At 35.8% G+C, this 57,671-nt stretch carries 62 protein-coding genes, 1 pseudogene and 1 riboswitch (1 of these 64 cut by a window edge); of the genes and pseudogenes, 58 read left to right on the top strand and 5 right to left on the bottom strand.

The features are described 5' to 3' along the window. The first annotated feature begins 35 nt into the window (after nucleotides 1-35). From ACX5JI_RS13605 to ACX5JI_RS13555, 11 genes are all read left to right on the top strand, one after another. Nucleotides 36-1,157, top strand: a complete 1,122-nt coding sequence (locus ACX5JI_RS13605; RefSeq protein ID WP_459501558.1) for a D-alanyl-D-alanine carboxypeptidase family protein — start codon at nucleotides 36-38, stop codon at nucleotides 1,155-1,157. Continuing rightward, nucleotides 1,150-1,746 (top strand): spore maturation protein SpmA, encoded by a 597-nt coding sequence (gene spmA / locus ACX5JI_RS13600; protein ID WP_459501557.1) that lies wholly within the window; start codon nucleotides 1,150-1,152, stop codon nucleotides 1,744-1,746. Before ACX5JI_RS13605 ends, spmA begins: the two co-directional genes overlap by 8 nt. Beyond that, on the top strand, nucleotides 1,743-2,273 hold the full coding sequence (gene spmB / locus ACX5JI_RS13595; RefSeq protein WP_459501556.1) for a spore maturation protein SpmB: 531 nt from the start codon (nucleotides 1,743-1,745) through the stop codon (nucleotides 2,271-2,273). Before spmA ends, spmB begins: the two co-directional genes overlap by 4 nt. Nucleotides 2,274-2,560: 287 nt before the next feature. Beyond that, complete coding sequence (gene rluB, locus ACX5JI_RS13590; protein ID WP_459501555.1) at nucleotides 2,561-3,289, top strand: 23S rRNA pseudouridine(2605) synthase RluB; 729 nt, start codon at nucleotides 2,561-2,563, stop codon at nucleotides 3,287-3,289. Between the two features lie 186 nt (nucleotides 3,290-3,475). After that, a complete protein-coding gene (gene resA / locus ACX5JI_RS13585; protein WP_459501554.1) occupies nucleotides 3,476-3,997 on the top strand; it encodes a thiol-disulfide oxidoreductase ResA in 522 nt (173 codons plus the stop codon). Nucleotides 3,998-4,329: 332 nt separating this feature from the next. Further along, a complete protein-coding gene (locus ACX5JI_RS13580) occupies nucleotides 4,330-5,952 on the top strand; it encodes a cytochrome c biogenesis ResB family protein (protein ID WP_459501553.1) in 1,623 nt (540 codons plus the stop codon). A gap of 14 nt (nucleotides 5,953-5,966) precedes the next feature. Then, the gene (gene ccsB, locus ACX5JI_RS13575; RefSeq protein WP_459501552.1) at nucleotides 5,967-7,124 is read left to right on the top strand and encodes a c-type cytochrome biogenesis protein CcsB; all 1,158 of its coding nucleotides are present in this window, start codon (nucleotides 5,967-5,969) and stop codon (nucleotides 7,122-7,124) included. 337 nt (nucleotides 7,125-7,461) lie between these two features. After that, the gene (gene resD, locus ACX5JI_RS13570) at nucleotides 7,462-8,178 is read left to right on the top strand and encodes a DNA-binding response regulator ResD (RefSeq protein WP_459501551.1); all 717 of its coding nucleotides are present in this window, start codon (nucleotides 7,462-7,464) and stop codon (nucleotides 8,176-8,178) included. Then, nucleotides 8,178-9,953 (top strand): ATP-binding protein, encoded by a 1,776-nt coding sequence (locus ACX5JI_RS13565; protein WP_459501550.1) that lies wholly within the window; start codon nucleotides 8,178-8,180, stop codon nucleotides 9,951-9,953. Before resD ends, ACX5JI_RS13565 begins: the two co-directional genes overlap by 1 nt. Before the next feature lie 315 nt (nucleotides 9,954-10,268). Then, nucleotides 10,269-10,850, top strand: coding sequence for a cob(I)yrinic acid a,c-diamide adenosyltransferase (locus tag ACX5JI_RS13560; RefSeq protein ID WP_459501549.1), 582 nt, complete (start codon nucleotides 10,269-10,271; stop codon nucleotides 10,848-10,850). A gap of 82 nt (nucleotides 10,851-10,932) precedes the next feature. Beyond that, entirely contained in the window at nucleotides 10,933-11,547 is a 615-nt protein-coding gene (locus ACX5JI_RS13555; RefSeq protein WP_459501548.1) for a peptidoglycan DD-metalloendopeptidase family protein, read from the top strand. A 26-nt stretch (nucleotides 11,548-11,573) separates the two neighbouring features. On the opposite strand, the gene ACX5JI_RS13550 is transcribed toward ACX5JI_RS13555, so the two are convergent. After that, nucleotides 11,574-12,260: a hypothetical protein gene (locus ACX5JI_RS13550; RefSeq protein WP_459501547.1), complete on the bottom strand. Its 687-nt coding sequence runs from the start codon at nucleotides 12,258-12,260 to the stop codon at nucleotides 11,574-11,576. Between the two features lie 281 nt (nucleotides 12,261-12,541). Further along, a riboswitch (FMN riboswitch) is annotated at nucleotides 12,542-12,679 on the top strand. 162 nt (nucleotides 12,680-12,841) lie between these two features. Here ACX5JI_RS13550 and ACX5JI_RS13545 point away from each other — a divergent pair. Further along, nucleotides 12,842-13,420, top strand: a complete 579-nt coding sequence (locus ACX5JI_RS13545) for an ECF transporter S component (protein ID WP_459501546.1) — start codon at nucleotides 12,842-12,844, stop codon at nucleotides 13,418-13,420. 119 nt (nucleotides 13,421-13,539) lie between these two features. Here ACX5JI_RS13545 and ACX5JI_RS13540 read toward each other — a convergent pair whose 3' ends face one another. Continuing rightward, entirely contained in the window at nucleotides 13,540-13,788 is a 249-nt protein-coding gene (locus ACX5JI_RS13540) for a ferredoxin (protein WP_020059638.1), read from the bottom strand. 317 nt (nucleotides 13,789-14,105) lie between these two features. Between ACX5JI_RS13540 and ACX5JI_RS13535 the strand changes: the two genes are divergently transcribed. The 10 genes from ACX5JI_RS13535 (at nucleotide 14,106) to ACX5JI_RS13490 (ending at nucleotide 24,016) form a co-directional block, all read left to right on the top strand. Beyond that, nucleotides 14,106-15,167 (top strand): YpbB family protein, encoded by a 1,062-nt coding sequence (locus tag ACX5JI_RS13535; RefSeq protein WP_459501545.1) that lies wholly within the window; start codon nucleotides 14,106-14,108, stop codon nucleotides 15,165-15,167. Then, entirely contained in the window at nucleotides 15,157-16,704 is a 1,548-nt protein-coding gene (locus ACX5JI_RS13530; RefSeq protein WP_459501544.1) for a RecQ family ATP-dependent DNA helicase, read from the top strand. The genes ACX5JI_RS13535 and ACX5JI_RS13530 overlap by 11 nt, the downstream gene beginning before the upstream one ends. Beyond that, nucleotides 16,685-17,248 carry a CPBP family intramembrane glutamic endopeptidase gene (locus ACX5JI_RS13525; protein WP_459501543.1) on the top strand — a complete coding sequence of 188 codons (564 nt, stop codon included), beginning with the start codon at nucleotides 16,685-16,687 and terminating at the stop codon, nucleotides 17,246-17,248. Before ACX5JI_RS13530 ends, ACX5JI_RS13525 begins: the two co-directional genes overlap by 20 nt. A gap of 22 nt (nucleotides 17,249-17,270) precedes the next feature. Then, nucleotides 17,271-17,759 carry a LysM peptidoglycan-binding domain-containing protein gene (locus ACX5JI_RS13520; RefSeq protein WP_459501542.1) on the top strand — a complete coding sequence of 163 codons (489 nt, stop codon included), beginning with the start codon at nucleotides 17,271-17,273 and terminating at the stop codon, nucleotides 17,757-17,759. Nucleotides 17,760-18,005: 246 nt separating this feature from the next. After that, nucleotides 18,006-18,797, top strand: coding sequence for a metallophosphoesterase (locus tag ACX5JI_RS13515; RefSeq protein WP_459501541.1), 792 nt, complete (start codon nucleotides 18,006-18,008; stop codon nucleotides 18,795-18,797). Nucleotides 18,798-19,176: 379 nt separating this feature from the next. Then, on the top strand, nucleotides 19,177-19,779 hold the full coding sequence (locus ACX5JI_RS13510) for a genetic competence negative regulator (protein WP_459501540.1): 603 nt from the start codon (nucleotides 19,177-19,179) through the stop codon (nucleotides 19,777-19,779). A gap of 454 nt (nucleotides 19,780-20,233) precedes the next feature. After that, nucleotides 20,234-21,517, top strand: a complete 1,284-nt coding sequence (gene gudB, locus ACX5JI_RS13505; protein WP_033675314.1) for an NAD-specific glutamate dehydrogenase — start codon at nucleotides 20,234-20,236, stop codon at nucleotides 21,515-21,517. Between the two features lie 367 nt (nucleotides 21,518-21,884). Continuing rightward, a complete protein-coding gene (locus ACX5JI_RS13500; RefSeq protein WP_459501611.1) occupies nucleotides 21,885-22,121 on the top strand; it encodes a DUF3961 domain-containing protein in 237 nt (78 codons plus the stop codon). Nucleotides 22,122-22,389: 268 nt separating this feature from the next. Further along, nucleotides 22,390-22,920 carry a peptidoglycan recognition protein family protein gene (locus ACX5JI_RS13495; protein WP_459501539.1) on the top strand — a complete coding sequence of 177 codons (531 nt, stop codon included), beginning with the start codon at nucleotides 22,390-22,392 and terminating at the stop codon, nucleotides 22,918-22,920. 112 nt (nucleotides 22,921-23,032) lie between these two features. Beyond that, nucleotides 23,033-24,016, top strand: a complete 984-nt coding sequence (locus ACX5JI_RS13490) for a YpdA family putative bacillithiol disulfide reductase (protein WP_459501538.1) — start codon at nucleotides 23,033-23,035, stop codon at nucleotides 24,014-24,016. 26 nt (nucleotides 24,017-24,042) lie between these two features. Here ACX5JI_RS13490 and ACX5JI_RS13485 read toward each other — a convergent pair whose 3' ends face one another. Further along, the gene (locus tag ACX5JI_RS13485; protein WP_459501537.1) at nucleotides 24,043-25,017 is read right to left on the bottom strand and encodes an asparaginase; all 975 of its coding nucleotides are present in this window, start codon (nucleotides 25,015-25,017) and stop codon (nucleotides 24,043-24,045) included. 201 nt (nucleotides 25,018-25,218) lie between these two features. Between ACX5JI_RS13485 and ACX5JI_RS13480 the strand changes: the two genes are divergently transcribed. The 5 genes from ACX5JI_RS13480 (at nucleotide 25,219) to ACX5JI_RS13460 (ending at nucleotide 29,653) form a co-directional block, all read left to right on the top strand. Continuing rightward, on the top strand, nucleotides 25,219-25,392 hold the full coding sequence (locus ACX5JI_RS13480) for a DUF5359 family protein (protein ID WP_459501536.1): 174 nt from the start codon (nucleotides 25,219-25,221) through the stop codon (nucleotides 25,390-25,392). Between the two features lie 132 nt (nucleotides 25,393-25,524). Continuing rightward, complete coding sequence (gene cmk, locus ACX5JI_RS13475; RefSeq protein WP_459501535.1) at nucleotides 25,525-26,202, top strand: (d)CMP kinase; 678 nt, start codon at nucleotides 25,525-25,527, stop codon at nucleotides 26,200-26,202. A 409-nt stretch (nucleotides 26,203-26,611) separates the two neighbouring features. Further along, a complete protein-coding gene (gene rpsA, locus ACX5JI_RS13470) occupies nucleotides 26,612-27,760 on the top strand; it encodes a 30S ribosomal protein S1 (protein ID WP_459501534.1) in 1,149 nt (382 codons plus the stop codon). A 12-nt stretch (nucleotides 27,761-27,772) separates the two neighbouring features. Next, nucleotides 27,773-28,822, top strand: a complete 1,050-nt coding sequence (fni, locus tag ACX5JI_RS13465; RefSeq protein ID WP_459501533.1) for a type 2 isopentenyl-diphosphate Delta-isomerase — start codon at nucleotides 27,773-27,775, stop codon at nucleotides 28,820-28,822. 108 nt (nucleotides 28,823-28,930) lie between these two features. Further along, nucleotides 28,931-29,653 carry a response regulator transcription factor gene (locus tag ACX5JI_RS13460; protein WP_459501532.1) on the top strand — a complete coding sequence of 241 codons (723 nt, stop codon included), beginning with the start codon at nucleotides 28,931-28,933 and terminating at the stop codon, nucleotides 29,651-29,653. Between the two features lie 54 nt (nucleotides 29,654-29,707). On the opposite strand, the gene ACX5JI_RS13455 is transcribed toward ACX5JI_RS13460, so the two are convergent. After that, entirely contained in the window at nucleotides 29,708-29,842 is a 135-nt protein-coding gene (locus tag ACX5JI_RS13455; RefSeq protein WP_016114084.1) for a YpzI family protein, read from the bottom strand. 119 nt (nucleotides 29,843-29,961) lie between these two features. On the opposite strand from ACX5JI_RS13455, the pseudogene ACX5JI_RS13450 reads away from it, so the two are divergent. The 29 genes and pseudogenes from ACX5JI_RS13450 (at nucleotide 29,962) to ACX5JI_RS13310 (ending at nucleotide 55,798) form a co-directional block, all read left to right on the top strand. Next, nucleotides 29,962-30,572 (top strand): annotated as a pseudogene (locus ACX5JI_RS13450) (YphA family membrane protein). Beyond that, nucleotides 30,565-31,458, top strand: coding sequence for a YIEGIA family protein (locus ACX5JI_RS13445; protein WP_459501531.1), 894 nt, complete (start codon nucleotides 30,565-30,567; stop codon nucleotides 31,456-31,458). The pseudogene ACX5JI_RS13450 and the gene ACX5JI_RS13445 overlap by 8 nt, the downstream one beginning before the upstream one ends. Further along, entirely contained in the window at nucleotides 31,455-31,640 is a 186-nt protein-coding gene (locus ACX5JI_RS13440) for a capping complex subunit for YIEGIA (protein ID WP_459501530.1), read from the top strand. Before ACX5JI_RS13445 ends, ACX5JI_RS13440 begins: the two co-directional genes overlap by 4 nt. A 124-nt stretch (nucleotides 31,641-31,764) precedes the next feature. After that, on the top strand, nucleotides 31,765-33,075 hold the full coding sequence (gene der / locus ACX5JI_RS13435; RefSeq protein WP_459501529.1) for a ribosome biogenesis GTPase Der: 1,311 nt from the start codon (nucleotides 31,765-31,767) through the stop codon (nucleotides 33,073-33,075). 20 nt (nucleotides 33,076-33,095) lie between these two features. Next, complete coding sequence (locus tag ACX5JI_RS13430; protein WP_459501528.1) at nucleotides 33,096-34,118, top strand: NAD(P)H-dependent glycerol-3-phosphate dehydrogenase; 1,023 nt, start codon at nucleotides 33,096-33,098, stop codon at nucleotides 34,116-34,118. 117 nt (nucleotides 34,119-34,235) lie between these two features. After that, the gene (locus ACX5JI_RS13425; RefSeq protein WP_459501527.1) at nucleotides 34,236-34,487 is read left to right on the top strand and encodes a stage VI sporulation protein F; all 252 of its coding nucleotides are present in this window, start codon (nucleotides 34,236-34,238) and stop codon (nucleotides 34,485-34,487) included. Between the two features lie 371 nt (nucleotides 34,488-34,858). Continuing rightward, nucleotides 34,859-35,062 (top strand): DUF2768 domain-containing protein, encoded by a 204-nt coding sequence (locus ACX5JI_RS13420; protein WP_459501526.1) that lies wholly within the window; start codon nucleotides 34,859-34,861, stop codon nucleotides 35,060-35,062. Between the two features lie 102 nt (nucleotides 35,063-35,164). Then, complete coding sequence (locus tag ACX5JI_RS13415) at nucleotides 35,165-35,875, top strand: YphF family lipoprotein (protein ID WP_459501610.1); 711 nt, start codon at nucleotides 35,165-35,167, stop codon at nucleotides 35,873-35,875. 441 nt (nucleotides 35,876-36,316) lie between these two features. After that, a complete protein-coding gene (gene spoIVA, locus ACX5JI_RS13410; RefSeq protein WP_459501525.1) occupies nucleotides 36,317-37,795 on the top strand; it encodes a stage IV sporulation protein A in 1,479 nt (492 codons plus the stop codon). A gap of 476 nt (nucleotides 37,796-38,271) precedes the next feature. Continuing rightward, a complete protein-coding gene (hbs, locus tag ACX5JI_RS13405) occupies nucleotides 38,272-38,544 on the top strand; it encodes a non-specific DNA-binding protein Hbs (RefSeq protein WP_001043860.1) in 273 nt (90 codons plus the stop codon). Between the two features lie 122 nt (nucleotides 38,545-38,666). Beyond that, a complete protein-coding gene (gene folE, locus ACX5JI_RS13400) occupies nucleotides 38,667-39,236 on the top strand; it encodes a GTP cyclohydrolase I FolE (RefSeq protein ID WP_459501524.1) in 570 nt (189 codons plus the stop codon). 257 nt (nucleotides 39,237-39,493) lie between these two features. Beyond that, a complete protein-coding gene (locus ACX5JI_RS13395; RefSeq protein ID WP_459501523.1) occupies nucleotides 39,494-40,246 on the top strand; it encodes a heptaprenyl diphosphate synthase component 1 in 753 nt (250 codons plus the stop codon). A 30-nt stretch (nucleotides 40,247-40,276) separates the two neighbouring features. Continuing rightward, a complete protein-coding gene (locus ACX5JI_RS13390) occupies nucleotides 40,277-40,990 on the top strand; it encodes a demethylmenaquinone methyltransferase (RefSeq protein ID WP_459501522.1) in 714 nt (237 codons plus the stop codon). A gap of 31 nt (nucleotides 40,991-41,021) precedes the next feature. Next, nucleotides 41,022-41,984: a heptaprenyl diphosphate synthase component II gene (gene hepT, locus ACX5JI_RS13385; protein ID WP_459501521.1), complete on the top strand. Its 963-nt coding sequence runs from the start codon at nucleotides 41,022-41,024 to the stop codon at nucleotides 41,982-41,984. A gap of 125 nt (nucleotides 41,985-42,109) precedes the next feature. Then, nucleotides 42,110-42,556, top strand: coding sequence for a nucleoside-diphosphate kinase (gene ndk, locus ACX5JI_RS13380; RefSeq protein WP_343266143.1), 447 nt, complete (start codon nucleotides 42,110-42,112; stop codon nucleotides 42,554-42,556). A gap of 438 nt (nucleotides 42,557-42,994) precedes the next feature. Then, nucleotides 42,995-44,167, top strand: a complete 1,173-nt coding sequence (gene aroC / locus ACX5JI_RS13375) for a chorismate synthase (protein ID WP_459501520.1) — start codon at nucleotides 42,995-42,997, stop codon at nucleotides 44,165-44,167. After that, nucleotides 44,167-45,258: a 3-dehydroquinate synthase gene (aroB, locus tag ACX5JI_RS13370; protein ID WP_459501519.1), complete on the top strand. Its 1,092-nt coding sequence runs from the start codon at nucleotides 44,167-44,169 to the stop codon at nucleotides 45,256-45,258. Before aroC ends, aroB begins: the two co-directional genes overlap by 1 nt. 313 nt (nucleotides 45,259-45,571) lie before the next feature. After that, nucleotides 45,572-46,684, top strand: coding sequence for a histidinol-phosphate transaminase (hisC, locus tag ACX5JI_RS13365; protein WP_459501518.1), 1,113 nt, complete (start codon nucleotides 45,572-45,574; stop codon nucleotides 46,682-46,684). A 457-nt stretch (nucleotides 46,685-47,141) separates the two neighbouring features. Continuing rightward, nucleotides 47,142-48,404 carry a tetratricopeptide repeat protein gene (locus ACX5JI_RS13360; RefSeq protein WP_459501517.1) on the top strand — a complete coding sequence of 421 codons (1,263 nt, stop codon included), beginning with the start codon at nucleotides 47,142-47,144 and terminating at the stop codon, nucleotides 48,402-48,404. A gap of 75 nt (nucleotides 48,405-48,479) precedes the next feature. After that, a complete protein-coding gene (locus ACX5JI_RS13355) occupies nucleotides 48,480-49,016 on the top strand; it encodes a ReoY family proteolytic degradation factor (RefSeq protein ID WP_459501516.1) in 537 nt (178 codons plus the stop codon). Nucleotides 49,017-49,177: 161 nt separating this feature from the next. Then, nucleotides 49,178-49,669 carry a YpiF family protein gene (locus tag ACX5JI_RS13350; protein WP_459501609.1) on the top strand — a complete coding sequence of 164 codons (492 nt, stop codon included), beginning with the start codon at nucleotides 49,178-49,180 and terminating at the stop codon, nucleotides 49,667-49,669. A 111-nt stretch (nucleotides 49,670-49,780) separates the two neighbouring features. After that, nucleotides 49,781-50,293, top strand: a complete 513-nt coding sequence (qcrA, locus tag ACX5JI_RS13345) for a menaquinol-cytochrome c reductase iron-sulfur subunit (RefSeq protein ID WP_459501515.1) — start codon at nucleotides 49,781-49,783, stop codon at nucleotides 50,291-50,293. Next, entirely contained in the window at nucleotides 50,294-50,968 is a 675-nt protein-coding gene (gene qcrB / locus ACX5JI_RS13340) for a menaquinol-cytochrome c reductase cytochrome b subunit (protein ID WP_000932700.1), read from the top strand. It abuts the gene before it with no gap. Nucleotides 50,969-51,020: 52 nt separating this feature from the next. Then, nucleotides 51,021-51,788 (top strand): menaquinol-cytochrome c reductase cytochrome b/c subunit, encoded by a 768-nt coding sequence (qcrC, locus tag ACX5JI_RS13335; protein ID WP_459501514.1) that lies wholly within the window; start codon nucleotides 51,021-51,023, stop codon nucleotides 51,786-51,788. A gap of 264 nt (nucleotides 51,789-52,052) precedes the next feature. Next, nucleotides 52,053-52,643: a lipoprotein heptaprenylglyceryl N-acetyltransferase LhaT gene (lhaT, locus tag ACX5JI_RS13330; protein WP_459501513.1), complete on the top strand. Its 591-nt coding sequence runs from the start codon at nucleotides 52,053-52,055 to the stop codon at nucleotides 52,641-52,643. A 24-nt stretch (nucleotides 52,644-52,667) separates the two neighbouring features. Continuing rightward, nucleotides 52,668-53,354 carry a lipoprotein intramolecular transacylase Lit gene (lit, locus tag ACX5JI_RS13325; RefSeq protein ID WP_459501512.1) on the top strand — a complete coding sequence of 229 codons (687 nt, stop codon included), beginning with the start codon at nucleotides 52,668-52,670 and terminating at the stop codon, nucleotides 53,352-53,354. A 112-nt stretch (nucleotides 53,355-53,466) separates the two neighbouring features. Then, on the top strand, nucleotides 53,467-54,255 hold the full coding sequence (ypjB, locus tag ACX5JI_RS13320; protein ID WP_459501511.1) for a sporulation protein YpjB: 789 nt from the start codon (nucleotides 53,467-53,469) through the stop codon (nucleotides 54,253-54,255). A gap of 105 nt (nucleotides 54,256-54,360) precedes the next feature. Beyond that, a complete protein-coding gene (locus ACX5JI_RS13315; RefSeq protein ID WP_459501510.1) occupies nucleotides 54,361-55,041 on the top strand; it encodes a zinc metallopeptidase in 681 nt (226 codons plus the stop codon). 112 nt (nucleotides 55,042-55,153) lie between these two features. Further along, nucleotides 55,154-55,798 carry a uracil-DNA glycosylase gene (locus ACX5JI_RS13310; protein ID WP_459501509.1) on the top strand — a complete coding sequence of 215 codons (645 nt, stop codon included), beginning with the start codon at nucleotides 55,154-55,156 and terminating at the stop codon, nucleotides 55,796-55,798. A 94-nt stretch (nucleotides 55,799-55,892) separates the two neighbouring features. Here ACX5JI_RS13310 and ACX5JI_RS13305 read toward each other — a convergent pair whose 3' ends face one another. Further along, a complete protein-coding gene (locus ACX5JI_RS13305) occupies nucleotides 55,893-56,774 on the bottom strand; it encodes a YitT family protein (protein ID WP_459501508.1) in 882 nt (293 codons plus the stop codon). Between the two features lie 254 nt (nucleotides 56,775-57,028). Here ACX5JI_RS13305 and ACX5JI_RS13300 point away from each other — a divergent pair, with 254 nt between their 5' ends. Then, nucleotides 57,029-57,370 (top strand): nucleotide pyrophosphohydrolase, encoded by a 342-nt coding sequence (locus ACX5JI_RS13300; protein ID WP_459501608.1) that lies wholly within the window; start codon nucleotides 57,029-57,031, stop codon nucleotides 57,368-57,370. Beyond that, nucleotides 57,370-57,671, top strand: partial view of a 4-hydroxy-tetrahydrodipicolinate reductase gene (gene dapB / locus ACX5JI_RS13295; RefSeq protein ID WP_459501507.1) — the beginning only. It continues 499 nt past the right edge of the window; the window shows 302 of its 801 coding nt (coding positions 1-302); its start codon is at nucleotides 57,370-57,372; the stop codon falls past the right edge of the window. Before ACX5JI_RS13300 ends, dapB begins: the two co-directional genes overlap by 1 nt.

Genomic DNA, 57,671 nt, shown 5'->3' with positions numbered 1-57,671 from the left:
ACTTGTACAAAAAGTGCCAAAAGGACGTGGGGAATATGAGGCGAATTTGGATTGTAATTGCATGCATTATAATGTGGATAAGTATTATACCGATTCATACATATGCACAAATGAATGGTGTAAGTGCTCATAATGCCATATTGATGGAAGAACATTCAGGCCGTGTGCTATATGGGAAATTAGAACACGAATCACAAAAGATTGCTAGCATCACGAAAATTATGACCGCCTTGCTCGCTGCTGAATCAGGGAGAATGAAAGAAGCAGTGCCAATTAGTGATAAAGCTGTTCGAGTAGAGGGTTCGGCCATTTATTTAAAACCTGGACAAAAAGTACTACTAGAGGATTTAGTTTATGGTTTAATGCTTCGCTCAGGTAATGATGCAGCACAAGCAATTGCTGAAAATGTTGGGGGAAGTATAGAGGGATTTGTGTATTTGATGAACGAAAAGGCGAAACAAATCGGAATGAAAGATACGCATTTTTCCAATCCGCATGGTTTAGATGGGGATGGCACGCACTATTCGTCTGCATATGATATGGCACTTTTAACACGTTATGCAATGGGAAATGAGACGTTTCGAAAAATTTTTGGAACAAAAAAATATCAATCAAAAACCTGGGATTATCCTTGGAAAAACAAGCATAAACTTGTAACTTCTTATTATGAATTTGCAACAGGAGGAAAGACGGGGTTTACAAAAAAGGCTGGGCGTACACTTGTTACAACGGCTTCGAAAGATGGATTGGATTTAATTGTAGTGACGCTTAATGCGTCTAATGATTGGGACGACCATATGTCTTTATTTGATCAAGGATTTAAACAATATGAGTTAACGAAAGTTTTAGGGCAAGGAGCCCTCCCTGGACTGCAGGAAAAAAAATATACAAATCATGTTTATACAAAAAATGCTTTCTCTGTACCACTAACGAAAGAGGAGAAAACACAAGTTTTGGTAAAGGTTGAACTTGATAAAAATGCAAAGTTAAAAAATGGAGAGAAAGTAGGGAAAACAAGTATTTATGTAGGTAACGAGAAAGTAGGCGAGCGCAATTTATTTTATAGCAAACGAAAGCTAGTTGCCACAACTGGAGTATATTGGAACGACGTAAGAGAAATCTTTTCTCATATGTTAGGTGTTGGAACAGATGGTTAATCTCGTATGGGTAGCGATGGCGGTCATTGGGATTGTGTATGCCATGATAAATGGAACGATGGAAGAAGTGAATAAAGCAGTCTTTGAAGGGTCAAAAGATGCAGTAACAATTTGTATTGGGCTAATTAGTGTTTTAGTCTTTTGGCTCGGTTTAATGAAAATTGCTGAAGAAGCAGGCTTATTAAAGAAGTTAGTCTCATTTTTTATGCCCGTTGTAAAAAAATTGTTTCCAGAAGTACCAAAAGACCACCCTTCGATGGGATTTATCTTGTCAAATATGATGGCAAACTTTTTTGGATTAGGAAACGCAGCAACACCACTTGGTATTAAGGCTATGGAACAGCTTAAGGAACTGAATGGGGGAAAGGATTCTGCAAGTCGTTCTATGGTGACATTTTTAGCTTTGAATACATCAGCTATTACGCTGATTCCAACTACAGTGATTTCTATTCGAATGACATATGAATCGGCGAACCCGACTGAAATTGTAGGGGTTACATTTGTAGCGCAAGTACTTTCCATGATTGGAGCCATTTGGATTGACCGCTATTTTTACCGAAGACGGAGTAGAAAGGGGCGGAAAAAGTGAGTATTGTGAATACAATTTCATTGTGGGTGATTCCGTGTGTAATTGGTTTTATTTTATTGTACGGCACGATCAAAAAAGTTCCAACGTACGAATCATTTGTAGAAGGTGGAAAAGAAGGGATTCAAATTGCCATCTCTATTCTGCCATTTATGGTAGGTATGCTTGTATCTATTTCTATTTTTAGAGCATCAGGTGCGTTAGATGCGATGATATCGGTAATGAAACCGATGTTAGATATGATTCATGTACCAGCGGAAATTGTCCCCCTTGCACTTATACGACCGATTTCTGGATCGGCGGGTTTAAGTATTACGACAGATTTAATCGCTACATATGGACCGGATTCATTTATTGGAAGATTAGCGTCTACGATGCAAGGTAGCACAGATACAACGTTTTATATTTTAACAGTGTATTTTGGCGCTGTTGGAATTCGTAAAATGGGGGACGCATTAAAGGTTGGATTATTTGCTGATTTAATAGGTATCGTTTGTTCAATCGTATTTGTTTCTTTATTGTTTCATTAAAGCTATTCATTTTTTACGTCTATTCGCTTATAATACGTATACGACCACTATTAAGGCGTAGCTTAATAGTGGTTTTTTTGTGGGATATTTTTGACAAAATAATGAACTTTTGTTGTGAACAACTGTATGAATGTAAACAATAATAAAGGGTAAAAGTAGCATTCAACCTTTAGCGGTTTGCACTATAGGCATGTTGTTTATGATAGACGAGGAGAATCGCAGTAAACCTTAGGCGGTTGCCAAGTCTTTCTAATGAAGGTAAGATAAATTTGAGGTGAATTAAGGAAATGGAACGATTACAAAAAGTGATTGCGCAAGCTGGAATTGCGTCAAGAAGAAAAGCTGAAGAGCTTATTCAGCAAGGAAAAGTGAAAGTTAACGGTAAAGTAGTGACTGAGTTAGGAACAAAGGTAACTCCTCAAGATAAAGTAGAAGTAAATAATGTTCCTCTTGAAAAAGAAGAACCTGTGTATTTCTTACTATATAAACCAACTGGTGTTATTTCGAGTGTATCAGATGACAAAGGAAGAAAAGTTGTTACAGACTTTTTCCCTGAAATCAAACAGCGTCTATTCCCAATCGGTCGTTTAGATTATGATACGTCTGGTGTACTCCTTATGACAAACGATGGTGACTTTGCCAACATATTAATGCATCCAAAATATAAAGTTGAGAAAACATATGTTGCAAAAGTAAAAGGGCCATTAACAGGAGAGAAAATTCGAATGTTAGAAAAAGGTGTTGTATTAGAAGATGGAAAGACAGCGCCAGCACGTGTGAAAATTCTTTCTTGGGATAAACGCAAAGAGATGGCAATTGTACAATTAACGATCCATGAAGGACGTAATCGTCAAGTTCGCCGCATGTTCGAAGCGCTTGGATGTAAAGTAATGAAATTAAAACGTGAACGCTATGCTTTCCTAGAAGCAGGAAGCCTGCGCCCAGGTGATGCGAGAGAATTGTCACCTCACGAAGTAAAACAACTACGTGCGCTTGCTTCTACAAAACCGAGATAAGTGGTAAAGTGAAACTTCCGTCCGTGGAGGAGTTTCATCTCCGCACGGATGGTTAGTTAAACCAATCTTTTTGCAAGTCGTTATGAAGACATATATACAAAAAGAAATGAATGCTCGAAGTAAGAGACAAGTTAGTAGTTACAGAAATTGTTTACATGCAAATTCATCAAAGAGAGGGGAGCGAGTATGAAGAAAAATCGCTTACTATTTCGCATTCTGATTTTGCTTATTTTAAGCGTGGCAGTAGGGTTTACACTTTATCAAGGTTTTTTTGTTGATAAGGAAAAAATGCAAATCGGGAAAAAAGCACCTAACTTTGTTGTTACAGATTTAGAAGGAAAGAAAATGGAGTTAAATGACCTGAAAGGAAAAGGTGTGTTTTTAAACTTTTGGGGAACGTGGTGCAAACCGTGTGAAAAAGAAATGCCTTATATGAATGAATTATATCCTAAATATAAAGAAAAAGGCGTTGAAATCATTGCGTTAGATGCAGATGAAACGAATATTGCAGTGAAAAACTTTGTGAATCAATATGGACTAAAGTTCCCTGTTGCAATTGATAAAGGGCAAGAAATAATTGGTACATATGGCGTTGGTCCACTCCCAACAACATTTCTAATTGATAAAGAAGGAAAGGTAATGGAGAAAATTACTGGTACACAAACGAAGGAACAAATGGAGGAATATTTAAAGAAAATTACTCCTTAATAAAGATATATGAATCCAAATTAAAAAACGCACATCAAACCATTCTTTTCAGGTGGATGAGAGGATCCGGCCATGGATAGAAGCGGTCAGTGCCTTTTTTAGTCCCATTCCATGTGAAAACAGAAGGAGAAAATGAGTGAAGGTCTCTGTCTGTTCTTCATAACCATCATGTATCTGTTAGAAAATCAAATTGGATTTATATATACATAATGTGGCAGTAAGTTTGAGAGATGAGGGTGCTTTGCTTCGTCTTGGTTCCCGTTTTGAAAATTCTGATTATTGAGGTAACTTGTGCTTAGGGGGTACAATAGAAACAAAAGGCGGTGAGGACGTTGGAACAGATAAAGTGTGAATGTGGGCATGTAAATCCAATAGGCACAATTTTTTGTGAAGCTTGTGGAAAACCTTTTGAAAACAAGGAAAATACAAGATTATTAGATATGCGATATGAGGGGAGTGCTAGGCGCTCTATTACTCATACAAAAACGATAGTGGATAAAGTTTGGCGTTTTTTTTCATCTGTAAAAGTAGGGATATGGCTTATTGTTATCACTCTATTAGCATCAGCTGTTGGAACGATATTTCCACAAGAAATGTATATACCTCCGGGTGTTACGCCGAGTGAATATTATGAACAGGAATATGGTTTTTTAGGACAATTGTATTATCAATTAGGATTTAACAAGTTATATAGCTCATGGTGGTATATGATTTTAATTGCTTCCATTGGCGTATCGCTTGTGATTTGTAGTTTAGATCGTGTAATTCCGCTTTATAAAGCTTTAAAAAAACAGGGAGTAAAAAGACACCCAAGTTTTTTAAAAAGACAAAGATTGTATGGGACAGGCTCCGCGAAAGAGGGGGATTTAGAACAGATTCAAACGAATTTAATGAAGAGAAACTATAATGTAAGGGCTGAAGGCGAAAATATTTTAGCGGAAAAAGGAAGATTTTCGCGCTGGGGTCCGTATGTGAATCATATCGGTCTTATTATTTTTCTATTCGGAGCAATGTTACGATTCCTTCCGAGTATGTATGTGGATGAATCGCTATGGCTACGCGATGGGGAAACGAGAGAGATACCAGGAACAGATGGGAAATATTATTTGAAGAACGAAAAGTTTATAAAAGAAGTTTATGATAAAGATAAAGATGCTAAAGTATTTAATGATGCGATTGATCGTGTAGGCGATAAAATGATTGCTAAAAACTATCAAACAAATGCTGTATTGTATAAAACTGTAGGGGAAAATATTGCAGGGCAAAAACCGAAGTTAGAAAAGGTAAAGGAAAGTGCAATTAGAGTAAATGAACCGCTCAAGTTTGATCAGTTTGCCATATATCAACTTGATTTTAAAGAGAACGAGTTTAGTAGTATGTCGTTTACTTTGCAGAAAAAAGATAATAATCAAAAGTGGGGACCTATTACTGTTAACTTAGAAAATCCAAAAGAAACATACGATTTAGGAGATGGGTATTCTATAAAGTTATTAAGTTATTTTCCTGATTTTTATTTTGATGAGAATGGTCAACCGAATACAAAAACAAAGATTCCAAACAACCCAGCTTTCGTTTTTAAAATGTTTACACCAGAGACGCCAAAAGGAGAAGTAAGTTTTGTAGGTATACAACAAAATATAGAACCAGAAGGAAACAATCAATATAAAATGACCTTTGCTGGGGTAGAAATGCGAAATGCAACGGGGCTTATTGTAAGAAAAGATTTGACACTGTGGATTTTAGGGGTCGGAGGATTTATTTTCATGGTTGGTGTAATTCAAGGGATGTACTGGAACCATCGTCGCATCTGGATACAACGTGTTAAAGATGAATGGTGGATTGCCGGGCATACAAATAAAAATTGGTTTGGCTTGCGGAAAGATATCGAGAAAGTCCTTGAAGGAACAACAATTCCACAACCATTCGACAAAGTAAATGATCAAAAAATTAGTTAAGGTGGGGAGAATATATGGTGCAAATAAGCAGTAACTTTCTATTTGCCGCGTTTATCTTATATTTAATTGCAACACTATTCTTCGGCGGAGCGATTAAAGAAAAAGGACGGAAGTGGGCAAATATAGGCATAACCATAACAATTTTAGGATTTGCCGCTCAAACTGTATATTTTATAACGAGATGGATCGCTTCAGGACATGCGCCGGTAAGTAATTTCTTTGAGTTTGGTACATTTTTCGGCATGATGCTTGTTGGTGCTTTTATTGTTATGTACTTTATGTATCGTGTAAGCATAATTGGACTATTTGCATTACCAGTAGCGCTTTTATTAATTGCATATGCAAGTATGTTTCCTAGAGAAATTTCACCTCTTATTCCATCGTTGAAAAGTAATTGGCTACATATACATGTAACAACGGCAGCGGCTGGACAGGCTATTTTAGCGATTAGTTTTATTACAGGTGTCATGTATTTACTTAAAAATGTAGATCAATCAACAAGAACGAAACGAACATTTTGGCTTGAGACAGTCGTATTTACACTCGTTTGCACAGTCGGATTTATAGCGATAACAACGGTTTATTCGGCAGCGAAATATGAAGCGAAGTTTGAATGGGTGGATAAAAATGAACAAAAAGTAGAGATGAAATATAATCTCCCTGCGCTAGTTGGACCTCATGAAGGGAAGTTAATAACAACCGGAAAATTCGAACCTATTGCAGAAATGCCTGCTATCATAAATGCAAAGAAATTAAATACAGTGATTTGGTCAGTGCTTATTGGAACGGGACTATATATTGTATTACGATTCATTTTACGAAAAAGAGTATCAGCGGCCCTTCAGCCAGTAGTGAAAAATGTTAACAGTGATTTGCTTGATGAAATTGGATATCGATCTATTGCGATTGGATTCCCCGTCTTTACGTTAGGAGCTTTAATTTTTGCAATGATTTGGGCGCAAATTGCATGGACACGCTTTTGGGGATGGGATCCAAAAGAGGTGTGGGCACTTATTACATGGCTCTTTTATGCTGCTGTTTTACATTTACGCTTATCTAAAGGTTGGCATGGAGAAAAATCTGCATGGCTTGCAGTAATTGGATTTGCGATAATTATGTTTAATTTCATCGTTGTAAATTTAATTATTGCTGGCTTACATTCGTACGCATAGGATGTTATCCCTATACAGTTGAACGTGATAAAATAGGAAGGTGGTTGTCACTTTCCTATTTTATTTTTGTCAATTTCTTTTCTTTTTTGAGAAAACCATGGCAATATAAAGGGTGATTTTGTAAAATGATGTCGAGGCCTAAATGCCTTGGTCAAAAAAAATACATATTTTTGGAAAAGAAATGAACGAATTTTAGTATTCTTGTGAAGCAGAATTACTAAAGTGGCAGTATAACACTTTAGAATTGTCTATTTATGAGATAAGAGTAAGAACAGTAGTATATTATAGAAAGGTAGGTGTGAACCGTTGTTATGTTTTTTTCAGGCAGCGGGAAGCAATGGGAAACGAACCAAGAATTTTAATTGTAGATGATGAAGATCGTATTCGTCGTTTATTGAAAATGTATTTAGAAAGAGAACAATATATAATCGATGAGGCTGACAATGGCGATACTGCTTTAGAAAAAGCGTTGCAAAATGATTACGATTTAATCTTATTAGATATTATGATGCCTGGAAAAGATGGAATTGAAGTGTGTAAAGGGATTCGTGAGAAAAAAGCAACACCAATTATTATGCTGACAGCTAAAGGTGAAGAAGTAAACAGAGTGCAAGGATTTGAAGTTGGCTCGGATGATTATATCGTAAAGCCATTTAGTCCACGCGAAGTAGTTCTTCGTGTAAAAGCGGTACTACGACGTTCGGTCACAACAACATTCTTTACACAAGATACAACTACAAAAGATGTGATTGTATTCCCTCATTTAACAATTGATAACGATGCGCATCGTGTTACAGCTGATGGCGATGAAGTCAATTTAACGCCAAAGGAATACGAATTGTTACTATTTTTAGCAAAGGCTCCTGATAAAGTATTTGATCGTGAGCAATTGTTAAAAGAAGTATGGCAATATGAATTCTTTGGAGATTTACGTACAGTAGATACGCATGTAAAGCGTTTGCGAGAAAAATTAAGTAAAAAATCATCTGATGCAGCGAAAATGATTGTAACTGTATGGGGTGTTGGTTATAAGTTTGAGGTTGTGAACGACTGATGCTTTGGAGAAGTGTAGTAGGAAAGCTGTGGATGACAATATTGCTTCTTGTTTCATTTGTTCTTGGCTTTGTTGCCATTTTGCTTTCGCAGTTTTTTGATAATTACTATATTGAAATGAGTGAAACACGGCTTACAAAAGTAGCTACAAGTGTTGCAGAATTAATTGAAGAAGGGGCAGACGAAAAGACGATAGAGGGTATTGCATATAAATTTACTGATCCGCTCTCACGAATTATTATTGTGAAAGAGGATCAGGAAGTTTCTTCTTCGCCGAAACAAGAAGGATTGATACATCTTACGATAGACGATTTGAAAAAGGATAAAGAGTTAGCAGCTGTTTTTATTGATAAAAAAGAAAATAAAGAAACAATAAAAAAAGTGTCTGATGATAAATCGAACAAAAATTCTGAAAATGACATTATGATTGTTGGTAAGCCGCTGCAATCATCAAATCATAGCGCGGTGTTTGTGTATCAATCATTGCAAGTCCCAAAACAAGGTATGGAAAAAGCGACAGATTTTATTTTTCTATCAGCGGGAATTGCAATTATTTTAACCACGTTTTTTGCATTTTTCTTATCGACACGGATTACAGCTCCACTTCGAAAAATGCGTGAAGTGGCTTTTGAAGTAGCGCGTGGAAAATTTGATACGAAAGCTCCTATGGTTTCACAGGATGAAATAGGAGAACTAGCAACAGCTTTAAATCAGATGGGAAAACAATTAAAGTTTAATATTAATGCATTGCAACAAGAAAAAGAACAACTCTCTAGTATTTTAAGTAGTATGGCGGATGGAGTTGTAACGCTGAATCAAGAGGGTGAGGTTGTTGTTATCAATCCGCCCGCCGAACATTTCTTACAAGTTTGGCAAGAAGAAAAAGAGTTAGAATTAAGTAGGAATTTACCACCGGAACTTGTGGAATTATTCCATCTTGTAGTAGAAAGTGAGCAACAGCAAGGTATTGAAATTAATTTACAAAAGGGTAACTACGTGGTCCTAATGACACCGTTATATAATCAAACGAAGATTCGTGGTGCTGTGGCGGTACTTCGAGATATGACAGAAGAACGTCGTCTTGAAAAAATGCGTAAAGATTTTATTGCAAATGTGTCTCATGAATTGCGTACCCCGATGGTTATGCTTCAAGGGTATAGTGAGGCAATCTTAGATGATGTTGTTCAATCGAAAGAAGACATAAATGAATTTGTACAAATTATTTACGATGAGTCTGTACGTTTAGGGCGTCTTGTAAATGAACTTTTAGATCTAGCACGTATGGAGAGTGGTCATGTAGAGCTTCATATATGTGAAGTGGATATTCATCCATTTGTTGAGAAAATTGCCCGTAAATTTCAAGGGATTGCACAGGATAAAGAAGTACAGTTAACTGTGGATTTCCGTAACCAAATTGCAGAACATCAATTTGATCCAGATCGTATGGAACAAGTATTAACGAATTTAATTGATAATGCGATTAGGCATACAAATGCAGGTGGTCATGTAAAACTTGTTATTGATACGAAAAATAATGGTTTAGTCTTTGAAGTCCAAGATTCAGGTGCTGGTATTCCTGAAGAAGATATTCCATTCTTGTTTGATCGTTTCTATAAAGCTGATAAAGCAAGGACACGCGGGAAAACAGGCGGGACTGGTTTAGGACTTGCAATTGCTAAAAATATTGTTCAAGGTCATGATGGGAAAATCTCTATAGCGAGTATCGTTGGAGAAGGAACAACATTCTCCGTATATTTACCAGAACAATCAATATAAGTGATATTGTTGTGAGTGAGTACTGAAGTTCTAGTATTTTTTATTCTTTTTGAGTTTATAATATTTTCTCAATGGAATGAAGAATATTAGAGCTTTTTGTTTTATTATGCTATTTGTAGATGGTGGTCTCTTTGTGAAATTGGATTGAGAGACAAAAAGATAAGATTGGGGAAAGAAGAAATCCATGTTGATTTGTTAGCGTATAAATTGCAGTTATGAAAACAAAAGAAGGTTTTAATTTATTTCTAAAATCCACACTTACATTAGTAATAGCTAGTGTAAGGAATAAAAATTAAAAAGAGAGGTGTAGAAAATTTGAAACTATATACGAAAACAGGAGATAAAGGGCAAACGAGTGTTATTGGTGGACGAGTTGCTAAAGACGATATCCGTGTAGAAGCATATGGAACCATTGATGAGGCGAACTCTTATATTGGATATGCGATGACTATGATTCAAGAAGAACAATTTCAAGATATACATGGTGAGCTTGAAAAGATTCAGCATGAGTTGTTTGATTGTGGTGGGGATTTAGCAATTATGCAACAAAAAATGCGGTATACAGTAAAGGACGAAATGGTTATATATTTAGAAAAACAGATCGATCGTTACATAGAAGAAGCTCCGCCGTTAGAGCGTTTTATTTTACCTGGTGGGAGCTCAGCGTCTGCGATGATTCATGTTGCTCGTACGGTGACGAGAAGAGCTGAGCGGCAGATTGTATCCTTAAGAAGGAAAGAAGAAATAAACGACGTGGTATTACGATATGTGAATCGATTATCTGATTATTTATTTGCAATTGCTAGAGTGATAAATGCTCGTCTTCATGTGAACGATGTCGAATATAAACGAAGTGCAATTGTTTTTCGAAAAAAGGAAGAGAAGGAAGTGGAGTAATTCACTTCTTTTTTGTATACTTTTTTCCGTAATATACCACAATAGAGAAAGCGTGACGGTTATCAAAAAATGGAGGATGTATATGAAAGGCTTAAAAATCGGGGTGCTTGTCTTTGGATTGTTGTTTAGTTCTCAAATATATGCTTATGCTGAAGACGGGAGATGGACGTGGCCTGTAGATGGAAGAATTAGTGACTATTTTGGAACGAGAAATGGAAAACACTATGGTATTGATATAGCTGCTTCAGTTGGAACGCCGGTTGCGGCAATTCGAAAGGGAATGGTAACAAAATCCTATTTTTCAAATAGTTATGGACATGTAGTGTTTATTAAACATGGAGAATATGAGGCTGTTTACGCTCATTTAAATAAGAGATATGTATTTCAAGGAGACCGAATTGAAAGCGGCGAGATAATTGGTGAAGTAGGAAACACGGGTGAATCACGAGGTGCACATCTGCACTTGGAAGTCCATAAAGGCGCCTGGACATTTGGAAAAAGAAATGCAATGAATCCGTTGCTTGTCTTAAATGAAGAAAGAGATCAAGTGGCCTCGGTATCAATATATATTGTACAAAAAGGGGATACACTGGTTAGTATTGCCCGGAAGTTTGGTATAACTGTTCAGGATATAAAAATGAAAAATACATTACAACAAAATCAAATTTATCCAAATCAAAAGTTATACATAAATTAAAAAAGGGCTAGTATCACTAGCCTTTTTTACCAAAAAATAAAGACGCATATAAACCCAGAAATCGCTAAATAGCTATAATAATAAAAGACCTTTGCTCTCGTCTTTTCCCTCGTTCGAAATAATACAATGGTTGGCTCGATTAGTCCAATTGTAAAGCAAAGTAGACCAAGAAGCATGCAACCGATTGAAAAAGAATACAAGGCAACTTGTATTTGTTGGAATGGAATCATCCATTTTAATAAAAATGCAATAAGTGCAGTATAACATATGCTGCCAATATATTTGTTTAAAGTTGTATTAGAACGAAAACCAGGAAGCTTTTTCAAAAAGGATCGGGAAACAACTTCTGTTTGTAAAGAAGTATGTTCTTCAATTATTTTTTGGGCTTCTTTCCCTTTATGAAAGAGAGAGAGAATCCAATTCCGTTTTCCTTGGAAAACAAATTGTGATGTTGTTAAATAGTGATCAACTTTCACTCTGTCCCAACTTTTCCAAGGATGACGTTCGCATAGCTTTAGTTTACTTTCTGTTGTTTTATCATACTGATAAATACTAATTCCTTCTTTGTCAAAAGTAGCATAGTATGTTTCTCTAGAAAATGCGCCTAAATCAATTGGACAGTAGAAAAGTAATTCCTTTTTTAAATAAAAGTATTCTTTTCTTAAGTTTTTTTTCATCGTTTCTTGAATCGATTGTCTTTTTTCCTTCTTCATGACATTTCCTCCGTATTAAGAAAATGCTCTTATCTTAACAATTCAATATCTTATCACTTTTCTGTATGGATGACTAGGGAATTACATAGGAAAAATCCAGATTGTAAAAAATATGGATTATATGGTCAAATAATTCGCTGGTAGTAAGCTTAAAATATTGTAAGATTTGTTTTAAACGTATAGATTCCTACCGAAATACCACTTACTATTCATAAGTTATAAACATTTTTATTCACAACTGAATGAGGATGTTGTATAATGGTGAGGAAAATAGAATATCGGTCTATCTTCGGGGCAGGGTGAAAATCCCGACCGGCGGTGATGAACAGAAGTTTTTCGTTCTAAGCCCGCGAGCCGTTAAGGCAGGATTTGGTGAGATTCCAAAGCCGACAGTACAGTCTGGATGGGAGAAGATGGAGGTTCAAGCGTTCAAAAAAGATAGTTCTTTGAACGTCTGTTTGATGTGCCTAAAAATTCTCCCTTTGTGTAAATCGCAAAGGGTTTTTTCATATTATGAAAAATGGGCATAGCAGAACCTTTCCACTTTCCATGAGATGATCGATGGAAAAGGAGAGAGAAAGATGAAACAAAAAAACAGTGTAGTACAAATGGTGAGTGTAGCGATGCTTAGTAGTATTGCGTATTTGCTTATGATGTTGGATTTTCCGTTTCCAGGACTTCCGCCGTTTTTAAAAATCGACTTTAGTGATGTGCCAGCTTTAATCGCAGCAATTCTTTTTAGTCCGATTGCAGGAGTAGTGGTAGAAGGGATAAAAAATATCCTTCACTATGGAATTCAAGGTAGTTTAACAGGGGTCCCAATTGGAGAGGTAGCTAATTTTGTAGCGGGATGTTTATTTATTGGTCCAGCAGCATTTTTATTTCGTAAGCATCGCACAGTGAAAAGTTTAACAACGGGGTTAATGTTAGGAACGGTTATGATGTCTATCATTATGGGTGTGTTAAATTATTTCATTATTTTACCAGCGTACACTTGGTTTTTAGATCAGCCTGCTATGTCTAGTAGTAGTATGCGACAAACGGTTGTAGCGGCGATTCTGCCATTTAATTTAATTAAAGGAATTGTTGTAACAATTGTATTTGTAGCGTTGTTTTCACGTTTAAAGGTATGGTTATTTGCAAAAATGAAAAATGCGTAGAAATTTTGGTCGTCAGCTAGGAGCATCCTGCTGACGACGGTTTAAATGGTTAGTTAGATGAATAAACAAAAAATCCCCCTCATAAAAATGAGGGGGATTTTTTGAAGTTAATAAAAAGACTATTCGAATTTTAAAGCGTCACCATCGAATGTTTCGTCAGCAACTTTAATTGAGTCAGTTGGACAACCTTCAAATGCATCCATCATGTCATCGATTAATACATCTGGAATTTCAACGATACCTTGGTTATCATCTAATGTTACAAATGCAATTCCTTCATCATCGTAGTCATAAATATCTGGTGCAGCAGCTCCGCATGCTCCACATGCGATGCAAGTGTCTTTATCAACAATTGTATATTTTGCCATATCTTTTCCCTCCTGATAATACGTATGTGAAAATAGTCGTTATAAAAATTATAACCTTATTGTAAAACGGTTTTTCAAACTTTTCAACATAAAATTATAATGATAATGCTTATCAATTAGAGTGTCAACTTATTTTTAAGTTATTTCACAAGATTTTCAAAATGCCTAAATGCTGTACAGTTTGATACAATAGACAATATAGAATAGAAATTTTATCAGTTAGGGCTTTTCATCCCCGTTGATAGTAAGTATTGGTTAATTGAGCTATTACTATTAGTGAATAGCGTTATACATGTAAGGGAAAGGTGGAGGCTGTGATGCAATTACAATATACGTTATTGTATTGTATAAAACAATTAGATGGTGAACGAACTGTTTCTTCCATTTATCACCTTTTAAAAGGAAAACGTTCTTCACAAACGTTACAAGACGGAAATATATTTCACATTTCTTTTTTATTTGGAATATATAAGTCATTACAACGTGTAGATTATGATCAGGAAATTGAAGATATATTACATAAAGGCTGGGTTCAAAGTGTAAACGAAAATACGTACATGTTAACGTATGCTGGAAAAGAACAAGTAAAAAACTTGGAGAAAACATTTTATTTTCCACAGTATTTACACGGTTTACACTATGGAGATGTTGGTGAACTCTTTTGGAAACGACTTTCATTAATTGTTCAAACTGTGTCAAACTTGCAACATAAAAATAGCAAATTCCTTCCGATTCAACAAGATCCAGAAATCATGATGTGGGTCAAGCGATTTCTCATCGGAATACCGTATGCAAGAGGCAAACTTTCAGAAAGCTTATGGAAAGAGGTACATATGTTACTGCAGGATACCTTGCCGGTAGAAGCAATGATTTTTACATATCGACTAACAGGGTATGAACGGATTGGATACACATTAAAACAGCTTGCAGAAATTACAAATCAAGATGTATTTCGCGTATACTTGTTATTTTGGGGTACCATTCATTTCATCATTCAATCTGTTCGAGAGAATGAAAAAGATTTTCCGTTATTAACAAAGATTATTTCTTATCCAAATGAAAGGGCGGATTTGTTTAGTTTATCTACTCAGAAAACATATCAGCTTTGGAGACAAGGGCGTTCTTTAGAGGAAATTGCAACAATTAGAAATTTAAAAGTTGCAACAATCGAAGACCATTTTGTAGAAATCGCATTAAGAGAAAGAGATTTTTCTATTGAAATGTTTATGAAAAAAAATAAAATCAAGCAGGTGCAGCGCATTATTGAGACATTACAAACACGTAAGTTACGTGTATTAAAGCAAGCTGTAGGAGAAGGGGTTTCTTATTTTGAAATCCGCCTTGTATTAGCGCAAATGGAGGTTGTAAATGAGTCTTGAGGCTGATTTGTATAAGTGGTTCGGTTATAACGAATTTCGGCAAGGGCAGAAAGAAGTTATTGTAGATTTATTACAAGGAAAAGATGTTGTAGCGATGCTTCCCACTGGAAGAGGAAAATCCATGTGTTATCAGCTACCTGGTTTGATGCAAACTGGAACAGTACTTATTGTTTCGCCGTTATTATCTTTAATGGAAGACCAAGTAGCTCAGCTTAAATATATAGTGAAGGACCGTGTAATTGCGTTTAATAGTTTTCGGACAGTAATTGAAAAAAAGAAAGCAATAAGGAAATTATCTTCTTATAAATTTGTCTTTGTCTCACCTGAAATGCTGCAATCTGAAGTAATAATAAGAGAACTAAAGAGGATTCATATTTCGTTATTTGTTGTAGATGAAGCGCATTGTATTTCACAATGGGGCTATGATTTTCGGCCGGACTATAAAAAATTAGATCAAGTTATTGCGGATATTGGGCATCCTCCGGTATTAGCATTAACAGCTACTGCAACAAAAGAAGTGTTACAAGATATTGCGAAAAGTTTGAAACTTACAAATGTAGCAGAGCATTTGTATTCGATTGATCGTCCGAATATTGCAATGGAAGTGCAATTTGTACAAACAATAGAAGAAAAAAAGGAAGCACTTCTCACGCAAGTTATGTATTTACAAGGACCAGGAATCATTTATTGCTCTAGCAGGGCCTGGACGGAGCGTCTGACAGAATATTTAAGAGGTAAAGGTATAACAGATGTTGCATTTTATCATGGCGGAATGGAACATGAAGAGAGGATGTTAATTCAACAGCAATTTATGAATGATCAATTACAACTTGTTATATGTACAAGTGCATTTGGCATGGGGGTAAACAAACCGAATACAAGATATATTATTCATTTTCATTATCCAGCGAATATTGCTTCTTATTTGCAAGAGATTGGTAGGGCGGGAAGAGATGGAGATGAAAGTATTGCAATTTTACTTTGTAGCCCGTTGGATCACGATCTACCAGTTTCTATTATTGAGGATGAATTACCAAATGAACAACAGATTCAATTTTTGTTTTCTTTACTAAAAGAAAAGGTGTTTCAAACACAAGTATTACCAATAGAAGATGTGAAAGAAATTTGTTATAATGCGGCAAGGTTTAGTGAACAACATTGGCGTTTTGTCCGCTATCATTTAGAAAAGATGAAAATCATACAACAAAATGAGCTCATCATGGAATCCTTGTCAGATGAGATAGTGAAAAAATTAATGTTAGAAGTGAACGAGCGTCTTCGAAATAAGTATAGTCAATTAGAAAATATGAAATCGTGGCTGCAATTTAAAGGATGTAGACGAGAAAAAATGTTACAGCAATTTGGTTATCAGAAGGAAAGTGAGATGGAAAATTGCTGTGACTATTGTGGTATTTCAAAAGAAGATTACAAAAAAAGACAAGCAAGACAATCAATTTTCGACTATAATTGGGAAACAGAGTTACAATTGCTCTTTGGTATGAGAGAACGGAGGAATGATGAATATTCAAAGGCGTAATATGGAAGACATAGGTCCGAAAGAAATACGGCTTAATCTCTACATAACACAGTTAATAATTATAGGTATTGGTTGCATCTTAGCCTATATGTTATTTCCAAATAGGAATGAATTTTATGATTTATGGAAATGGGAACCCGTTTCTATATTTATAATAGGCGGCATGGTCGCGAGTGGTGTTGTTGTATTTGATTATATCGCAATGCAAGTGTTTCCAGAGTCGTGGTTTGATGATGGTGGAATTAATGAGCGAATGTTCCAAGGGATTTCAGTACTCCAATTATGCGTTATTACGCTTGTTATTGGATTTGCCGAAGAGTTTTTATTCCGGGGGGTATTACAGACTCATTTTGGACTTATCATTGCAAGTTTGATTTTTGCTGTTTTACATATTCGATACGTGATGAAGCCATTTTTATTTTGTTTTGTATGTATGATTAGTTTTGTATTTGGTTATGTGTTTCAATGGACAGGAAATTTATTTATAACAATCTTTGCACATTTTCTTGTTGATTTTATAATGGGGCTTCAATTGAGAAAATAAATGGAAGGTGGTGGTGAACAACATGAGAAAGCAAATTCCCGATTTTGAAGAAGACTTTGAAGAAGAGTTGGAAGAAGAACAAACAGAAGAAGGTTTACCGCCGCGAAGTGAGATTCATAAAGATAAAGAAAAGAAAAAATCTAAATTTAAGATTAATCACTTTTTTGTTCGAGTTTTAACTTTTTTGTTTATTTTGTTGCCACTTAGTATTCTATGGTATACGGATAAGTATATTGAAGTGAAAAGCGTAAAAGAGAAGGATGCCCCTGGAAAAAATGCGTTTGAAGTGATTTTTTTCGATTCCAATAAACAGGGAGAAGGAGAAAAGAAGGGGAAATTTGAAACGCATATTGTCAAGGAAGGTGAGACGTTCGAAAGTATTGGGAAACAGTATTTTCCCGATGAAGATGGGGCTACAATTATTAAAAATTATAATAATTTACAAGATAATCAGTTAGAAGTGGGAAAGGAATTGAAAATTCCTATTACAGGAAAAAACGGGAAAGAATAGAGATGAAATAGTTTGGATTTGGCTATTTGTAAGTAATAAGTTCTTTGCTTCAAAATGTATTAGAATGAAAATATAACTTTTCATAAAAGATTGATTGGTGAGATCTAGTAATCGGTGGAGCTACAGTTAGGGCCGCTGATTAAAATTTTACTTTATATGCGTGAACTGAAAAAATAAGTGAAGCATTCAATTTTATAGCAATATGATTTGAGGGAATTATATTATATTTTATTGAGAGGGAAGTATATGGTATGGATTTTAGGCGGTACGTTCATATGTATAGGCTTTATTTGTCTTTTTATAATGCATCGAGAAGCGTTGCGTGATACATTGCTAGAACATACTTTATCATTTGAGGATTTTCCGATAAGTTTTGGAAAGGTTAGGATTTTTTTTATTTCAGATATTCATAGAAGAGTGGTTTCTCCTTCTTTAATTGAAAAGGTAAAAGGGAAAGCTGATCTTGTTGTTATTGGTGGCGATTTAGCTGAGGAAGGTGTATCGTTATCACAAGTTGCTGCTAATGTACAAATATTAAGTGAAATTGGTCCTACATATTTCGTATGGGGAAATAATGATTATGAAATTGACTATCATGAATTAGATGCGTTATTACTAGAACATGATGTGAAAATCCTAGATAATACAAGGGTGCTGTTTGAATCGGAGTGTGGTGACAAGCTTTGTTTATTAGGGGTGGATGATGTTGGATTAGAGCGAGATCGCTTAGACTTGGCGTTAGCAGATTGTCAAGAAAATGGCTTTCGAATTCTTATTAGTCACAATCCGGATATTGTAAACAAAATGTCTGGGCAAGAACAAATTCCACTCGTATTAAGTGGTCATACGCATGGAGGACAAATTCGTTTATTTCATTCTAAACGATATTTAAAAGGCGGTGTGTATAAGTATCCGAATACAACTTTGTTTGTAAGTAACGGATATGGCACGACTTTCATTCCACTGCGTTTTCGAGCACCAGCTCAAACGCACTTAATTACGTTGCAAAGTGAGAATCTTAAAAAGGTTCATGATTGAAGTGAGCAGTCAAAAAGTCCAAGCTTATGAGAGAGTAATCGATTGCAAAATCAAAATTCGTTGAGATAACGTATAGCAAGGAAGTATTTTTAGTAGACGATACCTTGTATTGTTTGTTAAAATACATGTCTGTGAATTATGAAATGAGGCATTTGTTATTTATCCCGCTACTTGCGGGCTGCCCGTAAAATCTCGATTGGTGAGGGGCTGATAATCAGTGATGGATGAAGAAAATCCTCACTGATTAAAGTTTCACTTTATATACAAAAAAATAGGATAAATGATTAAAAATGTCCGAATGGTCGTTCGAAAAGAACCATCTATTTTCTATTTCATATAATAACAATTAGATACAGCGGTTACGTAGGGAGGTTACAAGATGAGGCTGGAACGTTTGAATTATAATAAAATCAAAATTTTCCTAACGTTTGACGATCTATCTGAGAGAGGATTGACGAAGGAAGATTTATGGAAAAATGCTCCAAAAGTACAGCAGTTATTTCGTGATATGATGCAAGAAGCAAATAAAGAACTTGGATTTGAAGCGGATGGTCCAATTGCAGTCGAAGTATTTTCTTTACAGGCACAAGGAATGGTTGTGATTGTCACAAAAGAAAATCACGAAACGGATACAGAAGATGAGTTTCGTGATGATTTTATTGAGATGCAAGTAACTCTAGATGAGAGTGAGCATATATTATATGAATTTGCAACATTTGAAGATGTGATTACTTTGGCGAATCGATTGTATAATCTCGGTGTAACAGGAGGTAAACTTTACACATGGGATGGACGTTTTTATCTTTGGGTGGAAGAAGAAACACCTTTACTAAAGGCGGATATTATTGCGATTTTAGCGGAATATGGTAATTCTTCTACAGTGACGATTTATCGTGTTATGGAATATGGAAAAGAATTAATGGCTTCTGAAGCTATTCAACAAATATACAAGTATTTTATCTTGAAACAAAACCTCAGCTAATATAAATAGTTTGAGGTTTTGTTCGTATATAAATACAAATTGAAAAAATGACATAAAACCATTCTTTTTAGGCGGGAGAGAGCATCCGGCCATGCATAGAAGCGGTCAGCCCATCTTCCTGCCCCATGCCAAGTTAAAACAAAGAGAGAAAATGAGTGTGGTTCAATTTTTGTTCTTCATAACAGCGGGTTATGTGCCCTAAAATCAAGATGGATTTATATATATTGTGCTATTGGAGAGGCTAAAATATAGGATGGTATAAAAAACATTTAAATATTTAAGTATTTTACTTTTCTAAAAGTGATAAAAGGACTATAATAATAGTGAAAACGCTTGCAAAGTTGAATAATTTGTATATATTTGTTAGCGTTTTCTATTGCATTCCAAATTTAACGGTGTATACTAGGCAATGAAGGTTTACTAAACAAGTGAAATTACAGGGGGTTTACTTACTATGGTAGCCGAAAAGGGAGCTCAAACACAAACACAACAAAGGGAGCAGCACTTTGAATTGTTAAATTCAACACAAATTGTTATTAATGAAGCCTTAGAAAAGTTGGGTTATCCAAACGAGGTATATGAATTACTTAAAGAACCAATTAGAATGATGACAGTGAAAATTCCAGTTCGTATGGATGACGGGACTGTTAAAATATTTACAGGATATCGCGCGCAGCACAATGATGCTGTTGGTCCAACGAAAGGTGGAATTCGCTTCCATCCAAACGTAACAGAAAACGAAGTGAAAGCACTTTCTATTTGGATGAGTTTGAAATGTGGTATTGTTGATTTACCATATGGTGGAGGTAAAGGTGGTATCATTTGTGATCCACGAGAAATGTCTTTTCGTGAATTAGAAAGACTAAGCCGTGGATATGTACGAGCAATTAGCCAAATTGTTGGTCCAACAAAAGATATTCCTGCTCCAGATGTATTTACAAACTCGCAAATCATGGCATGGATGATGGATGAATATAGCCGCATCGATGAATTTAATTCACCTGGATTTATTACAGGTAAACCACTTGTATTAGGTGGATCTCACGGTCGCGAAACAGCGACTGCGAAAGGTGTAACAATCTGTATTCGCGAAGCTGCTAAAAAACGCGGTATCGATATTAAAGGCGCTCGCGTTGTTGTTCAAGGGTTTGGAAATGCTGGTAGTTTCTTAGCTAAATTTATGCATGATGCTGGTGCAAAAGTAATTGCGATTTCTGACGCTTACGGTGCATTGCATGATCCAAATGGACTTGATATCGATTACCTATTAGATCGCCGTGACAGCTTCGGAACAGTAACGAAATTGTTTAACAATACAATTTCAAATAAAGAGCTATTAGAGCTTGACTGTGATATTTTAGTTCCAGCTGCAATTGAGAACCAAATTACAGAAGAAAATGCTGCTAATATTAAAGCTAAAATCGTTGTAGAAGCAGCGAACGGCCCAACTACATTAGAGGCAACAAAGATTTTAACAGATCGTGGTATTTTACTTGTTCCGGATGTATTAGCAAGTGCTGGTGGTGTTACTGTATCTTACTTTGAATGGGTACAAAATAACCAAGGGTACTACTGGTCAGAAGAAGAAGTAGAACAACGTTTAGAAAAAGTAATGGTAAGATCATTTGATTCCATTTATGAAACGTCACAAGTTCGTAAAGTAAACATGCGTCTAGCAGCTTATATGGTTGGAGTACGTAAAATGGCAGAAGCTAGCCGCTTTAGAGGCTGGGTATAATAGAACAGAATGTTTAGAGAGAGCGTGGTTTCCTTTAAGGAAACCACGTTTTTTGTGGAGGAAAATAATAGGGATTATGCGAAGGGAGTTTTATCCCGATTGGTGAGGGCTAATAATCAGTGGGGGATGAAGGAAATCCCCACTGATTAAAACATAAACCGTATGCATTTTTCGTGCTGTTTCACTTTGCATGGCCATGAATGCTCTATAATTGGAAAATGTATGATTGGACTTAGGGAATTATATTGTTACTATTTAAAAATAGATGTCTAATTATAAAAAACAAAAAAGAACACTTGTTCCTAACGAACGTTTGTGCTATACTCTTCTTAGATAAACAATTCGGAAACAAAATAAGGAGAGATTAATAATGAAAATGACAGCAGACCAAAGATTTATGATGCCAACAGATGTTATGGAACGAGTAGAAGTTTTGCGGGGGAATCATGTGAAACGTTCATCTTTTTTACAATCCGTGAATAATTTTTTCGGTCTACATACAAAGGAAGACTGTGTTTGGTTTTATGGCTTTTATGGAACGGCTGTAAGTATTTTATTATTTATGATATTTACTTCAAATATTTTTGATTTTCTCTTTGTATAAGAAATGTATTATATAAAACTATCTTGATTCTGTAACATATAAGTTGTTACTTTAAAAAATAAAAGGTAGATCTGTATTTGTTTTTGCCCTTTGTTTTTATTTGACGAGGATAGGAAAATGGGCTAACTACCGCTATGCATAGCGAGACGTTCTCTTATACATACAGATTCGGTTTTGTATCGTTTTTTTAATTTGTATTTATATAGGTATGAAAATTGAATACATATATAAGGAAGAAAGGTAATTTTCTAGAGCGGAGTTGATAGACATGGTGATGTTCCCTATAGAGCGGAATTATATTGGATATGGAAGCTCACGGCCAGGGATTCGTCTTTCAAAGGTGAGGTTTATTGTAAGCCATGATACGGGAAACCCAGGGAGCAATGCAATTGGGAATCGAGATTATTTTAATGAAATACAACCGAAAGCGTCTGCGCACACTTTTGTAGATGATACGACCATTTTAGAAATTATCCCAATTGATGAGGTAGCGTACCATGTAAGATATAATGTACCGATAGATAATGAATTATTTGGTTATGATGCAAATAAAGCGGCAATTGGTGTTGAAATGTGTTATGGGGGTAACGTTAACTTTTGGAATTCATATACGCGATTCACATGGTATCATGCTTATTTATGTCATACATTTAATTTAAATCCCAAAACAGATATTGTATCTCATAAAATGCTCGACCCTACAAGGAAGATTGATCCGGAAAATGTATTTAGTCAACAAGGAATAAGATTCAAACAATTTTTAGCGGATGTCTATCGAATGTACGTATCGTTTAGATGACAAATGTATAAAAAATGAATACAATAAAGATAGATACCTACTGCTGAAAGTAGGTTTTTTCTTGTTTGATAATAAGTAGGAATTGAAGCAAAAGACTAGGAGTGAACCGAGTATGCAAAAAGAAACAGCTATTATAATCGGGGGCGGACCGTGTGGATTAGCAGCGGCGATTTCATTGCAGCAAGAGGGAATTGATCCACTAGTAATTGAAAAAGGAAATATTGTCAATGCAATTTATCACTATCCAACTCACCAAACGTTTTTTTCCTCAAGCGAAAAGTTGGAGATTGGTGAAGTGGCTTTTATTACAGAAAATCGTAAACCAGTTCGTAATCAAGCTTTAGCGTATTATCGTGAAGTGGTAAAACGTAAAGGGGTACGTGTAAATGCATTTGAACGTGTAGAACAAGTTCGAAAAGACGGAGATTTCTTTCAAGTAAATACGACGAAGCGTGATGGAAACAAGGAGACATATATAGCAAAGTATATTGTAGTGGCAACCGGGTATTATGACAATCCAAACTATATGAATGTTCCAGGAGAAGATTTAAAGAAAGTATCTCATTATTTTAAAGAGGCACATCCTTATTTTGATCGAGACGTAGTTGTAATAGGAGGGAAAAATTCAAGTATAGATGCAGCGCTAGAACTTGTGAAAGCTGGAGCGCGTGTAACGGTGTTGTATCGCGGTGGAGAATATTCACAGAGTATTAAGCCATGGATTTTACCTGAATTTGAAGCGTTAGTTCGTAATGGTACAATTCAGATGCAGTTTCATGCTCATGTAAAAGAAATTACTGAACATACACTTACGTATACAAGTGAAGAAGAATCTTTTACGATTCAGAATGATTTTGTGTTTGCGATGACAGGGTATCATCCTGATCATAGCTTTTTAACAAAAATGGGAGTAGAAATTGATAAGGAAACAGGACGCCCAATGTATACAGAAGAAACAATGGAAACGAATGTTGACAATATCTTTATTGCGGGTGTTATTGCAGCTGGAAATAATGCGAATGAAATCTTTATTGAAAACGGAAGATTTCATGGGGGAGCAATTACAAAAACAATTATATTAAGAGAACAAAAATAAGCTGTCGAATTTCGACAGCTTATTTTTTAATCGTGCATAAACATTTGTTGGATCTTGTCTTGAGAGTGAGCACATTCTAAGGCAACAAGTAGTTTGATACGAGCCTTTTGGGCGTTTAAACCGTACGTGAAAACAATACCCATATCCTTTAATTGTTTTCCCCCGCCCTCATAGGAATATACGTCTTGAACAATGCCGTTAAAACAACGGGAAACAAGAACAATTGGAATTCCTTTATTGATTAAGCGTTGCAAACTTGGGAGTGTTCGTGGTGGTAAATTACCTTGACCCAGTGCTTCGATTACAATACCGTCTACCGGTAGGTTTTCAATAGCAGTTAATAATGTATCATCCATACCAGCGTAAGCTTTTAACACAACAACATTTTTAGAAATTTGTCCAACTTTATATGTTTCATGATGTACGAGAGCGTGATGGAAGACAACACCGCGCTTTGTTACCATACCGATTGGGCCGTATTGAGGGCTTTGGAAAGTTGCGACGTTACTCGTATGTGTTTTTGTTACATTTGTTGCACAGTGAATTTCGTCGTTTAATACGACAAGAACACCTTTTCCGATTGCTTCATTGCTACTTGCTACTTTTACAGCAGATAAAAAGTTATATAAACCGTCAGCACCTAATTCGTTACTAGAGCGCATTGCCCCCGTTACAACGATTGGGATGTTTACTTGTACAGTTAAATCTAAAAAATATGCCGTCTCTTCTAATGTATCTGTACCATGTGTAATGACAACACCATGGATGTCTTCGTTTTTTATTCTTTCGTCGATGATGACTTGTAATTGCAACATCTCACTAGGAGTCATGTGAGGAGATGGAAGATGAAACACATCTTCAACAATTAAATCAATCGTATCCTCTAAATCAGGAATGAATGTTAAAAGAGGATTTTGTTCCCCTGGCTGTACAACCCCAGTTTCTTTATCTTCCTCCATTGCGATTGTTCCACCTGTGTGTAAAACTAGGATTTTTTTCAATGCTTATACCCCTTTCCAGTCGAAAAATACATTTAGAACATACCATGTTTTCGCTAGATTGGACAATGAAAATGTATAAAAGTTTATATAAGAAATTAAAATAAAGTTAACTACTGTATATTGGGATAATGGAAGACGGTATTTTTTATGTTTTCTATCGTTAAGTTGTTGGAGTGAGAAAAAAAGAAAAGAGGATATTTTTTGAGAAAAATTGAGAGAGTTTTAATTCGTATAGTATGCATTCAATTTATTTGTCTCTGTATAATTCAATTACTTTTTATGCAAGAATCTACAGTGAAATACTTGTCGAAAATTGTTTATTATGAAGGTGTTATAAGTAAAAGTACAACTGAATTTTTACAAGTGAATAAGTAGTTTTCATTTTCTTCTAGTAAGGATTGTGCTACAATAATTGAGGATTTAATCGGCAGGAAACAAGCGAGAAGAAGCAGGGGGATTGTACCTGCTTTTCATTTTGTTTTATAAGTGAAAAAATGAGGTGCTACAATGGATAAACGAATTTCAATTGCGATAGATGGTCCAGCGGCAGCTGGAAAAAGTACAGTGGCAAAGATTGTTGCGAAAAAACTTTCTTATGTGTATATTGACACAGGGGCGATGTATCGTACGCTTACATATGCTGCTCTTCAGCAAAGTGTAGATATTGAAAATGAAGAAAATTTAATGGCAGTTTTAAAAAATGTAAATATCGAGTTTCAACACGGTGAAAATACACAACTTGTTTTCTTAAACGACCAAGATGTATCTGAAGCGATTCGTACACCGGATGTAACAAATCGCGTATCAATTGTTGCTAAGCATCGTCTTGTTCGTGAAGAGATGGTACGACGTCAACAAGCTCTAGCAGAAAAGGGCGGAGTGGTAATGGATGGTCGTGATATTGGTACGCATGTGTTACCTAATGCAGAAGTTAAAATTTTTATGCTTGCTTCTGTTCAAGAGAGAGCGGAGCGTAGACATCTTGAAAATGAGAAAAAAGGTTTCGCTTCTAGTTTAGAGCAATTGAAAAAAGAGATTGCTCAGCGAGATAAGCTTGATTCAGAGCGAGAAGTTTCTCCATTAAAAAAAGCGGATGATGCGTTGGAATTAGATACAACGTCCTTATCGATTGAAGAAGTTGTCCGAAAAATTATGGATATTGTTTCTGGAGAATTTGTAAAGTAAAGAAAGGGGAATCCTCTTTCTTTTTTTTATTATTTTAACCGAGAATCACCCGCTTTAAGCCCGTGTAAAGGTAGGTAAGGATAGTTCAATTGAAAAACATCAGTGTAATGGAGAAGGATAAGACACTTTTCTTGACAAATGAGTCAATTTATAAGAAGTTAGTAAAAGAAAGTGTCAGAATATATTCGCTATTATATTTTAAAACATACTTTATTCAAGGTGATTTTGCTGTATACTATTTATATAGGTTGCTATATCTTCTATGCAGTATAGAGTAAATAATAGGGTTGTTGTCTGCATTAGAAGTGAGTATATGCTAAAACATTCTTATAACATGCAAATGAAAGCATTTGTTTTCATTTCGTATATACATAAAAAAGCTTTGTCAATTCTGTAGGGAGGTATTTCCATGGTAGAGAAAATGAATGAAGAAGTTGTGGATTCAAAAGTATTACAAGTGGGTGATGTTGTTACGGGTTCTGTAACAAAGGTTGAAGAAAAACAAGTTCTTGTAAATGTTGGATACAAAACAGACGGCGTTATTCCAATTAGTGAATTAGCTAACGTTCATATTGAAAAGGCGAGCGATGTTGTAGAATTAGAGCAAACTCTTGAATTGAAAGTTATTAAATTAGAAGATGATGATCTCGTATTATCGAAACGAGCTGTTGATGCAGAAAAAGCATGGATAGAATTACAAGGGAAATTTACTTCAGGTGAAGTATTTGACGTTACTGTAAAAGATATTGTGAATGGTGGTTTAGTTGTGGACTTAGGAGTCCGTGGATTTATTCCAGCTTCACTTGTAGAAGTGCACTATGTAGAAGATTTTACTGATTATAAAGGAACAACATTAGCGGTGAAAATCGTTGAATTAGATCGTGAAAAGAATCGTGTGATTCTTTCACATAAAGCAGTTGTAGAACAAGAATTAGATTCGAAGAAAAAAGCAGCAATTTCTTCTTTAAAAGAAGGAGACGTTGTGGAAGGTACAGTTCAACGATTAACTGACTTTGGTGCTTTTGTGAATGTTGGTGGTGTAGATGGTTTAGTACACATTTCCCAAATTTCTCATGATCGTGTTGCCCAGCCTTCTGATGTGCTGACACAAGGACAAAGTGTAAAAGTTAAGGTGTTATCAGTTGATGCAGATACGCAGCGCATTTCCTTATCGATTAAAGCTGCTCAGCCAGGGCCTTGGGAAAATGTGTCTGCTGAAGTTAAAGCGGGTGACATTAGAGAAGGTGTAGTGAAGAGAATTGTTACTTTCGGTGCTTTCGTTGAAATTTTACCAGGTGTAGAAGGACTTGTGCATGTATCACAAATTGCAAATCGTCATGTGAAAAATCCAAATGAAGTATTAGAAATGGGACAAGAAGTGAAAGTGAAAGTACTTGAAGTTCACGAAGCAGAAAAACGTATTTCTTTAAGTATAAAAGAAGCTGTTGAAGAAAATAATGAGACAGAAGATTATAGTCAATATGAGCCGAATTCTGAGTCTGCGACTTTCCAATTTAGCGATATTATTGGTGAACAACTGAAAAAATTAAAAAAATAAAGAGGGATACAAGTGGTAAGGGCAAAACGAAAATTAGATCACATTGAATACGCTCTTTCTACCGGACAGTCTCGTACACATGGTTTTCATGATATTGCATTTGTCCATCAAAGCTTGCCAAATTCAAGTTATGAAAGCATTACATTTGAAACGAAAATCGGCGAACTTTCTTTAAGTTCGCCGATTTTTATCAATGCGATGACTGGTGGTGGTGGAGATCACACATTACATATTAATGAGGAATTAGCACATGTGGCGAAGTATCACAATCTTGCGATGGCTGTTGGTTCTCAAATGGCAGCATTAAAAGATGAAAGAGAAGCATCTTCTTATCGAATTGTTCGAAAAGTGAATCCAAATGGAATCATTTTTGCAAATTTAGGTAGTGAAGCAAGCGTTGAACAAGCGAAATGGGCAGTTGATATGATTGAAGCAAATGCTTTGCAAATACATTTGAATGTCATTCAAGAACTAACAATGCCAGAAGGTGATCGAGATTTTACAGGTGTATTAGACCGAATTGAAAAGATTGTTCTCAGTTCTGAAGTTCCAGTTATAGTGAAAGAAGTAGGGTTTGGCATGAGTAAAGAAACAGTACAGCAATTAGTGAATGTTGGCGTTACAGCTGTAGACATTGGTGGCTATGGAGGCACAAATTTTGCGGCAGTTGAAAATGAACGAAGGCAGCGAATGCTTTCTTATTTTAACGATTGGGGCATTCAGGCGGCGTCCTCGATAATAGAAGCGTCCTCTACAAATAATAACCTCTCTCTCATTGCATCTGGTGGTATACAAACCGCTCTTGATGTAGCAAAAGCGATTGCCTTAGGAGCAAGTGCGACAGCTTTTGCTGGATATTTTTTACGTATATTGATGAATGATGGTACTCAAAATTTAATTGATGAAATAGAACTTTTACATACAGATTTACAATTTATTATGACGGCTCTTGGAGCGAGAACACTTTCTGAGCTGCAGCGAGTACCGCTTATTGTGAAAGGCGATACATATCATTGGTTATCACAGCGTGGAATTGATACTACATGCTATAGTCAGAGATAATGTATTCTCATATTTTCCTTTTTCTGTAGGAAATTTGTTTATTACAAGGTGAAAATAAAATCAAAAAGAACTCAACCCCAAAAATCAACTGAACGGTTGATTTTTTTTATGTTTTCGTTCCGTACAATGAAGAAGGGAGGAGAAGATGAACAGTATGTAGCTTCTTTATTGAAATATGCGATAGAATTTGGGGAAGATGATATAGAACAAATTGATCTGTTTGTTTCTATGTATCATCAAAAAAGGGCAAGAAATCGATTGCGGATGGAAGATCGGCTATTATATGCGAAGATTCTATCCCGGAAAGGAAATATACAGGAATCACTAAAATTAGTTGATGAAGTTGGAGAATTTACAAGAAGGAACAAGATGCGAATTGCACTCGTTGATTCATTACTATTAAAAATCCATATACTAGAAAGTAATAAAAAAGGCGAGCGAGAACAGCTGAATTTATTAAGAGAAGCTGTCTATTATAGCTATGAAAATCGTATTATGTTGCCGTATAAACTAATGGAAAAACAATTGAAACCGTTACTAATATATTTGAAAAAAGAACGATTACAAGATTTAAATAAGGCAGAACAGGATTTTTTATTTGGTTTATTGGGAGGAAAAGAGCAAGAGAAAATTGATATGGTTTTGAGTCAGAGAGAATTAGAGGTGTTAATTGTTCTAGCTACTGGAGCGACGAATAAAGAGATTGGTGAGAAACTCTTTATTTCAATTTCAACGGTTAAAACACATATTATTAATATATATACGAAGCTCCAAGTTTCTAATCGTGTAGAAGCAATAAAGAAAGCATTAGAGAATGGATTCATAACATAATGAATTGTGAGGAAATGAAAAAAACAGCCGACAGCGGCTGTTTTTTCATTTTGTTTAATGTTGGTTTTGCTTGCGAGCTTGTTCTGGTGTATCAAGACTCGTTGCACCAGGATATTGCAATGATTGATCACGATCTGATTCAACGCGGCGTGATTGTTTTAACTTCTTTTCTTGGCGGTCTTTTCCCATCGTTATGTACACCTCCTTATATAGAAAGTGTTGCTGTTATAAGAAAAACTATACAAAAAGACAAACAGGATTAGTTTTCATAAAAAGTTCCCATAATGGAAATGATAGGAGGGGAAAATATGGAGGGAAGTTATTTTTATTTCGTAGCGTGGATAGGGTGGATTGTTACAACGTTTTTGTTGAAAAAAGATGAAATTCGTTGGAAAGGCAGTGCTGTTATATTAATGTTTATTATTTGTTCGCAGCTAACTGTATCGATTGCTTCTTTCACTGTATCAATAAATGCTCTTATACTTGGCGTGATTTCGTTTTTGGGGATTACGCTATATACGATTTGGAAAAAAATATATGCCTTATTGTCTGCACTTATCATTGCTATGCTATATACAAGTTTTCATTTATTGGAGGTATATGATCCGATTTGGATTGTTATGGATCGAACCTTTATGCTAAGCGGAGCTCTTGTATATGCATCGATTTTATTACAACGAGATCGTTTATTGCGTTTATGTTCTTTATATGCCGGCGCATTACAAGGGGAAATATTGGTAACATTTATTTTTCGTAGGCTTCATTTTCCATATGAATTTGGTAGTTTGACATTTTTTGATATCATTGCTGTTTCTACACTACTTGTTATGATGATGCTTTATCTCGTAAAAATGTCAGCGTACAGAGGATTATTTAGGAAAAAACATGTAAAAGAAAGGCAAGGATAATACATGACTGAATATACATCAGCCATTTTATGTGGCGTCATTGCTGGAACAATAACGCGAATTTTGATGCTTCGTACAGATACGAGGCAGTATCCGACACGTTTACATGGGAAAATCATTCACATTGCTATGGGACTAATCGCAGCAGCGTTAGGGGCGATTGCTATTCCGTCTATTTTGAAGAAAGATTTTTCAGCGATTACCTTCTTGACTTTAGCTGCGTCTCAATTTCGGGATGTTCGAAATATGGAAAGGAATACACTGCAGCAATTAGATGGATATGAGCTCGTACCGCGTGGAAACACGTATATTGAGGGAATAGCTCTTGTGTTTGAAAGTCGCAATTATTTAGCGATGTTAACATCATTTGCAACAACATTTACATATATAGGTTTTCATTCGTGGATAGCTGGTGTTGCCGCTGGTATAGTAGGTTTTTTTATTGCAAAAATGTTAATGTCTGGAAAAAGACTGCGCGATCTTGTAGATATTGAGTACGTTCCTCTTCGATTTGAAGGAGCGGGATTATATATTGATAATATTTATATTATGAATATTGGATTGCCAGCAAGACAAGAAGAAATTATGAAGTATGGAATGGGATTTGTTTTAAAGCCTAAGTCTATTGACGCAAGGGTGACAATTTCCAACCTTGGACAACGGCAAGCCATTTTACATGATGTTTCGGTTGCATTGGGCATATTTAGAGATTCTGGAACCCCTGCGTTAGTTCCGTTAGCTAAACGGGATTTAGAAGATGGAAGAGTTGGGGTATTTGTACTTCCGCAAGATCAAGATGTAAAAAAGGCGATTGCGGTAATAGGGAATGTACCGACGTTAGAAAGTGCGGTACATATGTCATCAGAGGCCCCAAAAGGAAGGGGAAATAGAAGATGATGTTAGAAAGTTATATTCTTGCTGTCATTACAACAACGCGAGAAAAATTTGCGGGCGGAGCACCTTTATTTATTTGTGAATCGGACGAAGAAATGGAATTTGTTGCAAATAATTTAGAGGCAATTTTAGATGGTATTGCACATCGCTTACAAGAGAATGTATATATTATTGTGAAACATTAGTAACGTGTGCTATAATATGAGGTGTTTTGATACGTTGAGAAATATTCTGGAATGCAAATCCCTTCTTGCACAAAGAAGGGTTTTTTACATAATAAACAGAAGCAAGCTGAAAGGATGAAATGATATGCCGAAACCAGTAGTGGCAATAGTAGGACGCCCGAACGTAGGGAAATCTACTATTTTTAATAGAATTGTTGGAGAGAGAGTTTCAATTGTAGAAGATATCCCGGGTGTAACACGAGATCGTATTTATAGTGCGGGAGAATGGTTAAATCATGAATTTAACATTATTGATACAGGTGGAATTGATATTGGAGATGAGCCGTTTTTGACACAAATCCGTCAACAAGCGGAAGTTGCAATCGATGAAGCGGATGTTATCATTTTTATGACAAATGGACGCGATGGTGTAACAGCTGCCGATGAAGAAGTGGCGAAGATTTTATATCGTTCTAAAAAGCCAGTTGTACTAGCGGTGAATAAGGTTGATAATCCGGAGATGCGCAATGAAATTTATGATTTCTATGCATTAGGATTTGGTGAGCCATTCCCAATTTCTGGTACGCATGGATTAGGTTTAGGTGATTTACTAGACGAAGCAGCAAAGCATTTTCCAAAGATCGAAGAGGAAGAATATGATGATGAGACAATTCGTTTCTCATTAATTGGACGCCCGAATGTAGGGAAATCTTCTCTTGTTAACGCACTTCTTGGTCAAGAGCGTGTAATTGTAAGTAACGTAGCAGGAACAACACGTGATGCTGTCGATACACCGTATAGTAAAGACGGTCAAGATTACGTTATCATTGATACAGCTGGTATGCGTAAAAAAGGAAAAGTATACGAGAGTACAGAAAAATATAGTGTACTTCGTGCACTAAGAGCGATTGAACGTTCTGACGTTGTCTTAGTTGTTTTAGACGGTGAAGAAGGAATTATTGAGCAAGATAAAAAAATCGCTGGCTATGCACATGATTCAGGACGAGCTGTTATTATCGTTGTGAATAAATGGGATGCAGTGAAAAAAGACGAAAAAACAATGAAAGCATTTGAAGAAAATATTCGCGCGCATTTCCAATTTTTAGACTATGCACCGATTGTATTCTTATCTGCGAAAACGAAAAAACGTACACAGACATTGTTACCAGTTATAAATGAAGTGAATGAAAGTCATAGTATTCGCGTACAAACGAATGTACTAAATGACGTAATTATGGATGCGGTGGCAATGAATCCAACACCAACACATAATGGTAGTCGTCTGAAAATCTTCTATGCAACACAAGTTGCAGTGAAACCACCGACATTTGTTGTCTTTGTAAATGATCCAGAATTAATGCACTTTTCATATGAACGTTTCTTAAAGAATCGTTTACGTGAGTCGTTTGGCTTTGTAGGAACGCCAATTCGAATTATTTCTAGAGCAAGAGACTAATGGAGAGAGGGTGTGATTTTATGGAAAAAATCACAGTAGTAGGAGCAGGTAGCTGGGGAACGGCGTTAGCGATGGTATTAGCTGACAATGGTCATGATGTACGGATTTGGGGGAATCGCTCAGAACTCATGAATGAAATCAATATGAAACATGAGAACAGTCGATACCTTCCAGGGATTACATTGCCAAGCACAATTGTGGCCTACTCTTCTTTAGAGGAAGCGTTAGTAGATGCAGATACAGTACTTTTAGTCGTGCCAACGAAAGCATATCGAGAAGTATTGCGAAATATGAAAGATATTGTTTCACAGCCAATTACTTGGGTTCATGCAAGTAAAGGAATTGAGCCGGGTACTTCAAAACGTATTTCAGAGATGATTGAAGAAGAAATTCCAACGCATCTTATTCGTGATGTTGTTGTCCTATCGGGACCGAGTCATGCGGAAGAAGTAGGGCTGCGTCAAGCAACAACTGTTACAGCTGCTGCTAAACGAATGCAAGCGGCTGAAGAAGTACAAGATTTATTTATGAATAGTTATTTCCGCGTATATACAAATCCTGATATCGTCGGTGTGGAGCTTGGTGGTGCATTAAAAAATATCATTGCGCTAGCTGCTGGTATAACAGACGGCCTTGGATTAGGTGATAATGCAAAAGCGGCCCTGATGACGCGTGGCTTAACGGAAATCGCTCGCTTAGGAAGAAAGATGGGCGGGAATCCATTAACATTTGCTGGTTTAACAGGGATGGGTGACTTGATTGTAACTTGTACAAGTGTCCATAGCCGAAATTGGCGTGCGGGGAATATGCTTGGTAAAGGATATTCGTTAGAAGAAGTATTAGATAGTATGGGAATGGTTGTTGAAGGTGTACGAACAACGAAAGCTGCATACGAAATGGCTGAGAAAATGGAAGTTGAAATGCCAATTACGGCAGCTTTATATGATGTACTATTCAATGGGAATAATGTGAAAGATGCAGTAGGTTCATTGATGGGGCGCGTTCGTAAACATGAAGTTGAAGCAATACCTGATTTATTATAAGTAAAAGCTGTATGCGTGTAAAAAAGCACGTATACAGCTTTTTGTTTTTCTAGGTCTTTTCACCAATTGTTTCTTTTTGCATACGATGGAGTGTAACTTGAAGAGAGGGTGAATGGAATGGATAATAACATTTTCAATAATATTGAGAAAGAAGCGAAAGTGAATAAAGACGATATTTTTAAATTAGCGTCATCTGTACAAAATGCAAATTTACGCGATGAGAAAGTACTACGTCAACTTATCCATCAGGTGGCCGCGATGGCGGGACGCGAGGTACAAAAAGAGCAAGAAGATCAAATTGTTAAAGCGATTATTAATAATAATATGCCAGCAGACTTTAGCTCGTTAAGTAAAATGTTTAAAAAATAAAGTGTAAGAAACAAAGAGTTGGAAGATTGCATAGTATGACTATGAAGAATTGAGATTAGAGCTGTTTATGGGCATATTTGGTCAACCGAAGCGGGGGAGATTCCGCTTCGGTTTTTCAGTTTATATGTATAGAAACTGAAATTTTTATCGCTCATCAGGGTTTTACGTTATATCCTCTTTTAATGTATAGGCTTTACTATGGAAAATAAAGGGGGGGTATTTTCGTTTTTTTTTGTATGTTCGTGTCTATATAGAAGTGGATTCGCTCTCGTATTTAAAAAGAATGGTCGTATATCATTTTTTCTATTTGTTTAAAATTTTAAATTTGTTAAAATAGTATAAAAACAAATGGATAATTAAGGGGTGTACACATGTCTGAAGGACTTATAAAAATGTGGTTTTCTTTAGGGGCTATGGGGTTTATGTTTATTGCAGTAGCTTTTATTTTATTAAGTAGACATAAAATGAATAATAAAATTTTGAAAGGGATTACAGCGATTGTTGCTTATACACTTATGATTGTGGCTGGAATTGTTATTTTTCTCGTTGTGTTTAGTGGGCCAGTTGAACAATAAAACAAATCAATACCCGTTGTTTTCAAATAGCTTGTGAGGGGATAGGTGTAGATGAGTAAACGTTTAATAGATGTGAGTGAAAAAATACAAGATGGATTGTTTTTGAAAAGAACATATATTATTCTAATATTTTGTTGTACAAGCCTTTTATCAGGATGTATGTATCCGAAAGAAAATCTGAAACAAAATGCGGTCCCTTATGAAGATCAATTACAAGCTGTTCAAAAAGCGGTCAATACATATAAGGAACAAAATAGTGGTTTATTACCAATTAAAACGCGGGATATGGACACACCAATTTATCAAAAATATCCCATTGATTTTCAAAAGATAGCACCACGCTATATACAAGAAGCACCTGGAAATGCATATGAAAGTGGTGGTGTATATCAATACGTATTAATAGATGTAGAAACAAATCCAACTGTAAAGTTAATCGATGTCAGAATGGCAGAACAAATTCAAGAGGTTAGCTTGAAATTGCAAATGTATCGTGATGATCATCAATATCCCCCTTTTAAAAAAGTTATTACAGATGGTGTTTATGAGCTAGATTTTAAAAAAATTGGATATAAAGATGTACCTCAAGTGACAAGTCCGTATTCTGGAAAAGGATTGCCGCTTGTAATCGATGAAAAGGGAGAGCTTTTTGTTGATTATCGGATGGACTTATATGAGTTGTTACCAAAAAATGAAGGGGAATTGAAAGAGGGGGAAGATATTCGTAATTTACTTGTAAAAGATGCGCCATTTGTACCTGCATACTCTTTACCGTATACAGTAAGAAACGGAGAACCAATTTTTTTTAAATGATAAGTCATGAACCTTTCTTCTAGCGAATAAGTTCTAGAAGAAAGGTTTTTTATGTAATCCAACTTATGATGAAAACAAAAAGTTCTTTTTAAATAGTCATATGAATTTAGGACAAAATCATATGATATATATAAATCCAAATTAAAAAACGAACATAAAACCATTCTTTTCAGATGGATGAGAGGATCCGGCCATGGATAGAAGCGGTCAGTGCCTTTTTTAGCCCCATGCCATGTGAAAACAGAAGGAGAAAATGAGTGAAGGTCTCTGTCTGTTTTTCATAACTGTAATGTATCTGTTAGAAAATCAAATTGGATTTATATATTATCAGCACTTCTAGAATATCTTTATGTTATTTCATATGATAGGAAACATCAGAAAAGGTAATTGGATGTGAATACAAATTGGACTATTCCCAAAAATTTTGAGGGAGGGAATCACTTGGAAAAGGTCGATATTTTTAAAGATATTGCTGAGCGCACAGGCGGTGATATTTATTTAGGGGTTGTAGGAGCTGTTCGAACAGGAAAATCGACGTTTATTAAAAAATTTATGGAGCTTGTTGTTATTCCGAATATTGAAAATGACTCGGATCGTCAGCGAGCGCAAGATGAATTGCCACAAAGTGCTGCTGGACGTACGATTATGACAACAGAGCCTAAATTTGTTCCAAACCAAGCGGTTTCCATCCAGGTTGATGACGGTCTTGAAGTAAATATTCGTTTAGTAGATTGTGTTGGTTATACGGTTCCTGGAGCGAAAGGGTATGAAGATGAGAATGGCCCACGCATGATTAATACACCTTGGTATGAAGAGCCTATCCCGTTTCATGAGGCTGCTGAAATTGGAACGCGTAAAGTAATTCAAGAACATTCTACTATTGGAGTAGTCATTACAACTGATGGAACCATTGGAGAAATTCCAAGACGGGATTATATAGAAGCAGAAGAACGTGTTATAAATGAGTTAAAAGAAGTTGGAAAACCTTTTATCATGATTATTAATACTGTACAGCCGTATCATCCAGATACGGAACAGTTACGCCAGAGTTTATCAGAAGAGCATGATATTCCAGTACTAGCAATGAGTGTGGAGGGTTTACGAGAAACAGATGTTTACAATGTACTTCGAGAAGCTTTATTTGAATTCCCTGTTTTGGAAGTGAATGTGAATCTTCCAAGTTGGGTTATGGTTTTAAATGAAGGGCATTGGTTACGTCAAAGTTATCAAGAAGCTGTTCAAGAAACGGTTAAAGATATAAAGCGGTTACGTGATGTAGACCGCGTTGTTTGGCAGTTTAGTCAATATGAATTTATCGATCGGGCGAGTCTAGCTGGGATAGATATGGGGCAAGGTGTTGCAGAGATCGATTTATACGCACCAGATGAATTGTACGATCAAATATTAAAAGAAGTTGTAGGTGTAGAAATTAGAGGGAAAGATCATTTATTAAAGCTTATGCTTGATTTTTCTCATGCGAAAACGGAGTATGATCAAGTTTCGGATGCCTTAAGAATGGTCAAACAAACAGGATATGGTGTGGCTGCGCCTGCCTTAGCTGATATGAGTCTAGATGAGCCGGAAATTATCCGGCATGGATCGCGATTTGGTGTGAAATTAAAAGCAGTTGCACCGTCTATTCATATGATTAAAGTAGATGTTGAATCTACATTTGAACCAATTATTGGAACTGAAAAACAAAGTGAAGAACTCGTCCGCTACTTAATGCAAGATTTTGAGGATGACCCACTTTCTATATGGAATTCTGATATTTTTGGACGCTCACTTAGTTCAATTGTTCGAGAAGGAATTCAAGCTAAGTTATCTTTAATGCCTGAAAATGCACGTTATAAATTAAAAGAAACGCTAGAAAGAATTATTAACGAAGGATCTGGCGGATTAATTGCTATTATTTTATAAACAAAAGCTCCCTGCTGTCAGGGGGCTTTTGTTTTTTAGCCCGCAAAAGCTCGATTCGTGAGGGCTAATAATTAGTGGGGGTGAAGAAAACCCACTGATTAAGGTTTCACTTTATTTTGCTAATTACGGACAACTAGGTTCCAGCAGTAAGTTTCAAAGAAAAAGAGGAAGAAATAACGATATGAAAATGCTCGGTTTGTGGCGGAAGCTTTATTTTATAGAAAAATAGTTAGAAAATAAACAGTCATTATCTAATACTTTGTAGTATATTGTCAAGTTTCATCGTTTTTTCACATTTTCGGGGCAACAATTTCTTTAAAAACATTGAATTATACAGGAGAATCGTATAATATAGGCGTTGATAATGATTTATCTACATCTTTGTGGTATAGAATTTGTAAAAATTGCCTACAAATGAAAGTAAGACTCATTTTATTATCATTATACAGTCTTATCTTTGGGAGGAGGTGAATGGCATGAACAAGACAGATTTAATCAATGCTGTTGCAGAAGCAAGTTCCCTTTCTAAAAAGGATGCAACAAAAGCAGTTGACGCTGTTTTTGATTCTATCTTAGAAGCTTTAAAACAAGGTGATAAAGTACAATTGATCGGATTCGGTAACTTCGAAGTTCGTGAGCGTGCGGCTCGTAAAGGACGCAACCCACAAACTGGTGAGGAAATTGAAATCGCTGCAAGTAAAGTACCTGCATTCAAACCTGGTAAAGCGTTAAAAGATGCGGTTAAATAATCCTTACATATTAACAGGGAAGAAGAGTTTCCTTTTTGGGAACTCTTCTTTTTGCTTTTAAAATCATAAATATGCTAGAATGTGTTCGTATCACTTTTAGGTTTTTCGGGAGGGTTAAGCGGATGGCAAAAGTTAATTTAGAACAAATTGAGCACGCAGTGCGTCTTATTCTAGAAGCGATTGGAGATGATCCAAATCGCGAGGGAGTACTTGATACGCCAAAACGTGTTGCAAAAATGTATGCAGAAGTATTTTCAGGTATGCATGAGGATCCACAGGAACATTTGCATAAAGTGTTTGGAGAAGATCATGAAGAGCTTGTGTTAGTAAAAGATATTCCATTTTATTCGATGTGTGAGCATCATCTTGTTCCGTTTTACGGAGTTGCTCATGTTGCATACATTCCGCAAGGTGGAAAAGTAACAGGGTTAAGTAAATTAGCTCGTACTGTAGATACAATTGCACGTCGTCCACAGCTTCAAGAACGTATTACGTCAACAGTGGCTGATTCTATTATGAAAGTGTTAGAACCACATGGTGTTATGGTAATTGTTGAAGCGGAGCATATGTGTATGACAATGCGCGGTGTGAAAAAGCCTGGTGCAAAAACAGTAACTACAGCAGTGCGCGGTGTGTTAGAAAATGATGCTGCGGCACGTAGCGAAATTTTGTCTTTTATTCAGGCAAAATAAAGGAAAGCGGGAAACTGCTTTTCTTTTTTATTTATATAGTTTTATGAAGTACTTTTTGTTGATGCATTCTATTTGTACGAAGGAATACATGTGTTTAAAAAAAGAACTTATAGATAAGTGAAGTGTTGTTTTTTACGTATTGTATGAATAATATTTCTAAATTGTAGTTTGTTTTGATTCCCTAAGTTTTGGTTATAGAAAATAGAATGTATGTGTTATAATAGGTTTTATGAATTAGAAAACAAGGGTGATTTTTTGTGTGTGACATCTATGGAGGGTATGCGGATATAAAGGAGCAGTTGCTATTAAAGCTGCGCCATCCTTATTTTATAAACTATATTGAAGAACCATTTATTGATGAAGAAAAGGTAGTACTTTTATACGCTGCTTTAAAAAGTGCCAATTTACATAAAGAACAAATCGAGCACTATGTTGTAACGATTATGCTTGTACAAATCGCTCTTGATACACATGAAAAAGTATCAAATAAAGCAGATGAAGAAACGAGTGGATTTCATAAGCGTCGTCAGCTTACAGTGCTTGCAGGGGATTACTATAGTGGATTGTATTATTATTTACTTTCAATGAATTGTGATATTGTATTAGTTCGTGCACTTGCTGAAGGAATTAAGGAAATTAATGAACATAAAATTATGTTATATCAGAGAGCATATGACACAGTTGATGAAGTAGTTAAAGGTGTTATGATCATTGAATCGGCACTTTTACAAAAAACATGTGATCATTTTCATTTATCGCATTGGAAATCATTTATAGCGTATATACTAGGGAAGAATCGTCTTCAAAAAGAGTATCAATTGCATGCTGAAAGAAAAACTGCACCTGTTTTCCAAGCTGTTCAAGCGGTGCTATCAAATGATGATGAAAATGTGGAAACGGTCTTTACAGAGTGGCTGGAAGAAATGAACAAAAAAGAAAATTCATTTCTAAAAAAACATAAAGAAATTGATAAGATAGTTTCTACTTTAAAAGATAAATTGAGAACATAAGCAATTTTATATTGGAAGAAGGGTAAGCGCATGCAACAATCAAAAGAAGAAAGAGTACATGATGTATTTGAAAAAATCTCTGATAAATATGATGTGATGAATTCAGTTATAAGTTTTCAAAGGCATAAAGCGTGGCGAAAAGAAACGATGCGAATTATGGATGTACAGCCAGGAGAAAAGGCGTTAGATGTGTGTTGTGGAACTGCTGATTGGACAATTGCACTTGCTAATGCTGTTGGAACGACTGGGCAAGTACATGGACTAGATTTTAGTGAAAATATGTTATCTGTTGGGAAAGAGAAAGTAGAAGCTTTGAATTTACAACATGTAGGGCTTATACATGGAAATGCGATGGAACTTCCATTTGAAGATAATACATTTGATTATGTAACAATTGGTTTTGGTCTACGTAATGTTCCTGATTATATGCATGTATTAAAAGAAATGACTCGTGTGGTAAAACCAGGTGGAAAAGTGATTTGTTTAGAAACATCACAACCAACGATGCTTGGTTTCCGACAAATGTACGTTTTATATTTCAAATATATTATGCCACTGTTTGGAAAACTATTTGCCAAAAGTTATAAGGAATATTCATGGCTGCAAGAATCTGCTAGCACATTCCCAGGGATGAAGGAACTGGCTAACATGTTTGAAGCTGCTGGACTTGAGCGTGTACAAGTGAAACCATTTACTTTTGGTGTAGCAGCTATGCACCTAGGGTTTAAACCCGAATCAAAATAGAAAAAAGACGTTTTAGGTTAAGGTGAACAATATGAAGTTACAACTTATGTACTCTTTTTTACGATCGGATATTCATGTAATAGAGGAAGAATTAAAAAAGACTGTTGCTTCAGAGCAACAGTTAGTAGAAGAAGCGGCACTACAACTCATTGAGGCTGGTGGAAAGCGAATTCGTCCTGTTTTTGTACTCCTTGCAGGGAAATTTGGAGACTATAAGCTAGATGCAATTAAGCATGTGGCAGTTGCGTTAGAACTTATTCATATGGCTTCTCTTGTTCATGATGATGTTATTGACGCAGCGCTTCTCCGGCGCAGTAGTGCAACGGTCAATGCGAAATGGGGAGATCGTATTGCAATGTATACAGGAGATTACTTGTTTGCAAAATCTCTTGAATGCATTACAAATTTAGAAATTCCAGAAGCTCATCAAGCACTGTCGTATACAATTTTGGAAGTATGTAAAGGCGAAATTGAACAAATTAAGGATAAGTATAATTATAATCAAAATTTAAGAACGTATTTGCGACGAATTAAGAGAAAAACAGCATTGTTAATTGCGGCTAGTTGTCAGTTAGGGGCTATTGCTTCTGGTGCAAGCCGTGATACGGTAAATCGCTTGTTTTGGTATGGTTATTTTGTTGGGATGTCGTATCAAATTATCGATGATATTTTAGATTTCGTTTCAACAGAAGAAAAATTAGGGAAACCTGCTGGTGGAGATTTATTGCAAGGAAATGTCACGCTTCCGGCTTTGTATGCAATGGAAGATCCAAAGCTTCGTGCAAAAATTGTATCTGTGCATGAAAATACAACTGCAAATGAAATGAAAGAAATCATTCAAGATATTAAAACAAGTGCAGCAATTGACCAGGCATTTGCATTTAGTGAACGTTATTTACATAAAGCATTAGAAGTAATAAAACCTTTGCCGCGTGGACAAGCAAAATATGCGCTGCAAAATGTTGCAAAGTACATTGGGAAACGAAAATTTTAATGATTTTCTTTTACAAATAAAATAATCTCTCTATTTCAAAACTATTGCACAATTGTGATAAGGGTGTTAATATGTGTGTGGGGATATACAATTACATACATAATTCAGAAGTGGAGAGATTTTTTATGGAAAAAACATTTCTAATGGTAAAACCAGACGGTGTACAACGTGCTTTCATTGGGGAAATTGTAGCTCGCTTTGAGAAAAAGGGCTTTCAATTAGTTGGTGCGAAATTAATGCAAGTTACTCCAGAAATTGCAGGAAAACATTACGCTGAACACACAGAAAAACCTTTCTTTGGTGAATTAGTAGATTTCATTACATCTGGTCCTGTTTTTGCAATGGTATGGCAAGGTGAAGGTGTAGTAGATACTGCTCGTAATATGATGGGTAAAACAAGACCTCATGAAGCGGCACCAGGTACAATTCGGGGTGATTTTGGTGTAACTGTTGCGAAAAATATTATCCATGGTTCTGACTCTCTAGAAAGTGCAGAACGTGAGATTGGTATTTTCTTTAAAGAAGAGGAATTAGTAGACTACTCAAAATTAATGAATCAATGGATTTACTAATTATTTTGAAATAATTTGTAAACGCTTTAATTACTGTGGTAATAGTGAAAAGTGCGAGGAGAGTGCGAATACTCTTCTTGCACTTTTTTAGTTTCAAATAGTTACGAAGTAAGACTTGGTATGATATATTGATACATAAAGTTAAACTTCTCTGAAGGAGGAGCAACTTTTGAATAAGTATATAAATTGAAAGAGATGATATAAAACCTTTATTTTTAGGCGGGAGAGTGTAGAAGTGGACAGTGCTTTTTTCTATCACGTGCTAAGTAAAAATAAAGGGATAAAACGAGTAGGGATATCTTTTTTATTTTATAGTCGTGATTTTTATACCGGAAAATCACCATGGATTTATATACAAATAAACTGAAAAAATGATATAAAATCTTTTCCTACCCATTAATGCGGGATAAAATGATGACAAGAAGAGAGGAATAACCAATGCGATATATTACAGCTGGTGAATCTCACGGTCCGCAGCTTACGACAATTTTGGAAGGTGTTCCAGCAGGGCTATCTTTAGTAGTAGATGATATTAATGAAGAATTAGCGAGAAGACAGAAAGGATACGGGCGTGGGAGACGGATGCAAATTGAAAAAGATCAAGCGCAAATTGTCAGTGGTGTCAGACATGGTCATACGCTTGGTTCTCCTATTGCACTTGTTGTAGAAAATCGAGATTTTACTCATTGGACAAAGATTATGGGAGTAGATCCGTTAACCGAACAAGAAGCAAAAGAAATGAAACGACAACTAACAAGACCGAGACCTGGTCATGCTGATTTAAATGGTGCAATTAAATACGGACACCGTGATATGAGAAATGTACTTGAACGCTCTTCAGCGCGTGAAACAACGGTCCGAGTTGCAGCAGGAGCTGTTGCAAAAAAACTTTTAGCAGAGTTAGGCGTAAAAGTTGCTGGGCATGTAATTGAAATTGGTGGTGTGAAGGCGGGAAGTCTTACATACGAATCAATACAACAATTAAGAGAAATTACAGAAACATCTCCTGTTCGCTGTTTAGATGAGGAAGCTTCTAGAAAGATGATGCAGGCAATTGATGATGCAAAAACAAGTGGAGATTCAATTGGTGGGATTGTGGAAGTAATTGTAGAAGGGATGCCAATTGGAGTAGGAAGCTATGTACATTATGATCGGAAACTCGATGCAAAATTAGCAGCAGCAGTCATGAGTATAAATGCTTTTAAAGGTGTGGAAATTGGTATTGGATTTGAAGCAGCACATAAGCCAGGGAGTCAAGTACACGATGAAATTCTTTGGGATAAAGACACAGGCTATACAAGACGAACGAATCATGCAGGAGGATTAGAAGGTGGCATGACAACGGGAATGCCTGTTGTTGTACGCGGCGTCATGAAACCAATTCCAACGCTATATAAACCCCTTCAAAGTGTTGATATTGATACAAAAGAATCCTTTTCAGCTAGCATTGAACGTTCTGATAGTTGTGCTGTACCCGCAGCTAGTGTTGTGGCAGAAGCGGTGGTTGCGTGGGAACTAGCGGTGGCTTTAGTAGACCAATTCGGAGCAGATCGTGTAGAGTGTATTCGTGAAAACATTAAGAAACATAATAAATATGCGAGGGGATTTTAATGGAAAAAATACATATTCAGACGCAGTCTAAAGAGTATGATGTATATGTCGGAAAAGATGCGTTGTCAAACTTGATAACGCTTGTTCAAAATATGAACCCAACTGTTTCTAATATAATGGTCATTTCTGATGAATCTGTCGCATCATTTCATTTAGAAGAAGTGATGAATGCATTAAAAGTAGAAAAACAGGTATTTTCATTTGTTGTTCCAAGTGGAGAGAAAGAAAAATCATTTGAAAATTTTTATGCGGCTCATACGTCAGCGCTTGAAAATGTGATGGATCGAAACTCTTTAATTGTTGCACTGGGAGGCGGAATGATTGGTGATTTAGCCGGTTTTGTTGCAGCAACCTTTATGCGTGGTATTCGTTTTATTCAAGTTCCAACAACGCTATTGGCGCATGACAGCGCAGTTGGTGGGAAGGTTGCCATTAATCACCCGTTAGGAAAAAATATGATTGGAGCGTTTCATCAACCGGAGGCAGTTTTATATCATACACCATTTTTAAATTCATTACCGGAAAAAGAGTGGCGCTCAGGATTTGCGGAAGTAATTAAACATGCTTTTATCGGTGATGTTGAATTATATCATTGGTTAAAGCAAGAAGTGAAAACATTAGAAGATATACGGGATGAAAAATTAATTTATATACTAAAGCGAGCAATTCCTGTAAAAGCGAATATTGTAGCAGAAGATGAAACTGAAAAAGGTGTACGTGCTCACTTGAATTTTGGACATACATTAGGACATGCTCTTGAAAAAGAGATGGGATATGGAAAGATTACACATGGTGACGGCGTGGCGATTGGCATGTTATTCGCTATATTTTTAAGTGAACAAATTTATAAGGTAGACCTTAAGTTTAAAGAAATTAAGCGCTGGTTTTCTCTGTATGGTTACCCATCTATGCCGAAGAATCTAAATGTAGAGCGCCTTGTGCAAGTAATGAAGCAGGATAAAAAAGCGAATGCAGGAATAATTCGTATGGTACTTATGCAGGAATATGGGGTAGTGGATGTCGTATCTATTTCTGATGAGACTGTTCATTCTGCATTAGAAGCATTTCAAAGAGGAGAAGAATCCATTTGATTCATAATGTAGCTGAGAAGTGATTGACCGCAGGCGAAGTGTTTCGTGAACAGAATAGCAAATGACAATGGAGTTCGATCCCGCTGATACTGCACCGGTATTCATTTCTACGATAGCTGACATAAATGCCTGTTTTCCAGCGGACAATTGGAAGGTTTTACTTATGCACTATTGATGTGTGTAAAAGAAATAAATATACCGCATTGCAGACATGTATTCGTGTGATGATGGCAGTCACAACAAAAATGAAGTAGAGCATAGAAAGGGTACGTGTATTACGTCCTGATCTAGTAAAATGACAGGGGGAATCGAGATGAGAGTAAAAGAACAATTATTAACTTTGAAAGCATATGTACCTGGTAAAAACATTGAAGAAGTAAAAAGAGAATACGGATTATCCAAAATTGTGAAATTAGCATCTAATGAAAATCCATTTGGTTGTTCAAAACGTGTAACGGAAGCTTTAGCTGCATTAAGTACACAGTATGCTTTATATCCAGATGGAGCAGCGTTTGAACTTCGTGAAAAAGTAGCTGCTCACCTTCATGTGAAACCAGGACAACTTTTATTTGGTAGTGGTTTAGATGAGGTAATTCAAATGGTTAGTCGCGCTTTATTACAAAAAGATACAAATGTTGTAATGGCAAATCCGACCTTTTCACAATATCATCATCATGCTGTGATAGAAGGGGCAGAAGTTCGTGAAGTGCCGCTTAAGGATGGTATTCATGACTTAGATGCGATGCTAAAGAAGATTGATGAAAAAACGCAAATCGTGTGGATTTGTAATCCGAATAATCCAACAGGAACATATGTAGAAAAGCAAAAATTACTTTCATTTTTAGATGAAATTCCGAAGTCAACACTTGTCATTATGGATGAGGCATACTATGAATATGCAGGAGCGAGAGAATATCCACAAACATTGCCGCTTCTTGAAAAGTATGAGAATCTTATGGTGCTACGTACATTTTCAAAAGCGTATGGCTTAGCTGCTTTTCGAATCGGTTATGCGGTAGGGAACGAAAAACTTATCCAGCAATTGGAAATAGCGAGATTACCGTTTAATACATCAGCTGTTGCGCAAGCTGTTGGTTTGGTGGCGCTAGAAGACCAAGCATTTTTACAAGAATGTGTGAAACAAAATGCTGAAGGATTAAATCAATATTATACGTTCTGTGAGGAGTATGACGTTTTTTACTATCCATCACAAACGAATTTCATCTTCTTGCATCTTGGAATTCCTGGTAATGAGGCTTTTGAAAGATTAATGCAAAAAGGATATATAGTTCGTTCTGGCGCTGCATTTGGATTACCGGATGGTATTCGTATTACTGTTGGGTTAAAAGAAGAGAATGATGAGATTATTGAAGTACTTAAGGAACTTGTGAAAGAACAGAAAAAGAAAGAGGAAACATATTCTTAAGAAAAGTCACGGCTCCGAATAGATAGGAGTCGTTTTCTTTTAGAGGATGCATATTTGCATGATGAAGAAGGAAAGCGGTACAATAAAGATATATACATATAAAATGAAAAACGTCATAGAGAAAACTTCTTTTTAGGTGGAAGAAAGGATCGAGTCACGCATAGAAGCGGTCAGTGACAACCTTAACCTCATGCCAAGTAAAAACAAAGCGAGAAAATGAGTGGGGATCTTTTTTGTTCCTTGTAGCAATGTATATGTTAGAAAATCGAATTGAAAATGGTGATGCAGTCACTGTATCCTATCCGAATTTTTTTGATCAGTTAGAATCTCTGTGAAGCAAAAGAATCTTTTCAGTTTGGGAAGATTCTTTTCTGCTTCCTTTTAGTTGCTTACAAGGCAACTGTTGTTTATGATTAATGAACAGAAGAGAATATTATAAGAATTAAAGGAGACATTTATGCAAAAGTTTGAACAAGCTGTTTCTTACATTGAAAATGGTGAAGCGGAAAAAGGATTAGAACAATTAAAAGAATTAGTAAAACAAGGAACGGACGAAGAAAAATATGATATTGCCCGTTACTATCATACGCTTGGATTTATTGATGAAGCGCTAGCTATTACAGAAGACTTGCGCTTGTTATATCCCGAGGAAAGTGAGTTTACAATATTTTTAGCAGAACTATATATTGATTTAGATAAAGAAGATGAGGCCATCGAAGTACTTCATGATATTCCTGAAGATGATGAACTGTATGTTCAATCGCTATTACTTGTTGCAGATTTATTTCAAATGCAGGGCTTCGATGATGTTGCAGAACAAAAACTATTAAAAGCAAAAGAAATGATGCCAGAAGAGCCTGTTATTACCTTTGGATTAGCGGAACTCTATAGCAGCAAAGGTGAAGAGCAAAAAGCGATTGTATATTATCAGTCATTACTTGCTGAGCAAAAAGTAATGGGGGGCGTTGTGATTGCTCTTCGTTTAGCGGAAACGTTAAGCGCAATTGGAAACTGGGAAGAAGCAATTGTGTACTATGAAGAAGGATTAGAAGAGCAGAAAGATATTCATTCTTTATTCGGTTATGCATTTACCCTTTACCAAGGTGAAGAGTATCAAAGAGCAATTGGGGCTTGGCAAGAATTAAAAGAGTTAGATCCAGAATATGCATCATTATATATGTATTTAGCTAAATGCTATGAAAAAGAAGGAATGCTTCAAGAAAGCTATGAAACCCTTCATGAAGGGATTAAAATTGATGAATTATCTGTGCCTCTTTATGTAGAACTTGCAAATATTGCAGTGAAGATAGGGAAAGTAGCAGAAGCAGAAGAATTACTTCAAAAAGCACTACAACTTGATCCAGGGCATTTAGGTGCGATATTAAAATATGTATATATCTTAAAAGAACAAGAAAAATATGAAGAACTAATTGTTGTTGTGGAGCGCGCAATGGATGGTGGAGAGCAAGATACACAATTACTTTGGGATCTGGCATTTGCGAAAAAACAATTAGAAATGTATTCTGATGCACTAAAACACTATGAAAGTGCATATACTTCTTTTAAGAATCATCCAGACTTCTTGGAAGAGTACGGTTATTTTCTATTAGAAGAAGGTTTACGAAAAGAGGCAAAAGAAGTATTCACACGCTTACTACAACTGGATCCGACACAAATTCACATCGAAGAATTACTATATAATTTAGAGGATTTTTCATAAGTTGGAAGGAAAGTGCATGCTGCTTCTTGAATCTAAAAAATAAGAAAAAGAAAGACAGAGGAGGGACTAAGCGCTATGAATACCCCTGTTTCTGTAAACGAGAAGAAGGATTTTGTAAAGTGGTTTCTAAACAATTATCAACTGAAACAGCGTGAATGTGTATGGATTTTAAATTATTTAATGAGTCATGATCAATTAATGCACAAAGTCCACTTCGTAGAACATGCAAAATATTGTCCTCGTGGTTTAGTAATGTCAGCAAATTGTGTAAAAGATACACCGTTTCACTTTTTTAAACAAAATGTTATGACGACGGATGCAGAAAAATCGTTTCATGACATTCGTTTAAACCGAGATGAGGATATTTATATTCAACTTAATTTTAAATCATCGTTTCAAAATGCAAATTATGTCGCAGTATTAGAAGAGAATCCGTACTTACCAAAGCATATCGAAGTAAATGAAAAAGATCGTTTACTTGCGGAACGATTTTTAGAAGAGAGTGTATTTTCATTTCAAAGAGATCGACTTTTAAAGCAAATTGATGAAGCGCTCGACAATCAGGACAAGGAAGCTTTTTGTAAGTTAACAGAGGAATTGAAAAAATTGTAAGAAACCTCTATTTTACTTAATTTTGACAAATTTTCGACTGTTAAAAGAAAAACTACTTAATATAGGTAGTTTTTCTTTTTTTACCTGTTTCAGTATGGTTTAATAGATATAAAGTGAAAGTTCTGTCATTTCTGATGAAATAACAAGTAAAGGAGGGATGGATATTGAAGTGGGCTGTAAAAGATGTAGAGCAATTTGAACAAGCTAGAGAGTATGTGGATACTGGTATTATACCCCTTCTTTCTATTTCGGTAGCAAAAGAAATGAAGAGTATTGTAGCCCAAGGCGAGTTCATTGAAACGTTAAGTATGGAGTTGGAAAGAGAGTATAAAGGAAGGGTCTTTTTATTACCTTCATTTACGTATCTAGTAGGGAAACAAAAGCTAGAGTTAGAGCGTTTAGAGGAGTGGACAAGTCACTTACAAGGTCAAGGATTAAAACATATTGCTTATATTACAAGTGATTTTACATGGAAAGAAGTTGAAGGACTCCTACCAGGTCATTTATTTTGGTTACCAGCGTTGTCGCTAGAACAATTTAGTGATCAAGCCAAGAGAGAAGTAATTGGGGCGCATATAAAAAATATAATGCCTCTATTAACTGAAAAATGGGAAAATAATAAATATACAGATAGTTCTTTCGATTGTGATTAGTATGATATTGACCTGCGCATGCGGGTATTATATCATGAAAGTGTCCTATTTTTTATTTTTTATATTAGTTTGTCACGAGGGGACAATTTCTGATAGAGGGGGGGAATTTTCGTGAACGAGAAGGAACATCGTGTGTCAAGAAGACAGTTTTTAAATTACACGCTTACAGGTGTAGGGGGATTTATGGCAGCTGGTATTTTAATGCCGATGACGCGTTTTGCCCTTGATCCGGTTTTAAGGAAAGAGGCGGGAGGAGAGATGGTTGCTGTTGCGCAAGTTAAAGAGATTACAACAGAACCAAAACGCTTTGACTTTAAGGTAAAGCAGGTTGATGGGTGGTACAAATCTGAAGAACCTAAATCAGCTTGGGTACACAAAGATGAAAGCGGAGACATTGTAGCGTTTTCTCCAGTGTGTAAACATTTAGGGTGTACGGTTAACTGGAATTCGGATAAGACTCATCCTAATCAATTTTTTTGTCCATGTCACGGGGGGCGCTATACAAAAGATGGTATAAACATAAAAGGAACGCCGCCTCTTGCTCCACTCGATGTGTATGAATCTAGAGTGAAGGATGGAACGCTTTATTTAGGGAAAGCAAAGCCAAGAGGGGGTGCGAAATAGATGTTAAATAAAATTTATGATTGGGTGGACGAACGGCTAGATATTACACCGATATGGCGTGATATTGCAGACCATGAAGTACCTGAACATGTAAATCCGGCGCATCATTTTTCTGCATTCGTCTACTGCTTTGGGGGGCTTACGTTTTTTGTTACTGTGATTCAAATTTTATCAGGAATGTTTTTAACAATGTATTATGTACCAGATATTAAAAATGCTTGGGAATCTGTTTATTATTTGCAAAATGAAGTTGCATATGGACAAATTGTGCGCGGTATGCACCATTGGGGCGCAAGTCTAGTTATTGTAATGATGTTTTTACATACACTTAGAGTTTTCTTCCAAGGTGCATATAAGAAACCTCGTGAATTAAACTGGATTGTTGGTGTTCTTATTTTCTTTGTTATGTTAGGTCTTGGTTTTACAGGATATTTATTACCATGGGATATGAAAGCACTATTTGCAACAAAAGTAGGGATTCAAATTGCAGAGCAAACACCACTTATCGGTCCTTATATTAAAACATTACTTGCTGGTCATTCCGAAATTGTCGGGGCTCAAACATTAACTCGCTTCTTTGCTATTCACGTCTTCTTCTTACCAGCAGCACTTCTAGGCTTAATGGCCTTCCACTTCATCATGATTCGCAAACAAGGTATTTCTGGTCCACTATAAGAGATTGTTAGTTTGAAAGAGTAGGGGGAAACTGAATTAAAGGAGGGAGATTATGCATCGCGGCAAAGGGATGAAGTTTGTGGGAGATTCACGAGTACCTGTAGCACGTAAACCAAATATCCCAAAAGATTATTCTGAATATCCAGGGAAAACAGAAGCGTTTTGGCCGAACTTTTTGTTAAAAGAATGGATGGTAGGTGCGGTTTTTTTAATCGGTTATTTATGTTTAACGGTGGCGCATCCGTCACCACTTGAAAGAATGGCGGATCCTACTGATGCAGGATATATACCACTTCCAGACTGGTACTTCTTATTTTTATATCAATTGTTAAAATACTCATATGCATCAGGCTCATTTACTGTAATCGGTGCGTTTATTATGCCAGGGATTGCATTTGGAGCATTGCTATTGGCTCCATTTCTCGATCGAGGTCCTGAAAGACGTCCATTGAAACGTCCAGTGGCAACTGGATTTATGCTTTTAGCAATAGCTTCTATCATCTTTTTAACATGGGAGTCTGTGGCACATCATGACTGGGAAGCTGCAAAAAAACAAGGTGCAATTGTTAAAACGACACCAGTGGATAAAAATGATGAAGGTTATAAATTAATGCAAAAAAATACATGTTTAACATGCCATGGTGATAACTTACAAGGAGGTGCAGCAGCACCAGCATTACAAAACTTAACGTTAAAACCAGAAGAAATCGCAAAGATTGCGAAAGATGGAAAAGGTGCAATGCCTAAAGGGATCTTTAAAGGTACGGATGAAGAGTTGAAGAAACTTTCGGAATTTATTGCGAAATATAATAAAAAATAAGCGAAGGCTGACTGCAATTTTTTGTAGTCGGCTTTTCTATTTGGAAGAGGAAGTTTGTTATAATATATAAATATATTCTGTTTTTTGACAGATAAGTTGTGGTTATGAAAACAAAAGAATTTCTCTACTCATTTTGGCTTTCTGTTTTCACACGGCATGGGCTAAAAAGCACTTACTCATGAGCGGATGATCTCTCAAGCTTAAAAGGAATGGTTTTATGCTTAATAAAGAATTACTATATTTGAAAGGTGTTGTACATATAGTTTGGCTTATTTGTATGCGTTATTAAGACAGCGTTCAGTTTTATTATTTTTACTTATCATTAATATTTTAGGGACAATATATGGTTTTATGTGGTATGGAGATCAACTAATGGAAACTTCATTAATATTTTGGCCATTTGTTCCTGATAGTCCGATTGCCAGTTTCTTTTTTGTTTTTGTATTATTGGCCTTTTTGCTTAATAAAAATTGGGGACTACTAGAAGCTTTAGCGATCGTTTCGTTAATGAAATATGGTATTTGGGCTGTTGTTGTAAATGGTATTATGTTTATGGTTCAGGGCGATCTTGGGTTTATAGGATATATGTTGGTATTTTCGCATTTTGCAATGGTCGTGCAAGGTTTATTGTATGCTCCGTTTTACCGGATTAAAAAGTGGCATTTTATTGTAGCGGGCATATGGACATTACATAATGATGTAATCGATTATTTATTTTGGCAAATGCCGAGATATGGTATTATGCATTTGTTTGTTGAACAGATTGGTTATTTTACATTTTGGTTAAGTATTGTTGTATTAGCTATTACATATTATTATTGTTTGAGAAGGAATCGAAAGCAGTTTTTATTATGACATTAGAGGAATTGAGGAAAGTGAATGAGTGAAAATAAGATAGGAATAAAAGTGCTAGATAGCTGTATAAATTCTATTGTCTCATACTGCATTGCATTTTTTATTTTTGCTATTGCAATTACAATTGTTGTATATGGAAAATGGTTATATTATGCAGATATACAGTTTTTAAATATACCAGATTTAGCGAATATGACAGAGTCAGAAATTAAGAAAAATTATGATGTACTGATTACATATCTTTCCCCCTTTTATCAGGGATCATTACAGTTTCCGACACTGGATATGTCAACAAGCGGACGAATTCATTTCGTTGATGTGAAAAATATTTTAGTTAACATTCAATACGGGATGTTTGTAGCGCTTTGTATTGCTTTATTAGGTGGATGGTATTTGTTACGTAAAAGAAAAGTGAAGTTTTTATTACATGGAGCAATTTTGACTATTCTATTTCCGATTGCACTTACTTTACCCATCGCCATTAATTTCGAAAAGAGTTTTGTACTCTTTCACAAACTTCTTTTTAGTAATGATTATTGGCAATTTGATAGTGAGACGGATCCTGTTATTTTAATGTTACCAGAACAATTTTTTATGCATGCAGCATGTGGCATTTTAGTATTCATTTTATGTGGGAGTGCGATTTGCTATTTTATGTATCGCTATTTACGAAGAAAGAGAAGAGCTTTATTGAAAAATACGTATTCATAAAGTGGAACTTTCATCTTGTAATAAATTAGAATGAAATATTTTTCAGCATCGTTCTGTTCTATTCTTGTCCACCGTAACATATTTTGTACTAGTAGTTATAGGGGGGACCGGAATGAAGAGAGCCGTAATTGGAATGATAACGTTTCTGATTATATTGTTTCCAGTACGTATATATGCTGAAAAATGGAATGCATTAACAGCGTTGTTAGACGATTCTGTGCAACTTGTAAAACAAGAAGAGTATGAGAAAGCAACACAAGTATTGCAACATTTCTCAGAGCAATTTGTCTTACATGAGAATGAAAAGGAAAATAAACTAGCACCTATGCATTTCCGGGTAATTTCTTTAGCTTATGATAAAGCACAACAATCGCTTGGAGAAGAAAGTGTAGACAGGCAAATAAAAGTAGACGATGTCATGGCATTACAACTGGCGGTAGATGCAGAGGTATCTAAGTATCAACCGCTTTGGATAGAACGGGAAGGACAGGTTATGGGAGCTTTTGCTAAAGTTGAAAAAGCACTTCAAACAGAAGATGATGAGAGTTTCCAGCAATCGTTAAATACATTTTTACATGAATTTGATGTGATTTATCCAAGCTTACTGATTGCGTTGCCAGAAAGTCAATCACAACGTGTAAATGCGCATTTGTCCTATTTGGATGAATTTCGTAATGCGATGTTAAAAAATAAAAGTGGACAAACGCAACTAGGAATCATAAAAGGAGATTTACAAAAGATATTTCAAATAGCAAAGAAAGATGAAGTAGATTCTTCTCTCATATGGTTTATGACAATTACAGGTGGGCTTATTTTGTTCACATTAACATACGTTGGTTGGAGAAAATATAAGGGGGAGAAAGCGAAACGCACGAGTGGGATACATTCTAAAGATCGATAATATTAATAATATAGACAAGGATTGTAAGGTTTCTTTGTTGACAATGTGTAAAGAAAAAAATAAAATGAAAAGTACTAATAATTACGACTTCACTGGAGGTTCATGATGTTTTACTTAATTTACTTCGCGATCATTATGATCATACCGCTGTATGCACAGTCTAAAGTACGTAGTGCTTATAGTAAGTATTCTCAAGTGTATTCAACATCAGGTATGACAGGAGCGGAAGTGGCTCGAAAAATTTTAGATGAAAACGGATTGTATAACGTAGCTGTAGAAGAAACACCAGGGCATTTATCAGATCATTATGATCCAACAGCAAAGACAGTTCGATTGTCAACGGATAACTATTATGGGCATTCTGTTGCGGGAACAGCTGTAGCAGCTCATGAAGTAGGACATGCGATTCAAGATGCGAAAGATTATAACTTTATGCGTGTTCGTCATTCTTTAGTTCCTGTGGCGAATTTTGGTTCAAATATATCATGGATTTTTATCTTAATTGGTATGTTTGCACAAATGTCTGGTTTATTGTTGCTTGGAATTGTTTTAATGGCAGCAGGTGTAGTTTTTCAACTTGTTACATTACCAGTTGAGTTTGATGCTTCAAAACGTGCGATGCAGCAAATTGAAGCACTTGGAATTGTATCGACAGATGAATATGGGCAAGCGCGTAAAGTATTGAATGCAGCGGCGTTAACATATGTGGCAGCTGCAGCTGTAGCGATATTTGAACTGCTTCGTCTCGTATTAATTTATACAGGTATGCAACGTAGTGATGACTAAAGACTATCAATTTTGATAGTCTTTTTTATTATCTGCAATAAATGGAAAAGATAAAATTGAAGAACGGTCATGAGAAAGCGAGTAAATATAAGTTGAGTAATGATGAAGGAAGGTGAAGAAAATAGAATATCCAGACCATTTGGTGAAATCTGTGAAAGAGCGGAGTGATTCATACCAATTAGAAGGTTTTTTAAGTGGACAAAGCCCTGAAAACCCGAAGTTAATGTTAGTTGGAGAAGCGCCTGGTGAAACGGAGATTCATAATGGGATTCCTTTTAGTGGACGAGCGGGGAAGGAATTGATGAGATTTTTAGAACGTATCGCCCTTACAAGAGAAGAGGTATATATTACGAGTGTTGTTCGAAGTCGGCCTTATACATGGAAAGAGAAAAGAGAGCGAAGCGGACAGGTAATTCAGAAGAAATATAATAGAACCCCCACTCAGAGAGAGATACTTGCACATGCCCCTTTATTAGATTATGAGATAGAGCAAATTGAAGTACCCATTATTGTAACGCTGGGAAATATAGCATTAAAACGGTTAGTGGGATCGAATAAAAAGATCATGGATATCCATGGGGAATTATTAAAGCAACCCATTCGAAAATTGAAACATAATCAAAGTACCGATTTTGTATGGAGTGAGAAAGTGTATAACGTTTTTCCGACATTTCATCCAGCTTCCATTTTTTATAATAGAAGTTTATTGGCATTAATTTATGATGATTTAGAAAAGTTGAGGAGTTATATAGAGTAGCATGGTAAAGCAGCTAGAAAAGCTTATCAAGGATTGAGAGCTTTTCTAGCTGTTTTTAGCAAACAAATATGTTAAAGACAAAGAATTCAAATCGTTAATGATGTAACGGGTTTTTGTTCTCATCTAATGTAAACCCTTCACCAACGACATCATGTACATCGCTCACTGCAACAAATGCATGAGGGTCTATCGAGGTAATAATATTTTTCAATTTTACGATTTCATTTTTCGCAACGACACAATACAGTACCTTTCGCTCGATTTTTGTATAGGAACCAACCGCTTTCAAAAAAGTTGCTCCACGGTCCATTTCAGATAAAATTTTAGCTGCAATTTCGTCATTTTTGTCAGAAATAATAGTTGCCCCTTTCGCTGCATATGCCCCCTCTTGCATAAAATCAATTACTTTCGCTCCGATAAAGACAGCAACTAACGTATACATACCTTCGCGGTAGGATAAGTATGTGAGAATTGAAATGACAATGACAACAGCGTCAAACATAAACATTGTTTTTCCCATGCTCCAGCCGATATATTTATGTGCTAATCGTGCAATAATATCAACACCACCAGTTGTCCCGCCATATTTAAATATAATTCCGAGGCCAATTCCGATAAAGGCACCTGCAAACAAGGCAGCTAACGTCATATCATTCTGTAAGTTTAAATGTAAATTTAATGCTTCGTAGCGCTGGAAGATCCAAAGAAATAAAGAAACACTAAATGTCCCAATTAACGTGTATAAGAAAGTGGTTCGCCCTAGTAATTTCCAACCAACAAAAAAGAGAGGGATGTTTAAGAGTAAGTTTGTATAAGATGGATCAAGTGAAAATAGAAAATAAAGTAATAATGTAATGCCTGTAAAGCCACCCTCTGCTAAGTGATTTTCAATATTAATGTTTACGATACCAAACGAGAAAATAGCAGAACCAATCAAAATAAATGCAATGTTTTGAATTTTTAAGTTGGTTTTCATATCGAAATCCTCCTAATATGTAATTGTTATTTTGTTCCACTGTAATAGTGGAATATAGCAATGGAAAGGAAACCATCAGTAGGAGCCAGATTGGTTCAATTCACCTTTTGCAAGAAGAGCATTTGCAAAGGAAAGTTTCACTTTATTATAGTCTATCCCAAAATACGTGGCAAATAGGGCTGAAAGAGGAATAATATTTGTCAAATCGCCATGAATTGGCTAACATGAAAGAGGAAGGATTTGAGGTGAATAGTATGGAACAAAAAACGATGAAAGCTATGCAACAAGAAGTGGATGCATATATTAGTCAATTTAAAGAAGGATATTTCAGTCCGCTTGCAATGATGGCTCGTTTGACAGAAGAAATGGGTGAGCTTGCACGAGAAGTGAATCATTATTATGGTGAGAAGCCGAAGAAAATGACTGAAAAAACTCGAACAATTGAAGAAGAACTTGGAGATGTATTATTTGTTATGATTTGTATGGCAAATAGCTTACATATTGATTTAGAAACAGCACATAACATTGTAATGAATAAATTTAATACACGTGATAAAGATCGCTGGACACGTATTGAAGAGGGAGAGAAAGAGTAATGAAAGATATTAAAGTAATTATTGCTGGGCCAAGAGGACGTATGGGATATGAAGCAGTGCTTCTTATGGAGAGAACGCCGCATTTTCAATTAGTAGCGGCAGTTGATTATAAACATGGTGGTGAAAAAATTTCCGATCTTCCGGGAATGCCTGCACTTCATGCACCAATCTATGCTGATTTACGTACTTGTTTAAATGAAGTAGAAGCCGATGTATTGCTAGATTTAACGACACCAGAAGTTGGAAAGGAACATGTTACACTTGCAGTTGAACATGGTCTTCGTTCTGTGATTGGTACAAC

This window comes from Bacillus sp. C1 (assembly GCF_054570475.1).
The sequence above is the reverse complement of the archived record's forward strand: the minus strand, read 5'-3'. Positions and strand labels throughout refer to the sequence as shown.

Bases quoted from the DNA above. Each gene is read 5' to 3' on its own strand.
- ACX5JI_RS13605 (WP_459501558.1), top strand. From the start codon at position 36: ATGAGGCGAATTTGGATTGTAATTGCATGCATTATAATGTGGATAAGT.
- spmA (WP_459501557.1), top strand. From the start codon at position 1,150: ATGGTTAATCTCGTATGGGTAGCGATGGCGGTCATTGGGATTGTGTAT.
- rluB (WP_459501555.1), top strand. From the start codon at position 2,561: ATGGAACGATTACAAAAAGTGATTGCGCAAGCTGGAATTGCGTCAAGA.
- resA (WP_459501554.1), top strand. From the start codon at position 3,476: ATGAAGAAAAATCGCTTACTATTTCGCATTCTGATTTTGCTTATTTTA.
- ccsB (WP_459501552.1), top strand. From the start codon at position 5,967: ATGGTGCAAATAAGCAGTAACTTTCTATTTGCCGCGTTTATCTTATAT.
- resD (WP_459501551.1), top strand. From the start codon at position 7,462: ATGGGAAACGAACCAAGAATTTTAATTGTAGATGATGAAGATCGTATT.
- ACX5JI_RS13565 (WP_459501550.1), top strand. From the start codon at position 8,178: ATGCTTTGGAGAAGTGTAGTAGGAAAGCTGTGGATGACAATATTGCTT.
- ACX5JI_RS13555 (WP_459501548.1), top strand. From the start codon at position 10,933: ATGAAAGGCTTAAAAATCGGGGTGCTTGTCTTTGGATTGTTGTTTAGT.
- ACX5JI_RS13550 (WP_459501547.1), bottom strand. From the start codon at position 12,260: ATGAAGAAGGAAAAAAGACAATCGATTCAAGAAACGATGAAAAAAAAC.
- ACX5JI_RS13545 (WP_459501546.1), top strand. From the start codon at position 12,842: ATGAAACAAAAAAACAGTGTAGTACAAATGGTGAGTGTAGCGATGCTT.
- ACX5JI_RS13540 (WP_020059638.1), bottom strand. From the start codon at position 13,788: ATGGCAAAATATACAATTGTTGATAAAGACACTTGCATCGCATGTGGA.
- ACX5JI_RS13535 (WP_459501545.1), top strand. From the start codon at position 14,106: ATGCAATTACAATATACGTTATTGTATTGTATAAAACAATTAGATGGT.
- ACX5JI_RS13530 (WP_459501544.1), top strand. From the start codon at position 15,157: ATGAGTCTTGAGGCTGATTTGTATAAGTGGTTCGGTTATAACGAATTT.
- ACX5JI_RS13525 (WP_459501543.1), top strand. From the start codon at position 16,685: ATGAATATTCAAAGGCGTAATATGGAAGACATAGGTCCGAAAGAAATA.
- ACX5JI_RS13520 (WP_459501542.1), top strand. From the start codon at position 17,271: ATGAGAAAGCAAATTCCCGATTTTGAAGAAGACTTTGAAGAAGAGTTG.
- ACX5JI_RS13515 (WP_459501541.1), top strand. From the start codon at position 18,006: ATGGTATGGATTTTAGGCGGTACGTTCATATGTATAGGCTTTATTTGT.
- ACX5JI_RS13510 (WP_459501540.1), top strand. From the start codon at position 19,177: ATGAGGCTGGAACGTTTGAATTATAATAAAATCAAAATTTTCCTAACG.
- gudB (WP_033675314.1), top strand. From the start codon at position 20,234: ATGGTAGCCGAAAAGGGAGCTCAAACACAAACACAACAAAGGGAGCAG.
- ACX5JI_RS13495 (WP_459501539.1), top strand. From the start codon at position 22,390: ATGGTGATGTTCCCTATAGAGCGGAATTATATTGGATATGGAAGCTCA.
- ACX5JI_RS13490 (WP_459501538.1), top strand. From the start codon at position 23,033: ATGCAAAAAGAAACAGCTATTATAATCGGGGGCGGACCGTGTGGATTA.
- cmk (WP_459501535.1), top strand. From the start codon at position 25,525: ATGGATAAACGAATTTCAATTGCGATAGATGGTCCAGCGGCAGCTGGA.
- rpsA (WP_459501534.1), top strand. From the start codon at position 26,612: ATGGTAGAGAAAATGAATGAAGAAGTTGTGGATTCAAAAGTATTACAA.
- ACX5JI_RS13460 (WP_459501532.1), top strand. From the start codon at position 28,931: ATGTTTTCGTTCCGTACAATGAAGAAGGGAGGAGAAGATGAACAGTAT.
- ACX5JI_RS13455 (WP_016114084.1), bottom strand. From the start codon at position 29,842: ATGGGAAAAGACCGCCAAGAAAAGAAGTTAAAACAATCACGCCGCGTT.
- ACX5JI_RS13445 (WP_459501531.1), top strand. From the start codon at position 30,565: ATGACTGAATATACATCAGCCATTTTATGTGGCGTCATTGCTGGAACA.
- ACX5JI_RS13440 (WP_459501530.1), top strand. From the start codon at position 31,455: ATGATGTTAGAAAGTTATATTCTTGCTGTCATTACAACAACGCGAGAA.
- der (WP_459501529.1), top strand. From the start codon at position 31,765: ATGCCGAAACCAGTAGTGGCAATAGTAGGACGCCCGAACGTAGGGAAA.
- ACX5JI_RS13430 (WP_459501528.1), top strand. From the start codon at position 33,096: ATGGAAAAAATCACAGTAGTAGGAGCAGGTAGCTGGGGAACGGCGTTA.
- ACX5JI_RS13425 (WP_459501527.1), top strand. From the start codon at position 34,236: ATGGATAATAACATTTTCAATAATATTGAGAAAGAAGCGAAAGTGAAT.
- ACX5JI_RS13420 (WP_459501526.1), top strand. From the start codon at position 34,859: ATGTCTGAAGGACTTATAAAAATGTGGTTTTCTTTAGGGGCTATGGGG.
- hbs (WP_001043860.1), top strand. From the start codon at position 38,272: ATGAACAAGACAGATTTAATCAATGCTGTTGCAGAAGCAAGTTCCCTT.
- folE (WP_459501524.1), top strand. From the start codon at position 38,667: ATGGCAAAAGTTAATTTAGAACAAATTGAGCACGCAGTGCGTCTTATT.
- ACX5JI_RS13390 (WP_459501522.1), top strand. From the start codon at position 40,277: ATGCAACAATCAAAAGAAGAAAGAGTACATGATGTATTTGAAAAAATC.
- hepT (WP_459501521.1), top strand. From the start codon at position 41,022: ATGAAGTTACAACTTATGTACTCTTTTTTACGATCGGATATTCATGTA.
- ndk (WP_343266143.1), top strand. From the start codon at position 42,110: ATGGAAAAAACATTTCTAATGGTAAAACCAGACGGTGTACAACGTGCT.
- aroC (WP_459501520.1), top strand. From the start codon at position 42,995: ATGCGATATATTACAGCTGGTGAATCTCACGGTCCGCAGCTTACGACA.
- aroB (WP_459501519.1), top strand. From the start codon at position 44,167: ATGGAAAAAATACATATTCAGACGCAGTCTAAAGAGTATGATGTATAT.
- hisC (WP_459501518.1), top strand. From the start codon at position 45,572: ATGAGAGTAAAAGAACAATTATTAACTTTGAAAGCATATGTACCTGGT.
- ACX5JI_RS13360 (WP_459501517.1), top strand. From the start codon at position 47,142: ATGCAAAAGTTTGAACAAGCTGTTTCTTACATTGAAAATGGTGAAGCG.
- ACX5JI_RS13355 (WP_459501516.1), top strand. From the start codon at position 48,480: ATGAATACCCCTGTTTCTGTAAACGAGAAGAAGGATTTTGTAAAGTGG.
- qcrB (WP_000932700.1), top strand. From the start codon at position 50,294: ATGTTAAATAAAATTTATGATTGGGTGGACGAACGGCTAGATATTACA.
- qcrC (WP_459501514.1), top strand. From the start codon at position 51,021: ATGCATCGCGGCAAAGGGATGAAGTTTGTGGGAGATTCACGAGTACCT.
- lit (WP_459501512.1), top strand. From the start codon at position 52,668: ATGAGTGAAAATAAGATAGGAATAAAAGTGCTAGATAGCTGTATAAAT.
- ypjB (WP_459501511.1), top strand. From the start codon at position 53,467: ATGAAGAGAGCCGTAATTGGAATGATAACGTTTCTGATTATATTGTTT.
- ACX5JI_RS13315 (WP_459501510.1), top strand. From the start codon at position 54,361: ATGTTTTACTTAATTTACTTCGCGATCATTATGATCATACCGCTGTAT.
- ACX5JI_RS13305 (WP_459501508.1), bottom strand. From the start codon at position 56,774: ATGAAAACCAACTTAAAAATTCAAAACATTGCATTTATTTTGATTGGT.
- ACX5JI_RS13300 (WP_459501608.1), top strand. From the start codon at position 57,029: ATGGAACAAAAAACGATGAAAGCTATGCAACAAGAAGTGGATGCATAT.